The organism is Desulfofundulus salinus, from assembly GCF_003627965.1.
Classification (GTDB): domain Bacteria; phylum Bacillota; class Desulfotomaculia; order Desulfotomaculales; family Desulfovirgulaceae; genus Desulfofundulus; species Desulfofundulus salinus.
In genome coordinates, this window is the sequence record NZ_RBWE01000001.1 from 2623330 (window position 1) to 2680206 (window position 56877).

The 56877-nt window shown below is 56.2% G+C and carries 59 protein-coding genes and 2 pseudogenes (1 of these 61 only partly in view); 15 read left to right on the forward strand and 46 right to left on the reverse strand.

Annotated features, from left to right (window positions below):
* Positions 1–141: 141 nt before the first annotated feature.
* Together D7024_RS15620 and D7024_RS13240 are read right to left on the reverse strand one after the other, a co-directional pair.
* A complete protein-coding gene (locus D7024_RS15620; protein ID WP_121452206.1) occupies positions 142–303 on the reverse strand; it encodes an aldehyde ferredoxin oxidoreductase C-terminal domain-containing protein in 162 nt (53 codons plus the stop codon).
* Between the two features lie 46 nt (positions 304–349).
* Positions 350–1645, reverse strand: a complete 1296-nt coding sequence (locus tag D7024_RS13240) for a Glu/Leu/Phe/Val family dehydrogenase (protein WP_121452207.1) — start codon at positions 1643–1645, stop codon at positions 350–352.
* Between the two features lie 449 nt (positions 1646–2094).
* Here D7024_RS13240 and D7024_RS13245 point away from each other — a divergent pair, with 449 nt between their 5' ends.
* From D7024_RS13245 to D7024_RS13255, 3 genes are all read left to right on the forward strand, one after another.
* A complete protein-coding gene (locus D7024_RS13245) occupies positions 2095–3162 on the forward strand; it encodes a copper amine oxidase N-terminal domain-containing protein (protein ID WP_207666937.1) in 1068 nt (355 codons plus the stop codon).
* Positions 3163–3300: 138 nt separating this feature from the next.
* Positions 3301–3534: a hypothetical protein gene (locus D7024_RS13250; protein WP_125185658.1), complete on the forward strand. Its 234-nt coding sequence runs from the start codon at positions 3301–3303 to the stop codon at positions 3532–3534.
* A gap of 64 nt (positions 3535–3598) precedes the next feature.
* Complete coding sequence (locus D7024_RS13255) at positions 3599–4528, forward strand: hypothetical protein (RefSeq protein ID WP_121452209.1); 930 nt, start codon at positions 3599–3601, stop codon at positions 4526–4528.
* A gap of 288 nt (positions 4529–4816) precedes the next feature.
* Here the strand turns inward: D7024_RS13255 and lysS are convergent, their stop codons facing one another.
* The 6 genes from lysS to D7024_RS13285 form a co-directional block, all read right to left on the reverse strand.
* The gene (lysS, locus tag D7024_RS13260; RefSeq protein WP_121452210.1) at positions 4817–6310 is read right to left on the reverse strand and encodes a lysine--tRNA ligase; all 1494 of its coding nucleotides are present in this window, start codon (positions 6308–6310) and stop codon (positions 4817–4819) included.
* Positions 6311–6333: 23 nt separating this feature from the next.
* Positions 6334–6807, reverse strand: coding sequence for a transcription elongation factor GreA (greA, locus tag D7024_RS13265; RefSeq protein ID WP_121452211.1), 474 nt, complete (start codon positions 6805–6807; stop codon positions 6334–6336).
* A 143-nt stretch (positions 6808–6950) separates the two neighbouring features.
* Complete coding sequence (locus D7024_RS13270) at positions 6951–8060, reverse strand: SDR family NAD(P)-dependent oxidoreductase (protein ID WP_121452212.1); 1110 nt, start codon at positions 8058–8060, stop codon at positions 6951–6953.
* A gap of 31 nt (positions 8061–8091) precedes the next feature.
* Entirely contained in the window at positions 8092–8616 is a 525-nt protein-coding gene (locus tag D7024_RS13275) for a helix-turn-helix domain-containing protein (RefSeq protein WP_121452213.1), read from the reverse strand.
* Positions 8617–8785: 169 nt separating this feature from the next.
* Positions 8786–9763, reverse strand: coding sequence for a tRNA dihydrouridine synthase DusB (dusB, locus tag D7024_RS13280; protein WP_121452214.1), 978 nt, complete (start codon positions 9761–9763; stop codon positions 8786–8788).
* Positions 9760–10536 carry a type III pantothenate kinase gene (locus D7024_RS13285; RefSeq protein WP_121452215.1) on the reverse strand — a complete coding sequence of 259 codons (777 nt, stop codon included), beginning with the start codon at positions 10534–10536 and terminating at the stop codon, positions 9760–9762. Before D7024_RS13285 ends, dusB begins: the two co-directional genes overlap by 4 nt.
* A gap of 166 nt (positions 10537–10702) precedes the next feature.
* Here D7024_RS13285 and D7024_RS13290 point away from each other — a divergent pair, with 166 nt between their 5' ends.
* From D7024_RS13290 to D7024_RS13300, 3 genes are all read left to right on the forward strand, one after another.
* Positions 10703–11041 (forward strand): ArsR/SmtB family transcription factor, encoded by a 339-nt coding sequence (locus tag D7024_RS13290; protein WP_013824197.1) that lies wholly within the window; start codon positions 10703–10705, stop codon positions 11039–11041.
* Positions 11042–11134: 93 nt separating this feature from the next.
* A complete protein-coding gene (locus tag D7024_RS13295; RefSeq protein WP_243113787.1) occupies positions 11135–12109 on the forward strand; it encodes a biotin--[acetyl-CoA-carboxylase] ligase in 975 nt (324 codons plus the stop codon).
* A 215-nt stretch (positions 12110–12324) separates the two neighbouring features.
* On the forward strand, positions 12325–12909 hold the full coding sequence (locus D7024_RS13300; RefSeq protein ID WP_121452217.1) for a biotin transporter BioY: 585 nt from the start codon (positions 12325–12327) through the stop codon (positions 12907–12909).
* Between the two features lie 74 nt (positions 12910–12983).
* On the opposite strand, the gene D7024_RS13305 is transcribed toward D7024_RS13300, so the two are convergent.
* The 4 genes and pseudogenes from D7024_RS13305 to D7024_RS13315 all read right to left on the reverse strand — a co-directional run bounded on the left by D7024_RS13305 (position 12984) and on the right by D7024_RS13315 (position 17773).
* Positions 12984–15773, reverse strand: a complete 2790-nt coding sequence (locus D7024_RS13305) for a CHASE4 domain-containing protein (RefSeq protein ID WP_121452218.1) — start codon at positions 15771–15773, stop codon at positions 12984–12986.
* 488 nt (positions 15774–16261) lie between these two features.
* Positions 16262–16636: pseudogene (locus tag D7024_RS15245) on the reverse strand (4Fe-4S dicluster domain-containing protein).
* The gene (locus tag D7024_RS15250; protein WP_243113788.1) at positions 16587–16778 is read right to left on the reverse strand and encodes a 4Fe-4S dicluster domain-containing protein; all 192 of its coding nucleotides are present in this window, start codon (positions 16776–16778) and stop codon (positions 16587–16589) included. Before D7024_RS15250 ends, D7024_RS15245 begins: the two are co-directional and overlap by 50 nt.
* Positions 16779–16780: 2 nt before the next feature.
* Positions 16781–17773 carry a diguanylate cyclase gene (locus tag D7024_RS13315; RefSeq protein ID WP_243113789.1) on the reverse strand — a complete coding sequence of 331 codons (993 nt, stop codon included), beginning with the start codon at positions 17771–17773 and terminating at the stop codon, positions 16781–16783.
* A 178-nt stretch (positions 17774–17951) separates the two neighbouring features.
* Here D7024_RS13315 and D7024_RS13320 point away from each other — a divergent pair, with 178 nt between their 5' ends.
* Genes D7024_RS13320 through D7024_RS15460 form a run of 3 tightly spaced genes read left to right on the forward strand, consistent with a single transcriptional unit; the run spans position 17952 to position 18613 of the window.
* A complete protein-coding gene (locus D7024_RS13320) occupies positions 17952–18254 on the forward strand; it encodes a hypothetical protein (RefSeq protein ID WP_121452219.1) in 303 nt (100 codons plus the stop codon).
* Positions 18220–18528 carry a PIN domain-containing protein gene (locus tag D7024_RS15455; protein ID WP_279221012.1) on the forward strand — a complete coding sequence of 103 codons (309 nt, stop codon included), beginning with the start codon at positions 18220–18222 and terminating at the stop codon, positions 18526–18528. Before D7024_RS13320 ends, D7024_RS15455 begins: the two co-directional genes overlap by 35 nt.
* A complete protein-coding gene (locus D7024_RS15460) occupies positions 18452–18613 on the forward strand; it encodes a PIN domain-containing protein (RefSeq protein WP_279221023.1) in 162 nt (53 codons plus the stop codon). Before D7024_RS15455 ends, D7024_RS15460 begins: the two co-directional genes overlap by 77 nt.
* Positions 18614–18882: 269 nt before the next feature.
* On the opposite strand, the gene D7024_RS13330 is transcribed toward D7024_RS15460, so the two are convergent.
* A complete protein-coding gene (locus D7024_RS13330) occupies positions 18883–19365 on the reverse strand; it encodes a hypothetical protein (protein ID WP_121452220.1) in 483 nt (160 codons plus the stop codon).
* Between the two features lie 87 nt (positions 19366–19452).
* On the opposite strand from D7024_RS13330, the pseudogene D7024_RS13335 reads away from it, so the two are divergent.
* Positions 19453–19811: pseudogene (locus D7024_RS13335) on the forward strand (UPF0236 family transposase-like protein); the annotation flags it as partial.
* A 307-nt stretch (positions 19812–20118) separates the two neighbouring features.
* Complete coding sequence (locus D7024_RS13340; RefSeq protein ID WP_121452221.1) at positions 20119–20559, forward strand: hypothetical protein; 441 nt, start codon at positions 20119–20121, stop codon at positions 20557–20559.
* A gap of 64 nt (positions 20560–20623) precedes the next feature.
* Here the strand turns inward: D7024_RS13340 and D7024_RS13345 are convergent, their stop codons facing one another.
* The 12 genes from D7024_RS13345 to D7024_RS13395 all read right to left on the reverse strand — a co-directional run bounded on the left by D7024_RS13345 (position 20624) and on the right by D7024_RS13395 (position 30631).
* Positions 20624–21307 carry an SdpI family protein gene (locus D7024_RS13345; protein WP_121452222.1) on the reverse strand — a complete coding sequence of 228 codons (684 nt, stop codon included), beginning with the start codon at positions 21305–21307 and terminating at the stop codon, positions 20624–20626.
* A complete protein-coding gene (locus D7024_RS15525) occupies positions 21256–21642 on the reverse strand; it encodes an autorepressor SdpR family transcription factor (RefSeq protein ID WP_121452223.1) in 387 nt (128 codons plus the stop codon). Before D7024_RS15525 ends, D7024_RS13345 begins: the two co-directional genes overlap by 52 nt.
* Before the next feature lie 418 nt (positions 21643–22060).
* Positions 22061–22189: a hypothetical protein gene (locus tag D7024_RS15465; RefSeq protein ID WP_279221013.1), complete on the reverse strand. Its 129-nt coding sequence runs from the start codon at positions 22187–22189 to the stop codon at positions 22061–22063.
* A gap of 256 nt (positions 22190–22445) precedes the next feature.
* On the reverse strand, positions 22446–23150 hold the full coding sequence (locus D7024_RS13355; RefSeq protein ID WP_013824221.1) for a FadR/GntR family transcriptional regulator: 705 nt from the start codon (positions 23148–23150) through the stop codon (positions 22446–22448).
* A gap of 121 nt (positions 23151–23271) precedes the next feature.
* A complete protein-coding gene (gene nadC, locus D7024_RS13360; RefSeq protein ID WP_013824222.1) occupies positions 23272–24117 on the reverse strand; it encodes a carboxylating nicotinate-nucleotide diphosphorylase in 846 nt (281 codons plus the stop codon).
* Between the two features lie 98 nt (positions 24118–24215).
* Entirely contained in the window at positions 24216–25796 is a 1581-nt protein-coding gene (gene nadB / locus D7024_RS13365) for an L-aspartate oxidase (protein ID WP_121452224.1), read from the reverse strand.
* 21 nt (positions 25797–25817) lie between these two features.
* Positions 25818–26741, reverse strand: a complete 924-nt coding sequence (nadA, locus tag D7024_RS13370; RefSeq protein ID WP_121452225.1) for a quinolinate synthase NadA — start codon at positions 26739–26741, stop codon at positions 25818–25820.
* Positions 26742–26994: 253 nt separating this feature from the next.
* Positions 26995–27378: an aspartate 1-decarboxylase gene (panD, locus tag D7024_RS13375; RefSeq protein ID WP_121452226.1), complete on the reverse strand. Its 384-nt coding sequence runs from the start codon at positions 27376–27378 to the stop codon at positions 26995–26997.
* A gap of 87 nt (positions 27379–27465) precedes the next feature.
* On the reverse strand, positions 27466–28326 hold the full coding sequence (gene panC, locus D7024_RS13380) for a pantoate--beta-alanine ligase (RefSeq protein WP_121452227.1): 861 nt from the start codon (positions 28324–28326) through the stop codon (positions 27466–27468).
* A 20-nt stretch (positions 28327–28346) separates the two neighbouring features.
* Positions 28347–29183 carry a 3-methyl-2-oxobutanoate hydroxymethyltransferase gene (gene panB / locus D7024_RS13385; protein WP_121452228.1) on the reverse strand — a complete coding sequence of 279 codons (837 nt, stop codon included), beginning with the start codon at positions 29181–29183 and terminating at the stop codon, positions 28347–28349.
* Positions 29180–30097, reverse strand: a complete 918-nt coding sequence (locus D7024_RS13390) for a Rossmann-like and DUF2520 domain-containing protein (protein ID WP_207666938.1) — start codon at positions 30095–30097, stop codon at positions 29180–29182. The genes panB and D7024_RS13390 overlap by 4 nt, the downstream gene beginning before the upstream one ends.
* A 345-nt stretch (positions 30098–30442) precedes the next feature.
* Positions 30443–30631, reverse strand: coding sequence for a hypothetical protein (locus D7024_RS13395; protein ID WP_121452229.1), 189 nt, complete (start codon positions 30629–30631; stop codon positions 30443–30445).
* Positions 30632–30866: 235 nt separating this feature from the next.
* On the opposite strand from D7024_RS13395, the gene D7024_RS13400 reads away from it, so the two are divergent.
* The 4 genes from D7024_RS13400 (at position 30867) to D7024_RS13415 (ending at position 34457) form a co-directional block, all read left to right on the forward strand.
* Positions 30867–32174, forward strand: coding sequence for an MFS transporter (locus D7024_RS13400; protein ID WP_121452230.1), 1308 nt, complete (start codon positions 30867–30869; stop codon positions 32172–32174).
* Between the two features lie 95 nt (positions 32175–32269).
* Positions 32270–33568, forward strand: a complete 1299-nt coding sequence (locus D7024_RS13405; RefSeq protein WP_121452231.1) for an amidohydrolase family protein — start codon at positions 32270–32272, stop codon at positions 33566–33568.
* A gap of 42 nt (positions 33569–33610) precedes the next feature.
* Positions 33611–34093, forward strand: a complete 483-nt coding sequence (gene hepT, locus D7024_RS13410) for a type VII toxin-antitoxin system HepT family RNase toxin (RefSeq protein ID WP_435374075.1) — start codon at positions 33611–33613, stop codon at positions 34091–34093.
* The gene (locus D7024_RS13415) at positions 34020–34457 is read left to right on the forward strand and encodes a nucleotidyltransferase domain-containing protein (RefSeq protein WP_121452233.1); all 438 of its coding nucleotides are present in this window, start codon (positions 34020–34022) and stop codon (positions 34455–34457) included. The genes hepT and D7024_RS13415 overlap by 74 nt, the downstream gene beginning before the upstream one ends.
* Before the next feature lie 66 nt (positions 34458–34523).
* Here D7024_RS13415 and folK read toward each other — a convergent pair whose 3' ends face one another.
* The 21 genes from folK to D7024_RS13520 all read right to left on the reverse strand — a co-directional run.
* Positions 34524–35066 carry a 2-amino-4-hydroxy-6-hydroxymethyldihydropteridine diphosphokinase gene (folK, locus tag D7024_RS13420; protein WP_121452234.1) on the reverse strand — a complete coding sequence of 181 codons (543 nt, stop codon included), beginning with the start codon at positions 35064–35066 and terminating at the stop codon, positions 34524–34526.
* Positions 35059–35442: a dihydroneopterin aldolase gene (gene folB, locus D7024_RS13425; protein WP_121452598.1), complete on the reverse strand. Its 384-nt coding sequence runs from the start codon at positions 35440–35442 to the stop codon at positions 35059–35061. The genes folK and folB overlap by 8 nt, the downstream gene beginning before the upstream one ends.
* A gap of 76 nt (positions 35443–35518) precedes the next feature.
* Positions 35519–36733, reverse strand: a complete 1215-nt coding sequence (folP, locus tag D7024_RS13430; RefSeq protein WP_121452235.1) for a dihydropteroate synthase — start codon at positions 36731–36733, stop codon at positions 35519–35521.
* A gap of 33 nt (positions 36734–36766) precedes the next feature.
* Positions 36767–37282: an HD domain-containing protein gene (locus tag D7024_RS13435; protein WP_243113861.1), complete on the reverse strand. Its 516-nt coding sequence runs from the start codon at positions 37280–37282 to the stop codon at positions 36767–36769.
* Positions 37283–37333: 51 nt separating this feature from the next.
* On the reverse strand, positions 37334–37819 hold the full coding sequence (locus tag D7024_RS13440; protein WP_121452237.1) for a DUF134 domain-containing protein: 486 nt from the start codon (positions 37817–37819) through the stop codon (positions 37334–37336).
* 219 nt (positions 37820–38038) lie between these two features.
* On the reverse strand, positions 38039–39799 hold the full coding sequence (locus D7024_RS13445; protein WP_121452238.1) for a formate--tetrahydrofolate ligase: 1761 nt from the start codon (positions 39797–39799) through the stop codon (positions 38039–38041).
* Positions 39800–39945: 146 nt separating this feature from the next.
* Positions 39946–40350 (reverse strand): thioesterase family protein, encoded by a 405-nt coding sequence (locus tag D7024_RS13450; protein WP_121452239.1) that lies wholly within the window; start codon positions 40348–40350, stop codon positions 39946–39948.
* Between the two features lie 135 nt (positions 40351–40485).
* Positions 40486–40935 carry a nucleoside-diphosphate kinase gene (ndk, locus tag D7024_RS13455; protein ID WP_121452240.1) on the reverse strand — a complete coding sequence of 150 codons (450 nt, stop codon included), beginning with the start codon at positions 40933–40935 and terminating at the stop codon, positions 40486–40488.
* A gap of 166 nt (positions 40936–41101) precedes the next feature.
* A complete protein-coding gene (ftsH, locus tag D7024_RS13460; RefSeq protein ID WP_494337207.1) occupies positions 41102–42874 on the reverse strand; it encodes an ATP-dependent zinc metalloprotease FtsH in 1773 nt (590 codons plus the stop codon).
* Between the two features lie 129 nt (positions 42875–43003).
* On the reverse strand, positions 43004–44425 hold the full coding sequence (tilS, locus tag D7024_RS13465; RefSeq protein ID WP_121452242.1) for a tRNA lysidine(34) synthetase TilS: 1422 nt from the start codon (positions 44423–44425) through the stop codon (positions 43004–43006).
* Between the two features lie 152 nt (positions 44426–44577).
* Positions 44578–47013: a stage II sporulation protein E gene (spoIIE, locus tag D7024_RS13470; RefSeq protein ID WP_121452599.1), complete on the reverse strand. Its 2436-nt coding sequence runs from the start codon at positions 47011–47013 to the stop codon at positions 44578–44580.
* A 66-nt stretch (positions 47014–47079) separates the two neighbouring features.
* A complete protein-coding gene (locus D7024_RS13475) occupies positions 47080–47985 on the reverse strand; it encodes a Ppx/GppA phosphatase family protein (RefSeq protein ID WP_121452243.1) in 906 nt (301 codons plus the stop codon).
* Between the two features lie 92 nt (positions 47986–48077).
* The gene (locus D7024_RS13480; protein ID WP_121452244.1) at positions 48078–48467 is read right to left on the reverse strand and encodes a S1 RNA-binding domain-containing protein; all 390 of its coding nucleotides are present in this window, start codon (positions 48465–48467) and stop codon (positions 48078–48080) included.
* A gap of 75 nt (positions 48468–48542) precedes the next feature.
* Entirely contained in the window at positions 48543–48893 is a 351-nt protein-coding gene (locus D7024_RS13485) for a septum formation initiator family protein (protein WP_121452600.1), read from the reverse strand.
* 169 nt (positions 48894–49062) lie between these two features.
* Positions 49063–50706: a response regulator gene (locus tag D7024_RS13490; protein WP_121452245.1), complete on the reverse strand. Its 1644-nt coding sequence runs from the start codon at positions 50704–50706 to the stop codon at positions 49063–49065.
* Between the two features lie 21 nt (positions 50707–50727).
* A complete protein-coding gene (locus D7024_RS13495; protein WP_051617937.1) occupies positions 50728–51963 on the reverse strand; it encodes a sensor histidine kinase in 1236 nt (411 codons plus the stop codon).
* 277 nt (positions 51964–52240) lie between these two features.
* Positions 52241–53344: a glycerol dehydrogenase gene (locus D7024_RS13500; protein ID WP_027356263.1), complete on the reverse strand. Its 1104-nt coding sequence runs from the start codon at positions 53342–53344 to the stop codon at positions 52241–52243.
* A 136-nt stretch (positions 53345–53480) separates the two neighbouring features.
* The gene (buk, locus tag D7024_RS13505; RefSeq protein ID WP_034634573.1) at positions 53481–54611 is read right to left on the reverse strand and encodes a butyrate kinase; all 1131 of its coding nucleotides are present in this window, start codon (positions 54609–54611) and stop codon (positions 53481–53483) included.
* Positions 54612–54636: 25 nt separating this feature from the next.
* Positions 54637–55182, reverse strand: coding sequence for a BMC domain-containing protein (locus tag D7024_RS13510; RefSeq protein WP_034634571.1), 546 nt, complete (start codon positions 55180–55182; stop codon positions 54637–54639).
* Complete coding sequence (locus D7024_RS13515; RefSeq protein WP_243113790.1) at positions 55182–56537, reverse strand: 4Fe-4S dicluster domain-containing protein; 1356 nt, start codon at positions 56535–56537, stop codon at positions 55182–55184. Before D7024_RS13515 ends, D7024_RS13510 begins: the two co-directional genes overlap by 1 nt.
* 19 nt (positions 56538–56556) lie before the next feature.
* A protein-coding gene (locus tag D7024_RS13520; RefSeq protein WP_121452246.1) for an aldehyde dehydrogenase family protein crosses the window boundary here: on the reverse strand, positions 56557–56877 show its 3' portion. The gene runs 1074 nt beyond the window's last position; the window shows 321 of its 1395 coding nt (coding positions 1075–1395); its start codon lies beyond the right edge, outside the window — the gene reads right to left on this strand; it ends in the stop codon at positions 56557–56559.

The following is a 56877-nucleotide window of genomic DNA, read 5'->3' on the forward strand; positions in this document are numbered from 1 at the left end:
CCCCTGTGTGCAGGGTTAATAAATAAGCCAGATTATGTCCCCACCTGATTGCAAGGTGGGGTTTATTTTACGCTTACAAACAATTTCAGAAAGCCGCAGCCGGTTCGTGCTCACTCCAGCACACCGCCCTGGCAACGTGTTTCATGCCAACCCCAATTCCTGCAACTGTCGAGTACAGGGCCGGCTGTTCCGGTCCCAACCACGCAAGGCATAGTATTCCTGCAACATACTGTGAGATTGACCTTCAGGTATTATTTTATCAGAAGTGGAAGCCGAAGTCATGGGTTCCCGGAAAATTCGCAACGGCAGGGTAAAAATTTGATGGCTTCGTGGCCCTGCAGGTCTTTTGTCAGGCCAGCGCAGCCTCCACCCGTGGTGCAGTCATGCGGGCCGCCCTGCCCAGCCAACCGCGCACTTCCATAGCCTCGGCCACCCTCTTGACCGCCACCATGTAGGCAGCCAGGCGCATATCCACATCCCTGCCCAGCTTGCGCATGGCCACCACTTCATGAAAACCGCGCACCATAATTTCCTCAAGACGGCGGTTTACCTCTTCCTCAGTCCAGTAATATCCCATGTTGTTTTGCACCCATTCAAAATAGGAGACCGTAACCCCTCCCGCACTGGCCAGGATATCAGGTATGACAAAAATTCCCTTTTGATTCAATATCCGGTCGCCTTCCGGTGTGGTGGGGCCGTTGGCCGCCTCGGCCACAATCTTTGCCCTGACCTGCCCGGCCACACTGGCGGTAATCTGGTTTTCCAGCGCCGCCGGCACCAGAATATCGCAGTCCAGGGTGAGCAGTTCGGTGGAGGAAATGGGTTTGCTGCCGGGGAAACCCTTTACAGAACCGGTTTTTGTCTTATGGTCACGCAATTTTACCGGGTCCATGCCGGCGGTATTAAAGGCTCCGCCGGTGGAATCCACAACGGCGACAATGCGGCAGCCCATTTCGTGCAGCAGCCGGGCCACAATACTGCCGGCGTTTCCGAAACCCTGTACGGCCACTGTAGCCCCGGCCAGGGGTATCCCCAGCATCTTGGCCGCCTCCCGCACTACAATGGCACACCCCCGGGCGGTGGCTTCGTTGCGGCCCGCCGATCCGCCCACGATCAGCGGCTTGCCGGTAATAACACCAAACTCGTTGTACCCTTTATAGCGGCTGAATTCATCCATCATCCAGGCCATGATCCGGGGATTGGTATACACATCCGGCGCCGGGATATCTTTCTCAGGACCTAAAATCTCTGCAACAGCCCGCACGTAGCCCCGGCTCAACCTCTCCAGTTCGCCGGGCGAGAGTTCTTTGGGATTGCATACCACCCCGCCCTTACCCCCTCCGTAAGGCAGGCCCACCACCGCACATTTGAAGGTCATCCACATGGCCAGCGCCCTTACTTCTTCCAGGGTGACGTCAGGATGAAAACGTATGCCGCCCTTTGCCGGTCCCAGGGCGCTGTTATGCTGAACCCGGTAACCGGTAAAAACGCGAACGGTCCCGTCGTCCATTTCCACCGGAATGACCACGGTGAGCTCCCTTAAAGGCTGCTTTAAAATTTCATATACCGCCGGGTGCAGGCCCAAACGACTCACCGCCCGCTTGATCTCCTGCTGCGCGCTGGCAAAGGGATTTACCCCGGTCATTTTCCTACACCCCCATTTTGCTACATGAATGCTAAGTATACTGTATACATTTATAATTTGTGACAAGCAACAACTGTGCCAATACCAATTTGTTTTCACTATATCGCATCTGGAATTCAGCCGAGTAAGAGAATTAGAGCCGGCGACAATTTGCGGTCATCTGTAACAAAATGAGATCTCAATCTGGGATTTAGACATACGGGGGTGATGGGTATGCTTTCACCGCTGCGGGAGCGCCGGGAAGACATTGAAATACTCATGGAGCATTCTTTAGCCAAATACTGCACTTTACTGGATAAAATTTTATTCTTGTCGGCTTTTGCGTGGTTGACTTCCAAAAAAATTTTTACATTGCGGGAACCTTTTTTCATTGTTCACCGTCATAATTAATAAGTCAAGCGTTGAAATATTAAAAACATTAAATAGTTTAAATGAAAGAGGGAAGACGGATGATGTTGTCTAGATCTAAGCCCGGGTTTAAGTTATTTATCTTCTTACTGCTGGCGATAACCGCAATAATTTTCCTGGTCGCGGGAACGGCCTTTGCCAAAAAGGCCGTCAGGCTCGTGGTAGACGGTAAGGAAATCAGCCCGGACGTCCCGCCCCAGCTAATTGACGGGCGTGCCGTGGCGCCGGTCAGGGAGGTTGCCGAAGCCCTGGGGGCGAAGGTAGCCTGGGATGCCGGAAGCCGGACCGTAAAAGTGGTTACCGGCGATTGGCTTGGGCAGTTGGCCGGGTCCCTTGCCCGGGCCGGAGACGAGTTCAAGCCCGCGCCGGACGTGAAAGGAGAAGTGAAAAAGCTCTGGCGGGTGGGCGAGCACCGTTTTTTACTGGAGCACGTCTGGAATATGGATTACAGTTACTTCCTTTGCGACGCAGAGACGGGCGAAAAAGATTTGATCGTTGGTTTTCTGGAAAGCGCGCGACTCAAAGAGGTCGGGGATGACGAACTTGTCTTCGTCGCCAAAGGAGGCGGTGATTGCGGCGATTACAGCTTCCCCTACCTTTTGCGCTACGATGTGGAAAACAAAAAATTGTCCCGGGAAGAGTTATACCTTACGCGCTCCGTCGCTTTCGGGGCGAGCGGAGCCTGGGAGCACGTTTTTAAAGGCGTAAGCTTAAAAGACGGAGCGGTTGCCTTGGAGCTGGCCGTTGCCCCGGAGCAGGTGCTGGCCGGAGGGCATAAAAGGCCTTTTACTGTCGTTGACCGCCGGCACGACGGTTTAACCGTCCGCATCTACGGCGTGCGTTGTCCAAAAAGCAGCGAGGGCGAGCTCAAACCTGATCACCCGCTAATTGAAAGGATTTCCTGGCGGGCGCTGCCGGCTCAAGAACCGGTCGCAAATGAGGACCTTTTGAAGGAAGATTTTCCCTACGGGGCCGCCCTGAAAAGCGCTGCCGCCATCCAGGGACCCTCCCTATTGGTTGAGATAGATACAAGAGGTGAGCCGGCCTACAACATTGTTACCAGCAGCACCCGGGACCTCAAGCTGATCTATACCGTAAAATTTAAATAGCAGTCCGGTGACGGGAGCGTTCTTAAGCCAGTTGTGCCCGAGCTTAGCCCTGGCTCCGGCGCAGATTGGGATTGGTCGGCCGGATTGTTCACCGGCTGGCACACTGTAATTGCCTCCTTCGTGTTCGCGGTGATTGGTATGCTTAAAAGGCAAGCGCTGTGGATAATTGCCGCCGCTTTTCTCTATACTCCTTTTGCCTGGTATCTCGGGATGACCCCCAGGTTTAGATATTACGCCTGGTTGCTGCCCCTGTTGCCGGTTGGTGCGACGGTTGCCGTCAGGCTGGGGGTAGTTAAACTGGCGTGGATTTTTCTTTACGTGTTATTTGCTTTTACTTTCTGGCTTGCTCTGGTCATTTTTTTTGGGACGTAAACTGAGCGCGCCTTTGGTGCTTTGGTATACAATTTTTTCATTACTTGTGAGGATGGGCGATTTCATGAGGAGAAGGCAAAACTCGTTAAACCAGTGGCTGCTGGCGGCGATCCTTTGCCTGGCGTTCTTGAGCGGGTGCCGGGCCGGCAGCGGGCAGCAGGATGCAGGCGCACCCGGTCCTAAGGAAGTCAGTCCGAAAGGCATTTACCTCGTTGCTTCGCCCCTGGTGGTCAAGCCGGGTGACGAGGTTTCCGTCGCTTTGAAAAGCGACCGTCTGCACGAAATCAAGGCGGAACTGGCGCTGGGTTTGTCCTGCCCGGGGATCGGCCTGGTGAAAAACTACGGCCGGCTGAAAGATAATCACGCCCAGGTAAAAATTCCCCCTGATCTGCCGGCGGGAAACTATTATTTTCTCGCCGCCGACCCGAAATTTCGCGTCAACAGCGGGGTGGGTACTTACGCCTACATTCAAGTGGTGAACCCGGACGTTCTCCCTGCTGATCCCGGGAAAGCGCCCCGGCGGCTGGTTGCCATGGCTGCTCCGTTGTACAGCCGGCCCGAAGCTGCTGCGCCCCCGTACCATACTTTATCTCCGGGGGCGGTGGTGAGGGTGCTGGCGGTAAAAGAGGCGGCCGGGGAACAGTGGTACTGGGCGCAGGTTAACGTTTACGAAACCGGGCGGGAAAGAGTCGGCTGGCTAAAGGCCGCCGCCACCGTGCCGGTTACCCCGGAAAACTACCGCACCGCGCGGGAGGTAAGGCTGCGCCCGGGTGCAAAGTACTACGAGCACGAACGTTTTCGCCGGGGAGACCTGGGTGCTCCCGGAGAGTGGCACCTGGCGGACGAAGTGCTGTGGATAGTGGAGAGGCGGGAGAAGATGGTGCGCCTGCGGCCCTCCGAGGACATTGTGCTGGCCGTGGACGGAGACATCTGGGCCGCGGAAGCGGATCTGGTCTACTTCCGGGGCGATCTTCGCGAAGAGGAGGAGCACTGATGGGAAAGCCCGTCCTCCTCACTGGCCAAAGGAGAACGGGCTTTCTTGCTGCGCATTTTCATTGTTACGTACAATAGCAGCCGTATTTGGGTATAATTATCGCCCTATGGGGCGATGCCCCGCTCGAACCACAACACAGGGCTACAGGTTTTCAGGGGCGGTTTTCCACAAGTTCAGTTTTACCACCGTGGTCAGGGCGGGGTAAATTACTTCTGTTTACCACCAGTTCTTCCTGCTCAAGGTAGCCGGGGAACATTTTCTTCAACGGCAAGGGTGCTGCTTTTTGATCTACTCCCGCGGCCGCATTAACGGGAAGAGGATTACATCCCGGATGGACGGGGAATCGGTCAGCAGCATCACCAGCCGGTCAATGCCGATGCCCAGACCTCCCGCGGGCGGCATGCCGTATTCCAGGGCGGTAATGTAATCCTCGTCCATCATGTGGGCTTCTTCGTCCCCCGCCCGGCGCTTCTCCAGCTGCTTGAGGAAGCGGGCCTTTTGATCGATGGGGTCGTTGAGTTCGGAGAAGGCATTGGCCATCTCCCGGGCGTAAATAAACAGCTCAAAACGGTACGTCAGGGCGGGGTCCTCCGTTTTCTGCTTGGCCAGGGGTGAAATTTCAATGGGGTAGTCCATGATAAAAACGGGCTGGATCAGCTGCGGCTCCACTTTTTCCTCGAACACCTTGTTCAGGACGGTGCCCCAGCTGTCCTTTTCCTCCACCTCCACCCCCAGCTCCCGGGCCGCCCGGCGGGCTCTCTCCCCGTCATCTCGGTACTGGTTAAAGTCCAGCCCGGTATGTTCCTTGACTGCCTCCAGCATGGTCTGCCTTTTCCAGGGCGGCGCAAGATTAATCTCGACCCCCTGGTAGGTGACGGTGGTGGTACCCAGCACCTCGGAGGCCACGGTGGAAATCATTTCTTCGGTCAGGTCCATCATGTCGTGGTAGTCGGCATAGGCCTGGTACAGTTCCAGCATGGTGAACTCCGGGTTGTGCTTGGTGGAAATGCCTTCATTGCGAAAATTCCGGTTTATTTCGTAAACCTTTTCAAACCCGCCCACCAGCAGGCGCTTGAGGTAAAGTTCCGGAGCAATGCGCAGGTAAAGATTCATATCCAGGGCGTTGTGATGGGTAATAAAGGGCCTGGCCGCCGCACCGCCGGCAATGGGGTGCATCATGGGCGTTTCTACTTCCAGGAAACCCCGCCTCTCCAGGAAATTCCGGATGGCGTGGATCACCCGGCTCCGGATGATAAAGGTGTTTTTTACCTCGGGATTGACGATCAGGTCCAGGTAACGCTGGCGGTAACGCAGGTCCACGTCCTTTAAGCCGTGCCATTTTTCCGGCAGGGGGCGCAGGGACTTGGCCAGCAGGGTCAGCTCCTCCACGGCCACGGTGATTTCACCGGTGCGGGTTTTAAAAACCTTGCCCCGCACACCGATGATATCCCCTATGTCCAGCCGCTGGAACAAGTTATAAGTTTCGGCACCCACATCGTTTAGCCGCAGGTAGATCTGAATCTGCCCCGAGCCGTCCCTGAGGTTGCCGAAACTGGCTTTGCCGTGGCCACGCCGGGCCATTAAGCGACCGGCAATACATACCTTTTGCCCCTCGCACTCCTCATAATGTTCGATAATCCAGGCGGCAAGGTGGGTGCGCGGGTAGCGCCCGCCGTAGGGCTCGATCCCCTGTGCCTTGAGTTCCTCCAGTTTTTCCAGGCGCACGCGCAGCAGTTCATGTAAATCTTCCGGCTTGAGTTCTACACTTTCCTTTTCCGTCATGACATTCCTCCGGCGAATCCTGGTCAACGTATATCCACAATCTGGTATTTAAGCAGTCCTGCCGGCACGGAAACTTCGACCACACTCCCCTTGCGCTGGCCCAGAATGGCCTTGCCCACGGGAGACTCGTTAGAAATTTTATGAGCTCCGGGATCGGCCTCCACGGAGCCAACAATGGTATATTCAACTTCGTCGCCAAACTCCAGGTCTTTGAGGCGGACGGTAGAACCAAGGCCTACTTCATCCGTTCCCGTACGCTCATCGTCAATAACCCTGGCGTTACGCAGCATTTGCTCCAGTGTTAAAATACGGCCTTCAATAAAGGCTTGTTCGTTTTTGGCATCCTCGTATTCCGAGTTTTCACTGATATCTCCAAATTCAATGGCCTGCTTAATGCGGGCGGCTACTTCGCGGCGACGGATGGTTTTCAGCTCTTCCAGTTCCTTTTCGAGCTTTTTTAAGCCCTCAAGGGTTAAAATTACTTCCTTTTCCTTCATGTTCCCTCGTCTCCTTTGCATTTCTCTGCCCAGCAGAACCTACTCCCCCAACGACACTGAAAGCACTGCAATGACAAAAACCATTGCAGTGCTCGCGGTACCATTAACCTTTCAACCCATTATAAGGAGGGTTTTTCCCTTTGTCAAGGGGCTACCCCCACCAGTTGCTGCTCCCCCAGCGCGTTAAGGCGGCTTTCGGCCCGGGCACGGATGCGCTCGATTTCCCGGGGATCAATGGCCCGCTCAAAGCTGCGCAAACCGGCCAGCTTGAAGCCGTGTTTTTTGGCCAGGGCACTGATTTCCTCCACCTGTTCAATGGTTATGTCCCGACCCAGGGAAAAATTCTCATACCTTTTTTCCAGGGCTAAAATCATGGTTTCGGACATGCAGGCGTAAGCCGTGCCGGGCGGAAAACCAAAGTTGAAGTTAAAATTAACTTCACCAGGCACCTCCACCACGCCGCCTTCGATCACCAGCACGTCATCCCTCTGTTCGGCCACCTGGCGGCTCACATTGCGGGGGCGGGAAACGTCGCAAACCACGGCCCCCGGCAAAAGGTCTTCGGGCCCGATCAGGGTATCCACCGCGCTGGTGACGGCAATTACCACCTGGGCCGTCCGCAGGGCCTTCTTCACGTCAGAGGTGATGGTCACCGCCAGACCCGTTTCGTAAAGTATTTTTGACGCCACCTGTTCCAGCCTGGATTTATCCCTGGCCACCAGGGTCATCCTGGTGGCCTCCCGGGCCAGCATGAGGGCACAAACCCTGCCGATGGAACCGGTGGCTCCCAGCACCACAATGTGTGCCCGGCGCAAATCGTGCCCCATCAGGCGTGCCGCTTCCTTTGTCCCCTCAATGGCCGTGGCCACTGTATAGCTATTACCAGTGGTCACGGCTATATTCAGGTTTTTGGCCACGGTAATGCCCGCATCCCCCACCACGGAGGTAAAAGCACCCAGGCCGACAATGCCGGCTCCCAGCCTCTCGGCCACCCGCCCCGCCTGAATAATCCGTTCCAGCACAAAATCCTCCGGCAATTCCACCATCTGCCGGGCAGTAAGGGGGCAGGCCACAAACCAGCCTTCCGCTTCCCCGTAAGGGGTTTTCACACCGGTAATATGGGACACCCTCATGGGAGGCACCAACCGGAAGGCGCTTTCCACCCAGCGCTCGGGAAGGTAGCGGGTGAAGGGAAACTTCCTGGCCACATCCCGGACATCAAGGGGGTGGATGATAAAAGCAAATTTTTCCACAGGACTCACCTCTAACCGTTTTACGGCAGACTTAAAGCCTAACTGCCCGGATTAGTTCCACAATTTCGTCGGGATTGACATATTTGTCTTCCTGTATGGGCGATTCACCAATTTCGTACCCCAGAACGGGCTTATCCAGCACCGCTTCAATAATTTTAATTCTTTTGCTGGACCCGATGACCACTACCTGGTCAAAGGCATGCACCCCGGCTATTAAATCCATCATGGTATTAACCAGCTCAAGACCGTTTTTGCTCCGCACAAAGTCCCACCGTTCAGCTTCGGTCATGAGGAGCACGAAATCCACCCCTTCTTTAACCAGGGCGGACTGGAGCTCTTCTTTGTTCTTGACGGGAAAACCAACCACGGCAATCCGCTTGCCTTTGCGGACCTCGCCCAGGCTCTCCAGGCGGCTCACCAGTGTGCGATCCACGCCCAAACGGCCGGCCACTTCCGCCTGGGATAAGCCTTTAGCCCGCAGCTCAAGCATCCTGGAAACGTACTGGTCGATGCGGCGCCGGCTGATGATCTTTTCGCCAATGCGGATGAGATCCAAGGAAAATTACACCATCCATTATATCCCGAAAGGGGATGAAAAATGTGCACACTTTTGTGTACATTATTGTAGCAGGGCTTACCAGAAAAGGCAAGGCATAAAACATTTACACACAAAAAACGGCCGGTGCACCGGTACCAGCACACCGCCTGCCGCAAGCGATTATAATTTATAATGCATCCATGAGGATTCCCGTTAAAATATCCTTCATTTCCTGGACCGAACCGGCCTGATTTATTTTCTCCCGCAGCCGGGCGGCGCCCCGCAGCCCCTTCAGGTACCAGGCCGCGTGCTTGCGCATTTCCAGCACCCCGATGTGCTCTCCCTTTAGCGCTACCAGGAGATCGAGGTGCCGCAGGGCGGTGCGGATCTTTTCCTCCCAGGTGGGTTCGAGCAGGAGCTCACCGGTGGCCAGGTAATGCACCGTGCGGGAAAAAATCCAGGGGTTGCCCATGGAGGCCCGCCCGATCATTACGCCGTCGCAGCCCGTCTCCTCCAGCATCCGCCTGGCATCCAGGGGCGTGCGCACATCCCCGTTGCCAATCACCGGGATGCCCACCGCCTCCTTTACCCGGCGAATAATGTCCCAGTCGGCCTGCCCGCTGTAGAACTGGGCCCGGGTACGCCCGTGAACGGTTACCGCCGCAGCCCCGGCCGCTTCCACCAGGCGGGCCAGCTCAACGGCGTTAACGTGATCATCATCCCAACCCTTGCGCATTTTGACCGTGACCGGCACCTTTACCCGGGCCGCCACCCGGGACACAATCTCGGCGGCCAGTTCCGGGTTCTTCATCAGGGCCGCCCCTTCGCCGTTTTTAACGATTTTCGGCGTGGGGCAGCCCATGTTGATGTCTATGATATCGGCGCCCTCGCCGGCCACAATTTCCGCCGCCCGGGCCATGTAGTCGGGGTTGGAACCGAAGACCTGCACGGCCAGGGGGCCTTTCTCGCCCCCGTGCTCGAGAATGATCCGGGTGCGGGGATTGCCGTAGATTAAAGCCTGGTCGCTGATCATCTCCGTGAAGACCAGGCCGCAGCCGGCCTCCCGGGCCAGGATGCGGTAGGCCCGGTCGGTAACCCCGGCCATGGGGGCGGCAATTACCGGATTGGCCAGTTCGACGTTACCGATCAATAACTTCATGGTCATCTCACCGCCGGCAAATTGCGTTCATAAATCAAGCGCAGGCCCTTCAGGGTTAACAGGGGATCTACCCGGTCGATGGTGCGGGACTCCCGGGCAATAAGTTCGGCCAGGCCGCCGGTGGCCAGCACGGTGGGGTTTCCCCCCAGCTCATCCTTCATCCGGCGCACAATTTCATCCACCTGACCCACAAAGCCAAAGACGATCCCCGCCTGCATGCTGCTGACGGTGTTCTTGCCAATCACTGCCGGCGGCCTGACCAGCTCAACCCGGGGCAGCTTGGCGGCCCGGGCGAAGAGGGCCTCGGTGGAAATGCCGATACCAGGGGCAATGGCACCGCCCAGGTATTCTCCCCTGGCCGATATGGCATCAAAGGTGGTGGCCGTACCAAAATCAACAATGATCAACGGGCCGCCGTAAAGCTCGTACCCCGCCACCGCATTGACAATGCGGTCGGCACCCACCTCCCGGGGGTTATCATATTTAATGGCCAGGCCCGTCTTGATCCCGGGCCCCACCACCAGGGGTTTGACGCCAAAATATTTCTCGCTCATCTGTTCCAGGGCCAGCATTAAGGGCGGTACCACTGAAGAGATTACCAGGGCCTTGATGTCCCGGCGGGAAATGCCCGCATAATCGAAGAGATCCCGGAGTAACATACCGTATTCATCGGCGGTACGGTGGGGGTTTGTGGACAGCCGCCAGTGCTCCAGCAATTCCTGGCCTTTATATACCCCCAGAACAATATTTGTATTCCCCACGTCAAATACCAGGATCATCGTATCCACTCCTTTTCAGAGTAATTCTATCAAAGGGGTACAGGCGGTGCAACAAAATGTACATTGTATAAGAGGTCCTGGAACCGATCCGGCCTTCACTGGCACTGGAGCAAAAATTATGATATTATCAGATAATAATTAAGCAAGATTTCCGGAGGTAGAGGCAATGAATGAACGCATTCCCCGCATGAAGGCGGATATATTAAAAGCCCTGGCCCACCCCACCCGGGTGAGCATTCTGGAATGCCTGCGGCAGGGAGAACGGTGCGTCTGTGAAATCATCGAAGAGCTGGATATGGAGCAGTCCAACGTATCCCAGCACCTGGCGGTACTGAAAAAGCTGGACATTGTTGATTCCCGCAAAGAAGGGCTGCGGGTGAATTACCGGGTAAAGTACCCGGAAGTATTTCAAATTCTTGACCTTTTGGACGGCGTGCTGGTCTCACAGGTGGAGGATACCATGTCCACCTTAAAGAGCCTGCGCAAAAAAGAGCTGAAAAAATAGCCGTCAACCAGTGTTGTTGACAAAGTTGACAAAAGTCGTTAATAGCCTTAAAATTTAAGGAAAGTAACGGTTTTTGTCCTGAGGTGTCTTTTGTTGAAGGAACAGGTCCTGGAAATGCTGGTAAAAGGATACCCTGATTTCGTCTCCGGGGAGGCTATCTGCCAGAGCCTGGGGGTTTCCCGCACGGCGGTATGGAAGCACATCCAGGCTTTGCGGGGGGCGGGTTATGACATTGAGGCCGTGCCCCACGCCGGCTACCGCCTGGTAAACATTCCGGACCGCCTTTATCCCGCGGAAATCACCCGGGGGCTGCAAACTGCCTTTCTGGGACGCAACGTTTATCATTACGACCAGGTGGAGTCCACCAACAGCACGGCCCGGGAACTGGCCGCCCGCGGGGTCCCCAACGGCACCCTGGTGGTGGCCGAGGAACAAACCGGGGGCCGGGGACGTATGGGCCGGGGCTGGTTCTCCCCCCACGGCCGGGGAATCTGGTGTTCCGTGATCTTGCACCCCGCGGTGAACCCCATGGACGCCCCTCCCCTGACCATGCTGGCAGCCGTGGCCGTGGCCCGGGCACTGCGCCGGGCCGCGGGAGTTGAGGCGGGAATCAAGTGGCCCAACGACCTGCTGGTGGGGGAGAAAAAAATATGCGGCATTTTAACCGAACTCTCCGCCGAAATGGAGCGGATCAATTATTTAATCATCGGCATGGGCATCAACGTCAATATTGACCGCCATGAGTTCCCCCCGGAGCTGCGGGAAATCGCCACCTCGGTGCAGATAGAAAGGGGGCGGCGGGTTTCCCGGGTGCCTTTGCTGCAAAACCTGCTGGCCGAGCTGGAATACTGGTACAGGCTCTGGGAAAAAGAGGGGTTTGCCCCGGTGCTGGCCTGCTGGAAGGAGCTAAACGTTACCCTGCACCGGCCGGTCAGGGTGTTCACCCAGAGGGAAACCTGGGAAGGGTGGGCCGAGGATGTGGATGCCGACGGCTCGCTGGTACTGCGCCTGCCCGGCGGCGAATACAAAAGGGTGGTCAGCGGGGAGGTGAGCCTGCGGGCCAGGTAGAACAAATGAGGCTGTCATCGTCGTCATGAAAGACGCTCCATTTGATGCTCCTTCAGGGGAAGTATTGTGACTTTTTGGTTAACCAGTAAATATCCTGAAGTTAACTATTTCGCTCCGGGCATCCCTGCCCCGCCTCCGGTCTCGTTAAGTTTGCCCAGCACTCAACAGTTTTGCAAGTGATTGTACAAAATTGTAATGTAAGGAGGCATCATTCCATGAAACTATCACCCCGGGATATGATTCTGGCCGCCCTCTTTGCCGCCCTGGCGGCCGTGGCAGCTATGTTGTCCCGCTTCTTCATTACACCTTATGTACCCTTTAGCCTGGTGCCCTTTGTGGTTATGCTGGCCGGCGGGCTTCTGGGTGCCCGGGTGGGGGCTTTGAGCATGCTGATCTACGTGCTGCTGGGCCTTGTCGGCCTGCCGGTTTTTGAGACGGCCCCCTTTGGCGGCCCGGCCTATGTGCTGAAGCCTACCTTCGGCTTCCTTCTGGGCTTTATCGGGGGCGCCTGGGTTACGGGAGCCCTGGCCCCCAAACAAAAGGACCCGGGCGTGGTACCCCTGTTTTTGGCCATGGTCGCCGGCCTGGCGGTAATCTACCTCCTGGGCCTGCCCTACCTCTACGTAATACTGAATTTCTACATGGGCAAAACCTTTTCCGCCCTGCAGGTGATTAAGATAGGATTCCTGCCCTTCATTGGCTTCGACCTGCTCAAGGCCGCACTGGCTGCTGTGCTGGCCCGGCTGGTTTACCGGCGGCTGCACGGCCTGGCCGGTGAAAGCACCGGCCGCGTGAGGTAAAACGTCCCGCTGGGCCTCCGTAGCTTTCAAGCAAAAACAGCAAAACAAGAAAAACAAAGGTTATGGCCGGCCCTTCATGCATCTGAAAACAGGGAAACAAAGACATCAACAAGCTGCGGGTCGAAATGGCTCCCCGCACACCTTTTAAGCTCTGCTATCGCCTCTTCTTTGCTCCTGGGCTTTAGGTACGGCCGCCCGCCGGTCATGGCGTCAAAGGCATCGGCAATGGACAGGATGCGGCATTCCACCGGTATCTCTTCTCCTCTCAGCCCCAGGGGGTATCCCTTCCCGTCCCACCTTTCGTGGTGCTTGAGAATCAAGTCCGCCACCCCGGCGAGGTCGGGGGAGGACAGGGCGATGCGGTAGCCCTTTTCGGGGTGCTGGCGCATGACCTCCCATTCTTCCTCTGTAAGCGGGCCTTTCTTGAATAAGATTTCGTCCGGCACGGCAACCTTGCCCAGGTCATGGACCTGGGCTAAAAGGGCCAGGTCTGCCATCTGCCGGGGAGAAAGCCCCAGTTTCTCGCCCATTTTAAGACACATTTCTTTCAGCCTTTCGGCGTGCCCCGCGGTGAGGTAATCCTTCTCTTTGAGGGCTGCCAGCAGCGCGCCCACGATCTGGTTTCGCGCGCCGGCCCTGTGCACAAGCTTATGGCGGTACATGAGGTCGTCGGCCTTCTTGAAGGTGTCTTCGAGGGATTCGTCCCCGCTCCGGCACGTGGCAAAGCCTGTAGATACGTGCAGGGGCAGCTCGGGGTGTTCTTTGTTGTAGTCACCGATCCGGGAGCGTATCCGGTACACAATATCTTCCCCGGTTTTTTCATCTGTTCCCGGCAGAAGGGCGGCGAACTCATCGCCCCCTATGCGGGCCAGAATATCGGAACGGCGCAGGGAATTTCTCAAAACATCTGCGCAGGCCTTCAACATTTCATCACCCCTGGCGTGACCCAGGGTATCGTTGACCAGTTTCAGGCCGTCCAGATCGGCCACCAGGATGGTTATCGGGTATTCCCGGCTGACAGATAAGCGCCTGAGCTCTTCCTGGAAAAAGGCCCGGTTGTAAAGGCCTGTCAATGGGTCGTGCAGGCTCAAATATTTCAACTGTTCTTCGTAGCGCCTGCGCTCGGTGATATCCAGGGCTGCTTCCACGGCCCCTATAACGTTTCCCTTTTCGTCCTTAACGGGGGAGGCAGTAATACTCCACAGGCGGCCGTCCGGCGAAGCCACCTCCCCTGCGCATACCTGACCGGTCTCCACAGCCTGCACCACCGGGCAGCCCTGGCAGGGAACGCTCCTGCCGTGCCATATTTCGTGGCATTTCGCTCCAAAAAGGTCTCCGGGGCTCCTGCCGACGGATTGGCCGGCCGCGCGGTTGGCCCAGATGATCTGCATGTCCCGGTCTATAAATACAACCAGCTCCGTAAGGCTGTCGAGAATCAGGGACTTTTCTGCCATCAACCTCTGCAGCTCTTCTTCCAGAATCCTGCGCGGGGTGATGTCGGTCAAAAAATGCAGGGTGGCGGGCTGCCCCTCCCACTCGACCACTACGGAGTTTGTTTCCGCCCACTTGATACTCCCGTCCCTGGCTATTACCCTGAACGGAAATGCGTATAAGATGCCTTTATTCTCCAGCAATTCCCTGTAATGTTCCCATACTGCCTCCCTGTCTTCCGGGTGAATGAAGTCAAGGAAATGCCTCAAGACGATCTCTTCCGTTGTGTAGCCTGTATGGACCGCAGCCGCCCGGTTGGCAAATTTGACCACGCCCTCCTGGACCACCACGACGGCTTCGGCGGCGTTTTCCACCACCGCCCTGTATTTCTTTTCCTTATCGCTTATCTCTCGCCGGTACTCTTCCAGCCTGTCCAGCATTTTGCCGATTTCAGCGGAAAGAAGGGAAAGCTCATCCCTTCCCCCCAGAACCGGGAACCCGGAGGAAAGGGGAAACTGGTAGCCCGTGCTGGTTACGGCAGCGGTAAGCTTTGCCAGCCGGGATACGACGGCACGGTTCAGCCAGAACAGGGCCAGGCCGCAGCACAGGACCGCCGCCAGCGCCAGGTAAAGGCTGAAGGCCTTTTCGGCGGACTGGAACACCCTGGCAGCGCGCCTGTCCGAATTAACCTGAAGGATTAAGGCGGTTTTCCCCTGCAGGTCTTTAATGACGGTAAAGCCGGCGCTTTCCTCAGGGGAAATTATCCTGGCGTAGCATGCCTCCCCGTTCTCTAAAGAGCCCGCCGGCTGCAGGACGCGGAAGTCCACGGCCCCCGGCGGGTGAAGGGTGAGGGGCAGGCGGGTAATCTTCGAGAGCTCTTTTAAATGATTATCATTTAAGATACGGCCGAAGATCAGGATCCCACGGGCTGGTCCAGTTCCATCGCTTTTGAGAACGGGCCTGGCGGCCACCAGCACCGCCCCTTCCGGCGTCACCACCAGCCCTTTAAGACCGCCTGCTTTTTGGCGGGCCGGAAGGACAATTTCCCGGGGTAAGGGGACATCTTCTCCCTCTTCCGGATCGTATCCCCTGGCATATACCATCTCTCCCCTTGTATTTATAATTACTGCATAGTTGATTCTCAAAATTTTAAACACGTTATCGACCAGGTTTTTTTCTATATATTCCCGGTTTCTGTCCTTCACGAAGGTGTACGTGTCGTCCCAGGTAGCCCAGTCTTGGGCAGATTTATCCAGCTCCGCCATTTCCCTTTCCAGGGCCTGCAGGGCCCGCTCAATATTCTGCTTAAGATCATCTCTTTCCAGCTCAGCTACAATGTTATTTGCGATCACATGAAAAACCGCAAAAAAAACAAGGGCAAGAATGGCGAAGGCGGCGCATAGGGTGAGGACTATCCTGGTTTTTAAAGACATCCCGGTATCTCCCCCAGGTCCTGGCCGGCAGCCGGGTTCCCGTCACCGCATAAGGGTAAAGCGGCAAGCTTTCAGTGCAGCGGGGGTTATATTCCCCGGCGTGTTTGGTTTATTACTTTACCAAATTAAATGCCGTTACCAATAAAGCTTCAATATCTGGGGAAATTCGACACCTTAGCTCAATTACCTACCAGCCGGGGAAATTTTTTGCGAATACCGGGTGTAGCAGGCGCATCGCGCTCCCCGGGCAGGCGTTCAAAAATTACTGGCTCCGCTTTTACAGCAACCGCAGGCGGGATAAGGTTTCAGTTTGCGGCTCATTTCCCCACCTCCCGCAGGAGTTCGTCCGGGTTCCAGACGCGGCTCTGCATGCACTGCCCCATGCCCATGGTGGTCTTCTGCCCCAGGTTACCGTGCGCTGTGAAAAAAGGCACCCGCCTTGAACCGGAGGGTGCTCTTTTAATCCAAAAAAGGTACTTGCTGCGGCTTCAAAAGTTGCCACTCACCTGCTGCAATGCGCGTGCCTGCACATCCACACGCCGCCGGCCGCTGTATTCGTCCACCCCGGCGTAAACCAGCGCCCCTGTGGGGCAAGCACGCACGCAGGCCGGCACCCCTGCTTCATCCCGGCATTCCCGGTCGCACTTCAGGGCCATGGTGCCGGCGGCGTCGCTGCGGATCACACCGTAAGGACAGACCATCACGCACATCCAGCAGGCGGTGCACTACTGCTCGCCGCCCACATTGGTTACCGTGCCGTCCTCCTGCTGGTGCATGGCCCCGGCAATGCAGGCGTCAATACACGGGGCGTCCTCACAGTGACGGCAGTTCAGAGGTGCCTTTTGCCCGCCCACCTGGTGCACGAAAAATGCGGGTGCGCGGTTTTTCGCCGTTTAACACGGCGCCCAAAAGATTGCCCGCAGTGGAGTGAGCCACGGCACAGGCCAGCTGGCAGGAACGGCAGCCCAGGCACCGGTCGAAGTTAATTAATACTTCTTTTTGCATTTCTATAAAATCTCTGCCTTTTCCGGAACGGTTATGATGATAAAGTCATCACCCCCGATGTGGCCGATGAAATCATTTTTGGCGCCGAACTTTTTTACGACACTGCTCAGGAGAGCGGCGGTAAACAAAATCACCTGGTCACCGCTTTCAAAGCCGTACCTATCGTTATAAGACTTGAAATGGTCCAGGTCCAGGTAGATCACCGCGCAGTCCTCATCTTCCCTGGCCCGCCTGGACAGTTCCTGCTCGATGGCTATATTTCCCGGCAATCCGGTCAGCGGATTGGCGCCCCTGGCCATTTCCAGCCGGATTCTGGTCATGGTATCAAGTAAAGTCTGAACCGATACAACCCCCTTGAACATCTGATTTCTTGTAACAACGATATAGTCGTAGAGCTTGAGCCTGTCCCGGTTCATGGCAACCCGGGAAACTATTTCAATGGGAGTGTCTTCCTCCACCACCAGGGGAGAAGTGTCCATTAGCGATGTTATCGGGCGATCGAAATACAGGGGTACCCCGTACTGCATCCCCAGGTAGCGGTCCAGGCGGTAGCGCATCACCAACCCCACGGGTTTTCCCTCTTCTACCACCACCACTCCATCAAGCAGGTCATTATCTTCCAGTATTTTTTTTACTTCGCGAACCAGGCAGTCTTTGCGGACACTTACGGCGTTTTCCGCGATTTCTCCTACCGGGAAGGCATGCTTCCAGGCCCTGTTGCGCCCGCTGGAGGCCAGCCGGAGCACCTTAACCTCTACAGTCTCATCCAGGTAGGCTTTCGGGAATACCGACCTGCCCAGGAAGTAGCCCTGGCCGTAGTGGGCGCCGATATTGGCAAGGGTGATCAATTCCTCCCCGGTTTCAATGCCCTCGGCAATAATGGCGCAGCCGATTTTTTCGGCAAAGGTTATAAATGTTTCCAGCAGGGCCCTCTTGATAGGGTTAAGGTTGATGTCCCTGACCAGGGACATGTCTATTTTAATGAAGTCGGGCATTATTACTTTTCCCCAATAAAATGCAAATTTCCGGTTAAATTTTCTTTAATCTCCCGGCCTGCCGGCCGTCCACAACCCCTTTACCCCCATCCCTGCCATCCCGTTAAACCTGTTTCGGTAAACAATCCTTTCCATTTTCCCGCTGATATGTTACAATGTAGTCACGGAGGTGACCATAATGGAGTTTGCAAGCGTAAGGGAGTTTAAAACCCACGCCAGCGAATTTATCCGCAGGAAGGAAGCGGTGATGGTTTTTCGGAACGGCAAACCCGCAGGCATATTTATTCCCTGGGAGGATATAAACGTTGATGACGAAGTGCGCCGGGCGGCCCTGAAGGCCCTGGTGGCAAAAGTCGCCAAAGAAAGACAGGAAAAAGGGATAACAGAGGAAGAGGTGCTGGAGGACTTTGCAACTTTCCGGAAAGATCGCCGTGGACGCGAACATCGTGCTTTCGACGCTGATCGGCGGGAAAGCGAGTAAGGTGTTTGTTGAAGCGAAAACTTTAAAGTTTGTTACAACTGCCAGCGTGGTCAATGAGGTCAAGGAGTACATTCCGGTTTTGGCCCCAAAAAAGGGTTTGAGCCGGGAGGTCATGGAAGCGGCCTTTTCCCTGCTGGAGCTGGAAGTTATAAAGAAAGAAACGTATTCTGGACAGAATCCCGGTCGCTACGGACTTAATCGGAAAGAGAGACCCGGAGGACGTAGAACTCGTAGCGTTGGCGCTGGCGTTGAAGTGCCCGGTCTGGTCGAATGACAACGACCTGGTGGAATTAAAACAAATAAAGACTTATACAACCGCTGAAATGTTGTGTATATTGGAAGGTTTCCTGGGTTTTTAAAAACAAGAAATAGACCGGGGGTAAATCCGTTATTTCCGGGACGCTGGGTCGCTTCTTTCCTTTGCGGAGAGAACCAGTTTTAAGCTTTTCATTTTCATGCACCACTGTTTTATTCGTTGGCCGCGTTTTTCATACATCCCGACGCCAGGACCACTGCCGTAAGTATAATAACTAAAACTAACGGACATCTGGCCCTCAAACACCACTTACCCACTGGCTGACTACTGATTTTCCGGTACCGGTTTTGGGTTAGCCAAGAGTACTTGTCTTCACCACTCCGTCGGGTAAAGAAGCCGTGCTACTCGCGAAGGAAGTTGGTGACGTTTTGTTGCGCCGTCCGCATAAGTCGTTGCTTCTCCGGCCTCCAGCCTTACAGCCGTTTTCCCCAGCAGCCGCCCTTCTTTGAAAACGAGCAGCCATCCGGTCTCGTCCCCCCGGCCCTGCGCCCCGCCGGCCAGGGTGCTGACCAGCAAAAGACTGCGGTAGGTGCCGAAACCGGGACGGACCTGCCCTTCTGCCGGCACATTTTCCGCCTTAATTGCCCCCAGCTCCCGCGTGAGGCCCTCTTCGCTTACCAGCCGCGGCTTTTCCTCATCCAGGGATAAGCTCTGAATCTCCTCCCCGCAATGCACTTCCAGCGGCCTACCACCTGCCAGGTGGCCCAAAATCTCCGTCCTGATCACCCTGCCGTTTAAGTCAAGGAAGGCACCACTGCATTTTGCATTTAGGCCGTGTAAAATTTCAGTAGGCACCAGAAGAGGATCAGCCCCCTGAAAAAGAAATGAGACCTCACGCGCCCAAAAAACACCAAAAATCAAGCTAAAGGAGTGTGAGGTCTCATGCTAAATATTCGCCAAATAGTGGGTGCAGTCCTTCTTTTCGTTAAGGGTCTGATTGAATTACTTGGTGGGTGTAAGGACTTCTATGAACTTGAAAAAGGTATCCATGAGCTTTGTCAGAAAGTCTGCAACCAAATACCTGGGCACTGGAACAGCTCGATACCCGCCTGATGAATGAACGTGACCGGAGCACCTGGAGGGTGGTCGGGTTTCGGGATAAAACAGCCATCAGCACCTTTGGGGAATTTCCCTACAAAAGGCGCCTGTACAACAACAAGAAAACCGGGGAAACCAGCTTCTTTTTGGATGAGCTGTTGGGCTGGCCGGAGCGGGCCACGATTACCCCTCGCCTGAAAGAACCCTGTTCCCCGGAGCCGCCCCGTCGGTGGGTTTGTCTGACCACCTGCGGGGTGGATGTCAAGGCCGCTGCCTTGAAGCTAGTGTTTTTGAGCGGTGAGGTCTCATAACGGGAAAAATTTTTGTGGAGATACCTACTAGATCTTGACACGGACCCGGTACTCTATGGACGAACTCAATAGGGTCTTAAAATCCGGCCAATTGACTGACGGTGGCGCCAATAGTAGAATTTGAACCTCATCTGCCTCACTGGGACACTCTCACTGTCAGCTTAGTTAAGTCTGGTGGATTAAATGTAGTGAAGGGAGGGTGGTTGCCATTTCTAAGAAACGCCTGTTTGCTGGGATAGCAGTTTTGGTCCTGGTATTACTAGGTGGTCTTACTTGGCAAGCCCTGTTCACAAGTCGAGATGTATCCCTGACTTACCACAAGCCATACTCTGAGCTAAAAGACGAATTACTGTATGCCCGCATTATCGATATGACCAGTAACGCACACGAGACAGTTGGGCTCATAAGGGACAAAGAGAAGCTCGTTGAAATAGTCAGGGGTTTTGATAAACTCAAAGCAGCCACCAGTAGCGAGGACTCTCCCTCATATAACGGCAAAACCTACGTTATTACTATATGGCGAGAAGGGAATTCCGTAAGTTATGTAGTTAAGGAGGCGAATTCGCAATATTACTACGTTAGCCCCGATTTGAAGCACTGGGAAATGCCTGCAGAATTAGTTAAGTTATTGGAACTTTAGACCAGCAATCCACCACCGCCCGCCCTATTCGCCGCCGGTCACTCATCCCTCCCGGCAAGAGAGACTAGTTCCTCAGCCGCCTGAAAATAGCGTACGAGTAGATCACCGGCGCCAGCCCCATCACACCCACGCACGCGAAAAACACGTACGCGCCTGCGGGCGAACGCACCGGTGCCAGAACGAGACAGATCAGACCGCCCAGCACCCACACTTTGGCCGCGAGGCGGTGGGTGCGCCGCCAGACCTCCGTGCTGGCCATGGTCCAGGGTGTCCGGATGCCGACAAAGAAATTGGGTTGTACCTGTCCCATAACATTGCCAACGGCGACAAAGAGGAGAGCAACGCCGCTTTTAACCAGCAGGCCTATATCCAAGCCGTACCCGAGGGCTGCCGCCGTAGCCGCAGCGTAGATGCCGGCCATAAAGAGCACCAGGCTCCAGCGCAGCAACCGGTAAACACCACCAAAACGGGCGTAATTCTCGCGCCACGGGTCGACCAAGGGCATCACCAGCATCAGCGCGTAAAGGCCACAAGTTAAAAGCGGTGCGAAGAAGGCCCCATAGGCCCGCGAGCCGTAGCGGTCCACCTCGCCCCGGATGTTCCAGTGAACGGGCACCTGCTCCGGAAGCATAGGGTAAAAAAGAAATCCCGCAATAATGAGCCCGGCCAGGATCACCCACAGCGGCCAGTCCGGCTTTAAGGTCTCCCAGGTGAGGGAATAACCTTCCCTCTTATTTTCCTCCCGCACGATTTACCACCTTCCCGTTCATCCCCACCGGCTTTCCGCTTCCTGACCGCCTTACCCGCTTCCTTTCGCCCCTTCCCCTCCATAACCGCCAGAAACCAGGCCGCCGTCTCCTGGAAAACGGTCGTGTTCAGGGAGTAGTAAACGTGCTGGCCCTTCCGGTAGTCCTGCACCAGGTTGGCCTGCTTGAGCACGCCCAGGTGGTGGGAGATGGTCGGCTTGGTCAGGTCGAACCGTCCGGCGATTTCCCCCGCCGTGCGGTCGCCTTCCCGCAGGAGCCGCAGGATTTCCCGCCGCGTTTCGTCCGCCAGCGCTTTAAAAACCAAACTTAACATCATTGTCCACCTGCCAGCCGCGCAAACGGCTATTTATATTTAGATATTTAGAAAAACATCTAACTATCCACCAGCACCAATCTACCATACCGCAGAGACAATTGCAATACTAAGCCTGCCCCGCAGGAGTAGCATTCCGAATTCGGCGGTTCGCGGTTTGTGGTACTTAGGTAAGCGCGTCGGCCTCTCGACCGGCCGCCCTTCTCAACGCGGACGCTCCGGTTAATTAGCACTTCCACCTTTACAAAACAAAATAAACGCCCAGGGGCGCTTTAAATCCTTACAAAATTCCTAATCCCGCCCCGCAAACCGGGATTCCACCCACCGGCAACCGGGGCAAACCCAGACTTGGAGCGGTTCCTCGATGCCGCCCAGGAAGGCCAGAAACCGGGCAGTTCCGCCGGGTCGGATACGCCGACCGCTAAGCCCACCAGGGAAAGGACGCCAAGGGGATGATCAGTAGTAAGAGAGCAATTCTGGTCTCCGGGTCGGCAGGCGCCAGGGCGAATTTCTCCTCTGCCGCCGGGTGCAGCTTTTCTGATCCGGCCACAAGCATCTCTCCTGCCTTCACCACGCTCAAGTGCTGCAGGGGCAGAAGCGCGGCAGACCCAACAGGGCAGCCGCGCCGGCTATGGTGGTGCCGTAAAAAATCGCCGGGCACCCAGCCAGGCGGCAAACTGCCTGAATTCGTCCCGGCTCATGTTCCTTAACCCGCCGGCCAGTTTCCACAGGACATGAGGCGGGGCCGGGGAGCTCGATAAGTTAATAAGTTAAGTGCCTGGCACCGTACTTCTGGAATGGATTACTTAAATGCGCAGGCCTTTTTCCACCTTGTCCAGGTGGTCAAACATGGCCCGGCGGGCGTCCTGATCCCGGCCTTCTTTAATGGCCAGGAAAATGGCCTTGTGCTCGTTTAACAAGCGCTGGGGCGTGCCGGGCGTCATATAAAGCTGCATGCGGGCCGTACGCAGCACTCTCTGCATGGTGCCGGCAATGGTGTTCATCAGTTCCACCAGCAGGGAATTGTGGGTGGCTTCCGCTATGGCATAGTGGAATTTCCAGTCGGCCTTTTCCCCCAGGTCCCCGGCTTTAATATCGGCCTCCATCTGGGCCAGGGCCTCCTCCATCTGGGCCAGCTCCTCCGGGGTATGCCTCAAAGCGGCCAGGCCCGCCGACTCTACCTCCAGTATCTTGCGCAATTCCATCAGTTCTTCCGTGGTGTCCCGGTCCATCATTAACACCAGCGAGAGGACGTTGATCAGAGCCTGGGGTTCCACCCGCCGCACAAAGGTGCCCTCACCCGGCCGTATTTCCAGTATTCCCATGGCTTCCAGGGCACGGAAGGCTTCCCGTACCGCCGAACGGCCCACCTGGAGTTTTTCGGCCAGCTCCTTCTCCGAGATCAGTTTATCCCCGGGATTTAATACACCTTCGGCAATTAATTGCTTCACCTGATCAATTATTTCCTCGTAAATTTTCCTGGGCTTTATTGGTTTTAAGGCATCGTACACGGCCCCCACCTTCCCGCCTTTATCGTTTTCTGAAAGGGTCACTAAACTATCCGGGCGGCGGTTGCCCCCTGTCTGCCCGGTGCAACGGGCGGGCTCCGTCCTTATTCATTTTGTAGTTATTCTACAGGGGCTTCATTTCTCCTACATCCAGGCTGATGTCCAGCGACCGGGCGGAATGGGTAAGCGCACCCAGGGAAATGAAGTCCACTCCCGTGCGGGCAACCTCCACAATGTTCTGCTCGTTAATCCTCCCCGAAGCCTCCAGGTAAGCACGGCCGGCTGCAAGCTCCACCGCCCGGGTCATGGTGGGAATATCCATGTTATCCAGCATGATGATGTCGGCCCCGGCGGCAAGGGCCTCTTCTACTCCGGTCAAATCTTCAACCTCAACTTCCACCTTCATGGTATGGGGTATGTTGGCCCTGGCCAGCTCTACCGCCCGGGTGATGCTCCCGGCCACCTTGATGTGGTTATCCTTGATCAAAACGGCGTCGTACAGACCAAAGCGGTGGTTGAGGGCACCCCCCACCCGCACGGCGTACTTTTCCAGGATGCGCAAACCGGGGGTAGTTTTGCGGGTGTCCACTATTTTGGCCTTGAACTCCCGGATGAGTTCCACCAGCCGGGCGGTATAAGTGGCAATGCCCGACATGCGCTGCAGAAGGTTTAAGGCTACCCGCTCGCCGCTCAAAATGGCCCGGGCCTCCCCCTCCACCCGGGCCAGGAGCTGTCCGGCCTGGACTCTTTCCCCTTCCCGCACCCGAATTTGAAAGGAAATGTGCGGTGAAAGACGGCGGAAAACGGCCCCGGCCACGGGCAGGCCGGCCACCACTCCCGGTTCTTTGGCATGAATAAACCCGATGGTGGTGTAATCCGGTGGTACGATGCTGTTGGTGGTTACATCGCCGGTGCCTATATCCTCCTTGAGCACCCGGTCGATCAGATCTTCTAGAACGATGTTCTGCATGCCTCATCCCCCTTTGAATGAACCGCACCCTGCTTTGGCCGGGCAGTTGAGTTGCAGTCCCTTATTACATCCTTAAAATTATATATGAGCCAAACCTCTTAGCGGCGCAGGATAACATGCTTCAGCCACAAGTCCCGGGGTTGGGGGTAATCCAAACGGTAATGGCCTCCCCGGCTTTCCGTACGGATCAGCGCTGCCTGGGCAACCAGCTGCCCAACCGCAAGCATATTCCACACTTCCATTTCCTCTATGCTCCGGGCCCGGTATCCGGCCAGGTACGACCAATCCTCAAAGAAGGCCAGGGCCTTTTCCAGGCCTTCCGCCGTACGGACGGGCCCCACATATTTCCCCATCACACTTTGTATTTCCTGACGCAAACGAGCTGCATCCACTTCAGGGGAACCGGCCAGTTCATGGCAGGAAAATTCCGGATGTCCATGGCGTCGCGGGGGCAGGCTGTTCACCCGCTCCACAATGCGACCTCCGAAAACCAGGCCGTCCAGCAGGGAATTGCTGGCCAGGCGGTTGGCGCCGTGTACTCCCTGGCAGGCCACCTCGCCGCAGGCGTAGAGCCCCTCAATACTGGTTTCCCCATAAAGGTTGGTTTTTACTCCTCCCATCATGTAGTGGGCCGCCGGAGCCACGGGAATGGGGTCTTTGGTGACATCCAGCCCGTAAGAGGAGCAGGTGCGGCTGATGGTGGGGAAACGCTGCTGGACCATGGCCGGGTCCAGGTGGGAAAGGTCGAGGAAAACCCTGTCTGATGCGGTACTGCCCATCTCCTTGAGCATGGCCCGCACCACCACGTCCCGGGGAGCCAGTTCCGCCAGTTCGTGATAACGGGGCATAAACCGTTCTCCGTAACGGTTCCGCAGGTAAGCACCCTCGCCCCGCACGGCTTCGGAAATAAGAAAGGGAGGTGCTCCCGGCAGGCTCAAGACGGTGGGGTGGAATTGAATGAATTCCATATCCATAACTTCCGCGCCAGCCCGCCAGGCCATGGCAATACCGTCCCCTGTGGCCACCAAGGGATTGGTGCTGTGTTCAAAAAGCTGGCCCAGCCCGCCGGTGGCCAGAACCACCGCCCTGCCCCAGAAGACCTTGAGCTCCCCCGAGGAGCCGTCCAGGGCGAGCACGCCGTAACAGGTGTTATCCTGTACCAGAAGGTCCACCGCAAAATGGTTTTCCCGCACCTCAATATTTGGAGCCAGGCGTGCCTGCCCGGAAAGCACCCGCTGGATTTCCGCCCCCGTGGCATCCCCGGCAGCATGGAGAATGCGCCTCCGGCTGTGGGCCCCTTCCCGGGTAAGGGCCAGTTGACCGTTTTCCCGGTCAAACTGCGCCCCCATCTCGATCAACTCCCGCACCCTGCCGGGGCCCTCATTGACCAGCACACTCACCGCCTCGGGATCACAAAGCCCCGCCCCAGCGGCCAGGGTATCCTTTAGATGCAGGGCCGGAGAATCGGAATGACCCAGGGCGGCGGCAATACCTCCCTGGGCCTTATCGGTGTTGCTATCCTCCATGGTGTACTTGGTCAGCACTACCACCCGCCGGTTGAGACGGCTGGCTGCGTACGCAGTATACAACCCGGCTATACCACTGCCCAGGATTACATAGTCCCAATTTTCCTGGGGCAGCTGCCGGGTATCGAAGTTGACCAGATATCTGCCGGTCAATTTTTGATCCCTCCTGTGGAATCAGGTCACCGCCAGCATCCGTTCCAGGGAACGCAGTGCTTTTTCCCGGATCTCCGGCGGTACCGTCACCCGCGGCTCCAGGGTAACCAGTGCCCGGTGCACCTTTTCCAGGGTGGTGGCCTTCATGTTCGGACAAATTAACTTATCGGAAGCCAGGTAAAACTCCTTATCCGGGCATTGCTTGCGGAACTGGTGTAAAATACCTGTTTCCGTACAGACAATAAATTCCCTGGCGTCACTTTCCCGGGCAAAGCGGATCATACCCGTGGTGCTGGCCACGGCATCAGCCAGGTCAATCACTTCCGGGCGGCATTCCGGGTGGACCAGCACCAAAGCGTTGGGATGGGCTTCCCTGGCGGCCAGCACATCTTCAGCAAACAGTTTGTCGTGGGTGTTGCAATAACCCTCCCAGAGGTGAATTTTCCGCCCCGTCTGCCTGGCCACGTATTGCCCCAGGTTCTCATCGGGGATGAAAAGTACCGGCCGGTCCTCCGGCAGCGAGGAAACAATCTTCACCGCATTGGCACTGGTGCAGCACACGTCGCTTTCGGCCTTAACGGCGGCCGAGGTATTCACATAGCAGACTACTATGACCCCGGGGATTTCCTTTTTCCTCTCCCGCAGGGCTTCCACGGTCACCATATCGGCCATGGGACAGCCGGCTTTGATCTCGGGCAGGAGCACAATTTTGTCGGGAGACAAAATGGCCGCACTTTCGGCCATGAAGTGGACGCCGCAAAAAACAATGACTTCCGCGTCGGTTTTGGCGGCCTGCTGGGACAGTCCCAGAGAATCCCCCACAAAGTCGGCAATTTCCTGTACCTCCGGGCGCTGATAGACGTGGCTTAAAATTACAGCCCGTCGTTCTTTTTTCAATCGTTTAATTTCTTCAGATAAGTAACGAATTTTATCTTCATTAGACATAGTTTCACTCCTTAACCGTTTAAACCATGACTATTCAGAGCAAAAACCACATCCTACCATGGCGCCCACGGAAAAATAACCGCAAAAAGCAACCGAAAATGTCTACAATCATGAGATAATTCTAACCACAGGCGTTGAGAATTGTCAAGTGCCAGGTCGTTGCGGAAAATTTGACCCAAAACCGCCCTATACGGCGTTAGGGCGGGGTAAATTTGCTTTGTGCCGGGTCTTAACAACAAAAGGGGTGTCCGCTTTAGCCCACCTCTCCCGGTGCCTCCTCCCGCCGGATCTCCACCACCCGGTTCTGCCCGTCCACCATGACCACCGTGGGCGAAAAACCGGCCGCTTCCTCCGGGGTCATCATGGCATAGGAAATGATAATGATCGTGTCCCCGGGCTGCACCAGCCGGGCGGCGGCACCGTTAAGACAGATGACGCCGGAATCCCGGGGCCCGCTGATGACGTAGGTTTCAAACCGGGCCCCGTTGTTGTTGTTGACAACCTGCACCTTTTCGTGGGGTAAAATGCCGGCCGCTTCCAGCAGCGCCCGGTCAATGGTGATGCTGCCCATGTAGTTCAGGTTGGCGCCGGTTACAGTAGCCCGGTGAATTTTAGATTTGAAGAGCGTAATAAACATGCCAGCGTACCCCCTTCCCTTGAGGCGTTCGGCTTCCGGCCCGGCGGCCTTCTTCAGGTGGCGCCGGGCCGGACAGAAACTTTAGATCTACAGCACCCCATCCGGGCTGCCGAGCACAAGGTTATCAATTAACCGGGTAGAGCCAAAGCGTACGGCCAGGGCCAAAAGGACAGGCCCGTCAAGCCTGGACACCGGCTTCAAATCGGGAACTGACCGGATTTCCACGTAGTCGATCCGGGCCCGGGGCTCGGCGGCAATCATGCCGCGCACCAGTTCCACCAGCCGGCCTGCGTCCCGTTCCCCGGACTCGTAGGCCCGGCGGGCGGCATCCAAACTCCTGGGGAGCACGGCTGCTGCCCGCCTTTCCTCCGGGCTCAGGTAAACGTTGCGGGAACTCATGGCCAGGCCGTCTTCCTCCCGCACCGTGGGCACCGTAACAATTTCCAGATCCATGTTCAGGTCTTCAACCATACGCCGGATTACCAGGGCCTGCTGGGCGTCTTTCTGACCGAAAAAGGCCCTGTCCGGGCGCACAATGTTGAACAGCTTGGTCACCACCGTGGCCACCCCCCGGAAGTGACCGGGCCGGGAAAGCCCGCAGAGGCATTCGGTGAGACCTTCGACATCGACATGGGTGGCAAACCCGGATGGGTACATCTCCTCCACGGAAGGATGAAAGACCGCATCCACGCCCACTTCCCGCGCCAGGGACACATCCCGGTCCAGGTCCCGGGGGTAGCGGTCGTAATCCTCCCGCGGGCCGAACTGCAGCGGGTTGACGAAAATGCTGACCACCACCACATCACAGGCCTCTTTTGCCCGGCGCATGAGGGTGAGGTGACCCTCGTGGAAATAGCCCATGGTGGGGACAAATCCCACGGTCAGGCCCCGGGAACGAGCCTGGCGTACAAAATCCCGGATTTCTTTTATCGTGCGGCAGATGAGCAAGGGAACACTCCCCCTCTGGCTTAATACAATTTGCTCAGCACTTCCTCCGGCATGTCAAAACCATGCTCCGGGCCGGGGAAGGCGCCGCTCTGCACTTCCTCCCGGTAGGCCTTGAGCGCCCGGGCAATCTCTTCGTGGAGGCTGGCATAACGCTTGGCAAATTTGGGCGACTTCCCCAGGAACATCCCCAGCAGATCGTGGGTCACCAGAACCTGCCCGTTGCAGTGGGGTCCCGCGCCTATGCCGATGGTGCATACCTCCAGGGTTTCGGTAAGCAGTTTGGCCAGGGGGACGGGTACACACTCCAGGACGATGGCAAAGACTCCTGCTTCCTGAATGGCCCGGGCGTCTTCAAGAAGTTTTTTTGCCTGGGCCTCGTCCTTGCCCTGCACCTTGTAACCGCCCATCTGGTGAATGGATTGGGGCGTCAAGCCCAGGTGGCCCATCACAGGAATGCCGCAGGACACCATAGCCCGGATGGTATCGGCCACCTCCTGGCCGCCCTCCAGCTTAACCGCCTGGGCGCCTCCTTCCTGCAGGATGCGGCCGGCGTTGCGCAGGGCCTCTTCCCGGGAAATGTGGTAGGACATAAAAGGCATGTCGCCGATCACCATAGCCCGCTTGACCCCCCGGGTGACGGCTTTAATGTGGTGAACCATATCGTCCATGGTCACGGGAATGGTGGACTCATAGCCCAGGACGGCATTACCCAGGGAATCTCCCACTAAAATGGCATCAATCCCCGCTTCATCCACCATCCTGGCCATGGGATAATCGTAGGCCGTGAGCATGGTAATTTTCCGGCCGGTATTTTTTGCTTCCCGGAAATACGCAGTGGTGACCCGCTGGTTACTCATGAGGATACCTCCTTGGATTTGGATACATCTTCACCATTGACCGAAGCCATAAATACCTCTTCCAGTTGCCGGGCCTGCACGGCATCAATGCTGCCCTTTTCCCTGGCCACCCGGATGGTGTATAACCCCAGCAGGCGGTAGAGCCGGGACTCCCGGCTCCCCACCCGGTCCAGGGCCGGCAGGTGCCCGGCAATGGTGGGCACATCTCCCCGGGCCACCGGGCCCGTAAGGGCGTCCACCGGCCCCACCCGCCGGACATTGTTTATTGTGCCCCGCACCAGGGGATACAACGCCTCAAAAGCTTCCCTCCGGGAGATGCCAAACTGGCCGTAAACGCTGGTCGCCAGGTGCATCAAAGACACCAGGTAGTTAGAAGCAATGCAGGCCGCCGCATGGTAAAGGGGCTTATCTTCAGCCTTGATGATAAAGGCATGGCCTTGTAAGTCGTCAACCACCTGCCGGGCCACGGGAAGGGCCGCCTCATCCCCCTCCAGGGCGAAGTAGGACCCGGGGAGGTTTTCCCTGGCCCCCGCAACATCGGCAAAGGACTGTAACGGGTGGATGGATACGGCCAGGGCCCCGGCTTCCCGGACACCGCGCAGTTCACTGGATGCGTGGGCGCCGCTGGTGTGGGCCACCACCTGGCCGGAACGAAATCCCCCTTCCCGGGCAATAAGTTCCGACACCGGGGCAATCTCCCGGTCGGGCGTGGTAATAAAAACCAGATCGGCCTTTAGCGTTGCCTCACAAGGCCGGTCATAAGCACTGCAACCCAGGGACCGGGCCAGTTTTTGGGCCGACTCCGGACTCCTGCTGGCTACGGCCACCACGGGGTAACCCCGCTCCTTTAAAAGCAGGGCCAGGGCGCTGCCCACTTTACCGCAGCCCACTACTGCCACTGAAGGTTTATTCATCAGTCCCACCCCAAATCCTAAATCCTGGTTCTGGCAAATAGATGCCCCGCACATTTTCAATAAAAAAGCCTTCCGGGCACCCGAAAGGCAGTCAATGTTCCTCTCACCTCCGTCTCGGTCCTTCCCGGCTCCAAGCGGCAAAACGTATTTAGTTTTAGAGGTACTCTTAATAAGAGGTATGGTTCCCGCGGGGATACCATCCCATGGATAAATTTTAACATACGCTCTAGCAAAGAGACAACAAATTTTTGAAAAAGGTGGCTGAAACAAATAACACGCCTGAGTGAGTTTCAGGCGTGTACATAACCGTGCCGGTTATCCTCTAGTTAAAGCATACGGCTTACTTTAGGCGATAATAATGGCGATACCCAGGATGAAGGCTAGAACAGCCAGGATAAACAATACGGGGCAAGCTACGATGCAATTGAAGATGGCCATAATACCGATGAGGATCAATGCGAGAGCTGCGATAAGGGCTCCTACAACTACGCCAGTAATTCTACAGGGTAAAGCGCCAGGACAGAAGATAGCCATACCGAATTCCTCCTCGTATGAATTCATGGGCATGCACCCGGGCACAGATTCCAATTACATAATATGAACCGCCAGGAAGTGATGTTACAACAATGTAAATATTATCCTTTCGAACTAAAATAACCTCATCCCCACCGACATTAAAAAAGTGCTTTTAACCCGTTGCCAGGCAGGGGTTTGGAGCTGAAAGAAGAATTATTTGACCAGTAAATCCTGGCAGGTGGCAACGGACAAAATGCGCGATATCAGAGAGCAAATACATATCCCTATAGGACAGCTGGCTTTAATTCAATTGCTGGTACTGTTGCCGGCCTATTGTTTGCCGGCCGTCCTGCCCCTGGTGGAAAAACAGTGGGGGATCAGCCACGGGGAGGCCGGGATAATGGTGGCCGCCTTTCAGGCCGGGTACATTGCGGCAGCCCTGGTGGCCCTCCCCCTCACCGACCGCATTGACGCCCGCTATGTGATGGCCGGAGGAGCCATTTTATCGACTTTCACCCATACCCTCTTTCCCCTGCTGGCCCGGGATGCCTTATCGGGCACCCTGCTGCGGACGCTGGCCGGAGCGGGCCTGGGAGGCATCTACATGCCCGGGATCAAAGTCATTTCCCTGACCCCCAGATCCCGTGGCCGGGCAGTGGGTTTTTACGTTTCCTCCTACCTGGTGGGCACTTCCCTCTCCTTTGCCCTCACCGGGGCACTTACCGCTTTTTTTACATGGCAGGAGGCCTACCTGGCTCTGGCCGGGGTCAGCTTTGCGGCCATCGCCCTTTCTTTCTGGCTGTGGCGCCAACCGGGAACCGCCTTTTTACCCGGCACCCGGAAAGTAAAAATCCCGGCAAACAGTTCCGGGAGAGATGAAACACCCGGTCTTGCTTCGCAGACCGGGCCACCGGAACCGGCGCAGGGAATCCAGCAGGTTGAAACCAGCCAGCGTAACCTGGCCATGGTTCTGGTCATCCTGGCCTATGCGGCCCACATGTGGGAGATGTACGGGTTGCGTTCGTGGTTGACGCCCTTTCTTACCGTCGTTTTCGAAGACCGCTACGCCCAGGCCACTTCCCTGGCGGCCACCTTCACGGCCCTGTCGGTAATGCTGGGGGCTCCATCCACCCTGGCCGCCGGTTGGCTCTCAGATCGCCTGGGACGCACGGGCACGGCCCTGGCGATCATGCTCACCAGCGCCGCCTGTTCATTCACCATGGGCTGGCTGCTACCGGCACCGCTGTGGCTGTTGCTGCCGGTGGGCCTGGTTTACAGCTTGACTGTTACGGCGGACTCACCGATATTTTCCACCGGACTGGCGGAAATCGCCCCCCGGGAAAAACTGGGCCGTATCATGGCCTGGCAGACCTTTGTGGGTTATATTGCCGCCACCGTGTCTCCCGCAGTTTTTGGGCTGATTCTTGACATTTATTCCGGTCCGGCCGGCTGGATCCTGGCTTTTTCCAGCCTTGGTGCCGGGGTGCTGGTTGGAGCGGCGCTAATGTTTTATCTTTCCTTCTTGCCGGCAAGCCGGGCCATGGGCGAAAGGCCGCGGTAGGACACGTCCTGCTGTTACAGGCACCACTCACTCAGTTCATGCTATTATTGAGTCCCTGATCAATGCGTGCCTTAAAAAAGAAGTGAGGTTGCAACATGTCCGTAATTACCCTTGAACCCGGACAAACACTGATAATCAAAGCCTCCCGCGTCTGGCGGGGCACTCCGGCACCGCCCCAGGAAGCGCTTGTTTATTTACAAGATGGCAAAGTAGCGGCCGTTTCAACCAGCGACCAAACGGGCAGATACAAGCGCAAAGGCCTTATTAAGGAGTCGTTAAACGTCCTTGAGCTTCCCGGTTGCACTATGGTCCCCGGCTTCATCGACTGCCACGTCCATCTGGCTCTGGACGGCAGGGATTTTTCGAGGGCGCAGCAGCAATGGACCGCCCGGGGGGAATTACTTGAGCGGGTGAAGGCGGACTTAACAAATACCCTGGAACGGGGCATTGTAGCCGTACGGGATGGGGGAGACCGGGCGGGTATCGGCCTTGAGGTAAAACGACTGGTTGCAACCGGCAGGTTGGCCGGGCCTCTGGTACTGGCCTGCGGGCATGCGCTGCACCGGCAGGGAAGGTACGGATCTTTCCTGGGACCGGGTTTAACCCCGGGGGAGCTGGAAAAGGCGGTGGATTCCCTGGCCCGGCAGGGAGTGGACCACCTCAAGATCCTGGTATCGGGAATAGTAAGCTTCTCCGAGTACGGGCGGGTGGGCGGCCCCCAGTTCACGCGGGACGAACTGCAACGAATAGTCTACCGCGCCCGCAGCCGGGGGCTAAGGGTTATGGCCCACGCCAGCGGGGACGGTGCTGTTCGCCTGGCCGTAGAAGCCGGAGTAGATTCCATAGAGCACGGTTATTTCATCAGCGAAGAATCCCTGTACCGCATGGCCGCTCAGGGTATTGCCTGGGTGCCCACGGTAATCCCGGTGGCCGGCCAGGTAAGGGGAAAATTGCGGGCACAATATACGGCCCGGGAAATTGAGGTCATCACCCGCACCTGGCTGCGCCAGGTGGAAATGATCAAAAAAGCCCTGGAAATGGGCGTTATCCTGGGAGTGGGCACTGATGCCGGGGCCACCGGCGTATGCCACGGCCGGGGCTTCCTGGAGGAACTGCTACTTTACCGGGAAGCCGGCCTTTCCCCGGCGGACATCCTTCTGGCCGCCACCCGCAACGGCGCAGCCATCCTGGGGCTGGAGCACCTGCTGGGCCGTATTGAACCGGGGCGACCCGCCTTCCTGGTAGCCGTGGAAGGCAACCCCTGGGAGGATATCAGTGCCCTGGCCAGGATAAAATATGTATTCCGGTCCGTTGATTTCCCCGGAAAAAGAGGATATACTTTCCATAAAGATATGACAAACACTGTACCGGTAATGGAGGAAAACACGCAATGAAATTACCTAAATACAAATAAACTGCGCCAAAAGGCGGCGGACATCCGTCAGGCCTTGAGCAGGCTTACGCCGGTGACGGAGCTCACCATGGAGGAGTTTTTAGCTGACGAGCAAAGGGTTGCCGCAAGCAAGTATTACCTGATTGTGGCCACCGAAGCAGCCATTGATATCTGTAACCATCTGGTTGCCCGGCTCACCGGCAGAGCTCCCAACTCCTATGCCGAATGTTTCAACATTTTATCGGGGGAGCATTTTTTAAGTCCTCCGCTGGCTGAACGCCTGATCCAGATGGCAAAGTTCCGCAACCTGTTAATCCACCGTTACGTCGACATTGATGATAGCAAGGTCTACCATATCATTTGCAACAACCTGGATGATCTGGAACTATACCTGGCTGAAATTGCAGCCATGGTTAAAATGCGAGCTCTGACCATCCGAAAGGAATGGTTTTATGCACAGTCGATTTTCCCTGCCGGAAAAGGAACGCCCACCGGTTTGCCGGCTGGCCGCCCGCCTGCTGGCTAAAAGAAAAGAAATCATCTTCGCCTATGCCTTTGGTTCTTTTTTGGAAGAAGCCACCTTCCGGGATATTGACATAGGAGTGTATTTGCAGCAAGAAACCATCCCCCGGGAAAAGGCTCTCGAATACGAACTTTCCCTGGGTACGGAACTGGAGCGGGAAATACATTACCCGGTGGATATAAAGGTGTTAAATTATGCTCCAGTAACCCTGTGCCATTCGGTTACCCGCGGGAAGGTGCTTTTCAGCCGTAACGACGAGGTGCGGTATGAATGGGTGGAAAAGACCTGGGATGTGTACCTCGACATGCAATATTTTTTACGCAATTCCCTGCGGGATTTGTTATCACCGAACAACCAGCCCGGATAAGGGAAAACTGAAAAGAAAGCCCTGGCCAATTAAAAGCCCGGCTGCTCCAGGCCAGCCGGACTGTTGTTACGTTAAAAGCAATTGACCTTCACTTTTCTCCAGTTGCTCCACCCCCTGCCGGTCAACGCCGGCCAGCAGCTCCCTCACCCCGCCCCGGCCCGGTATGACCAGATCCGGTGCCAGGTCGGCCAGGGGCACCAGGACAAAGGCGCGCTCATGCATGCGCGGGTGGGGAACCACGAGATCAGGTTCATCAATGACCTGCCCGTTATAGAGGAGCAGGTCCAGGTCAATCACCCGGGGGCCCCAGCGCACACCCCGCACCCTTCCCAGGCGGTTCTCCACTTCCAGGCAGGCAGCCAGCAATTCCCGGGGAGAGAGTGTGGTTTTCACTTCCGCAACGGTATTGACAAACCATTCCTGATCCGTATAACCCACCGGGTCGGTGCGGTAAAAGGGAGCCACCCGCAGGAGTGTAATTCCCGGGATCTTTTGCAGCATCTCCAGGGCCGCCCGCAGGTATGCCTTTTTATCCCCCATGTTGGACCCCAGGCCGATATAGGCCTTTGCGGGCGTGAGAATAGACTCGCACCGGGTACACTCACTCATGTGCCCCACCACTTTTGCTGTCCTTCCTGCGCCGGATCTCCACGCCCATGTATTCAAAATGACCGGCCACCGGGGCGCCGGGTTTCTTTACCCGAACCAGCACCTCGCTTACCGGAAAATGTTCCAGGATGGCACCGGCCACCTTTTCCGCCACCGCCTCAATCAGACGGCAGGGGGCACCGGTAACCACTTCCTCCACCAGCCGGAAAACCCGGGCATAGTTCACCGTCTGTTCCGGATCGTCGGTCCTGCCGGCGGGAGCCAGGTCCAGGAACAATTCCACATCGACAATAAACCGCTGGCCCAGGTGCTGTTCCTGGGGTAAAACGCCGTGAAAGGCGTAAAACTCCATACCCTTTAAAATCAATCGGTCCACTGGCTTTACACCCCAAACCCGTAAAATCCAAACCTTAAAAAGAATTAAAGGCGGCAATCACTAACAGCCGCCAGTCTTACCCTTCCCCACAGGCACAGCGCGCGGGCTTTCGCCGCACCATGGCGTCGGTCATGCGGGCCACCCGCACCATTTCCCTTACATCGTGCACCCGGACGATGTCCACCCCGGCGGCAATGCCAATGGCCACCGTAGCCGCCGTACCCTCCACCCGTTGATCCACGGGCAGGTCCAAAGTCTTGCCAATCATTGACTTCCTGGATGTCCCCAGCAATACCGGCAGCCCCAGGCAGTCCAGCTCCGAAAGCCGGCTCATGACCTCCAGGTTTTGCTCCACGGTTTTACCAAAACCAATCCCCGGGTCGATAATGATTTTGTCCCGGCAAATGCCCGCCTCCAGGGCCAGGGCGATGCTTTCCCGGAAGAAGCGGATGATATCCCCCATCAGGTCCTTATACTCCGTGCCCTCCTGGTTGTGCATGAGGATCACGGGGGCATCGTAGCGGGCCACCACCGCCGCCATTTCAGGATCGGCCCGCAGGGCCCACTGGTCGTTGATGATGTGGGCGCCAATTTCCAGGGCCTCCCGGGCCACCGCGGCCTTGGTGGTATCAACGGATATGGGCACGGGAATCTCCTGCACCAGCTTTTCCAGAACCGGGATTACCCGGCGCATTTCTTCCTCCACCGTTACCGGCGTGTACCCCGGCCGGGTGGATTCCCCGCCCAGATCGATAATATCAGCCCCGTCCTCCACCAACCGGTGGGCATGCTCCAGTGCCCGCGATGGATCGCTGAACCTGCCGCCGTCGGAAAAGGAATCGGGGGTTACGTTGAGAATGCCCATCACCAGGGTCCTTTCCCCCAGCACCAGTTCCTTTCCCCGGCAGCTCAACCTTCTGGCGGTCCGTCCCTCCAGGTGCTGCAGGACACGGCGGATCTCCTCCGCCAGGGCGGACAAGCCGAAGGGCTGGAGCTTGAGCTTGGCCAGCAGGGCGTTAAACTGCTTCAGGGTGCCCATGAGCAGCACATCGGTTTTATCCACCGCATGGTCGACTACACCCCGGGCCACGGCCGCCTCCCCGCCTTTAGCCAGCATTTCCTGCTTGAGAATATTGGCCTGGACGGGGGTCAGGCCGCTGATTTTTAAAACCCGGTGGACCGCCTTAAGGGCCATTAACCGGCAGCCGGCCTGGTCCGCCCCCACGGCAGCTATTTCCTCCAGGGCCTGGGCCCGGTTTTTTATTTCAATACTCCGTACCTGTACGGGCAAAATAAATCACTCCCGGGCATCTCTTATATACTTTCAATAAACCAGCGTCTCCCGCAGGGCGTCCATACTATCAGCCTTGTAGCATTGACCACGGGCAGCACAAAGGGCACAGGGGCGGGCCAGGTCATCGGCCCGGCATAAGAGGCGCCCCAGCAACCCTCCCCGGGGCTCTCCCCGGCGGTGGGCGGCAATAGCCCGGGTAATCACCTCAATTTCGTGGGGCAGAAATCCTGCCCGCTCCAGCACCGGCCGGGCCAGACGGGCCCCCGCCAGGGCATGGTCTTCCCCAGTGTCATACTGCTGCCAGCGGGCGATGTCGTGTAACAAGCCGGCAGCATAAACTACCTCTTTGGCCGCCTGGTGGTTACCCAGACGATTTTGGCAAATAAATTCAGAAAGCTGGTTGCCTTCCACCATTAAAATATAGCTGATCCGGGCCACATCCAGCATGTGCTGAAAATCGTGGCGACAAAAGGGCCTGTCAACTTCCCGGGCCGCGTTCTGCTCAAGGCAGTACCGGTAAAAACTATCTTCAATAATCCGTCCCACCCGCTGCAACGGACCCACCCCGCCCAAATCACAAGGAGATATAACGAAAACTTACCCGTTTTCCGCCAGCCCGTCCTGTTTGCTGCACTTTTCCCAGCGCTGGCAGCGGAAGGGCCTGCCGTCCTGGTCGATACGGTAGAACTCGGTGCTCCCACAATTAGGACAAACCATTTCCGACCCCCGGGGGCCCTGGCCGCAGGGCAACTCCCACTCGTGGCCGCAATTCTCGCAGTGAAAACGGCGCATTACCAGCTGGAAGTTGCCGCCCTCCACCCGGATGGCCTTGCCGTTGACCAGCGCCTCGGCCACCTTGGCCCGGGCGGCGCTTAAAATGCGGTGATAGGTGGGACGGGAAACACCCATCCTCTCGGCGCAGGCCTCCTGCTCCAAACCCAGCAGGTCCTTTAAGCGTATGGCTTCCAGTTCCTCAACCGTCAGGCCTACCTCTTCCAGGTCCCGCAGGGGAACCCCCGCCGGCTTGAAGAAGGTAAGCCGGGGTAAAAACTCCACCCGTCGACACTTTGGCGGTCTGGACATTGAGTCAACACTCCCAACTTAACTACATTTTTTAGAAAATTCCTTACTCCGGCCCTGCCAGGCACCATTGCCTGATAAGATAGTTACCATATGATATCATTATAATGACAGCCTGAACGAATGTCAATTTAATAACCAGATAGTTCTCATTTCTTCGATTTTCATTATGAACGAAAATCACCCCGGGGGACCCGGGGTGCATTCTGAAGTCTTCTTCTTTTAGAAGAGGCCGATGACCTTTCCGGTATTCACATCTACATCGATTCTCCGGAAAGCGGGGTCGGAACTGGTTCCGGGCATCAGGCTGATGGTACCGGTCATCGGGCAGAGGAACTTGGCACCAGCAAAGATTAAGACGTCACGCACCGGCAGCACCCAACCCTTGGGTACGCCCTTGGCATCCGGATTATGGCTCAAGCTCAAGTGCGTCTTCACCATCATGGTGGCAAAGTCGCGGTATGCAGGGTTTTCTTCGATCGCCTTAGCCTTGGCTTCAGCTTCCGGCGTCCAAACTACACCGTCGGCCCCGTAAACTTCCTTAGCGATAACTTCGACCCGCTGCCGCAGCGGCATTTCCAGCGGGTAGAGGAACTTGAAGTCCACCGGGTCATTGCAGGCATCGATGACAGCATCGGCCAGTTCCAGAGCACCTTCGCCACCCTTGAGCCAGTGCTCGGACACCGCGCAGCGGGCGCCGGCCTGCTCTACCAAACGGCGTACCAGCTTGATTTCCTCGGGTGTGTCGGTGTAGAAGGAGTTGATGCAGACCACCGGGTTGATGCCGGCCTTCTTGACAATGCCGATGTGATGCACCAGGTTCTCGATGCCTTTCTCCAGCAACGGCAGGTTTTCCCTGGTGTACTCTTCGGGGATTGGCCGGCCCGGCACGACTTTCGGCCCGCCGCCATGCATCTTCAGAGCGCGAATGGTTGCCACTATTACAGAAACGTTGGGCACCAAACCGCTCATGCGGCACTTGACGTTCCAGAATTTCTCGAAACCGATGTCGGCGGCAAAACCGCTCTCGGTAACGTGGTAGTCAAACATCTTCAGCCCGATCCGGTCGGCAATAATCGACGACTGGCCAATAGCAATGTTGGCAAACGGACCGGCATGGACCAATACCGGCTGGTACTCCACAGTTGAGATTAGAGTTGGGTTGATGGTGTTGCGCATGAAGGCGGTCATGGCACCGGCCACTTCCAGGTCACTGGTGGTAACCGGGTTGCCCTTCATATCGTAGGCCACGATGATCTTGCCTATGCGTTCGCGCAAGTCTTTTAGATCGTTCGCCACCGCCAGGATGGCCATAAGCTCGGAGCTGACGGCAATCTGGAACTTGGACTGCATCATGTAGCCGTCCATCCGGCCGCCGATACCGATGATGATGTTGCGCAGCGCCTGAGCACAGAAGTCGATGGTCCAGCCCATTTCCACCCGGGTGGGGTCGATATTCAGGCGGCGCAGGTTCCGCTTGGCCAGCTCGGCATCATCGTAGTTCCGCTCGTGTTGCATGCGGGCGGTAAGGGCTACCATGGCCAGGTTGTGGGCGTTCATAATGTCGTTCAGATCGCCCGTCAAGCCTAAGGAAAACTCGGTCATAGGAATGGCCAGAGCGTTGCCGCCGCCGGCCGCCGTACCCTTAATGTTAAAAGTAGGACCGCCCGATGGCTGACGGATGGCACAGCCCACATTCTTGCCCCGCTTACCCAGACCTTCAACCAGGCCGATCGTGGTGGTTGTCTTACCCTCTCCCAGGGGGGTGGGAGTAATGGCTGTGACATTGATATATTTGCCGTTCGGCCTGTCTTTCAGGCGCTCGATGATCTTCATGAAATCGAGCTTGCAGATCCTGCCGTAGGGAATGACCTCATCCTTCTCCAGGCCCAGCCTTTCCCGCCATTCATCGGGAGTAGGCATATTCTTTTCCGCTTCCTCGGCGATTTGCCAGTCCGCCATCTTGGTGGCATCGTAAGGCATTAATCGTCCTCCCCTTTCTTTCTAAAAAAACTTTAATTTAGGTCACGGCCGTGGCTAATAAATCCTTCCCCTTCCCCCCTTGCTTAATGGAAATAATTTGATTAATTTACGGTATCCCGGCAGGTGCCGGAATATCCATACTGCACTTAAGAGGTGGTTTTAAGCTTTGCCGCCGTCCGGGAAAGAAAACGCTCCTGGTTTACAATAAAACGCTCATGGGTACCGCGGCCGATCAACTCACGTTCGTCGTGGGCTTCCACCCGGAACACCAGCCGTTTGCCGTCAATTTCCACCAGTTCGGAGCGGGCAACAACCTCCATCCCGACGGGCGTGGCGGCCAGGTGCTCCACAGCCACCCGGATGCCCACGGTAATCTGTCCGGGCTCCAGAAGGGGGTCCACGGAAGACAGTGCCGCCTTCTCCATGAGGCCAATCATCGCGGGGGTGGCAAAAACCTTTGCCCCGCCGCTGCCGTAAGCCAGGGCGGTATTCTCCTCCGTCACCCGGGTAACAGCCTCACCGCGCAAACCAATCTTTAGTTCTCCAGCCATCTCCTTTCACCCCTGTTTATTAGTTTTTAGTTCGTCACTTTATCAGAGAATTCCTGCTTAAAAAAATCTTTTTATTATGTTCACAAAAAAATCTGCCGCACCCAGAAGAAAAGGAGTGGCCCCTGCCGCCACTCCTTATTCATAAATCCAGCGGTCCACATCTCGCTGGTAATCCACCAGTTCTTCCGGGGAAAAGAAAAGGTTGATTTCCCGCCCGGCACTGGCCGGGGAATCGGAGCCATGGACCACATTGCGGCCAATGTCCATGCCGTAAGTGGCCCGGATCGTCCCGGGAGCCGCCTTCAAGGGATTGGTAGCCCCCATCATTTCCCGTACGGTAGAGACCGCATCCTTCCCTTCCAGCACCATGGCCACCACCGGCCCCGAGGTAATGTAATCGACCAGGGGGCCAAAGAAGGGTTTGTCCTTATGCTCTCCGTAATGTTTTTCCGCCAGATCCCGCGGAATGCGCATCATTTTCAGGCCGACAATCTTTAGCCCTTTCTTCTCAAAACAGGCAATAATATTCCCTACCAGGTTTCGCTGTACACCATCGGGTTTAATCATTACAAAGGTCCGTTCCATATACGACTCCTCCTGTATGTAATTACCGGAGCAGTGAAACGTAAATATTTAATGACCCCGGTTGGATGCGGCGCTGTCCTCGCTTACTCCAGTGCTTCGCGCCGACAGCACCGCATCCTTGTCATAACGGCTTTCCTGAATATTTACGTGAAACAGCCCCCAGCGTTTAATTCCTGGCGCTGTGCTCCTCTTCCCCGGCCTGTTTCATCAGGGCGGCAAATTCCTCTGCCTCCAGGGTTTCTTTCTCAAAGAGGGTTTTGGCCACCAGGTGCAGCGTATCCATGTGCTTTTCCAGAAGCTCTTTGGCCCGGTCGTAACAGCTTTCAATCATGCGCCGGACTTCCTTGTCGATGGCCGCGGCCACTTCCTCGCCGTAGTTCCGGTCCCGGGCCAGGTCCCGCCCTAAAAATACCGTTTCCTGTTTACGTCCCAGGGTCATGGGACCAATCTCTTCGCTCATGCCGTACTCCATAACCATGCGGCGCACAATTTCGGTTGCCCGCTCCAGGTCGTTCTGGGCGCCGGTGCTTATTTCTTTCAACACCAGGGCCTCAGCCACCCGACCGGCCAAAAGCATGGTCACCTGGTCTAAGAGCATGGAGCGGGTCATGTAATAGCGGTCTTCCTTGGGCAAAAGCAGGGTGTATCCCCCGGCCCTGCCCCGGGGAATGATGGAAACCTTGTGCACCGGATCCGTATTGGGCAGGAGATAGCCCACCACCGCATGGCCGGCTTCGTGATAGGACACCAGTTTCTTTTCCTGTTCACTGATGACCTTGGATTTTTTCTCCGGGCCGGCAATCACCCGTTCAATGGAGTCCTCCAGTTCCCGCATGGTAATCTGGTTTTTATTGTTGCGGGCGGCCAGAAGGGCGGCCTCGTTCACCAGGTTTGCCAGGTCGGCACCGGTAAAACCGGGAGTACGCCGGGCCAGCACATCCAGGTCCACGTCCGGGGCCAGGGGTTTACCCCGCACGTGCACCTTGAGAATCTCCTTGCGTCCCACCACGTCGGGGATGTCCACCACCACCTGCCGGTCAAAGCGGCCCGGTCTTAACAGGGCGGGGTCCAGGATATCCGGCCGGTTGGTGGCGGCAATGATGATGATCCCTTCGTTGGGGCTGAAGCCGTCCATTTCCACCAGGAGCTGGTTCAGGGTTTGCTCCCGCTCGTCGTGGCCGCCACCCAGGCCTGCCCCCCGCTGCCGGCCCACGGCATCAATTTCGTCTATGAAAACAATGCAGGGGGCATTCTTCTTGGCCTGGTCAAAGAGGTCCCGCACCCGGGAAGCGCCAACACCCACAAACATCTCCACGAAATCCGAACCGCTGATGCTAAAAAAGGGCACTCCGGCCTCCCCGGCCACGGCCCTGGCCAGAAGGGTCTTGCCCGTCCCGGGCGGCCCGTAGAGGAGCACCCCTTTGGGAATGCGGGCCCCCAGCTCGGCAAACTTCTTGGGGTTTTTCAGGAACTCCACAATCTCCTGCAGCTCTTCCTTGACCTCATCGGCACCGGCTACATCTGCAAAGGTTACCCGTTTTTTATCGTCGGTATGCAGGCGGGCCCGGCTTTTGCCGAAGGACATCACCCGGTTGCCACCGCCCTGGGTTTGCTGCATCATGAAGAAGAAAAGCAACACAAAAATTAAAATGGGCAAAAGGCTGGTCAGGATGTTAGCCCACCAGCCCGGGGAGGGGGGCTCTTGAATTTTCACCTCAACCCCTTTTTCCAACAAAAAAGCGGCTATCTGGGCATCATTTTTTAACCCCGTAACCTGAAACTTAATACCGTTTTTCGTTGTTCCGGTGATCAGGTTTGTATGTTCCCGGGACTGAATGGTCACTTCCTGAACCTGGCCCTGATTTACTGCCTGGTAAAACCTGTTGTAAGTCCAGTCTTCCATCCCGGTAGTAGGAGGCTGGGTATATTTAATCAGCATTATAATAACGAGCACGATCAGCAGATATATACTCAAATTTTTCAGGACCTTGCTCAACAAAGCCACTCCTCTCGACAAAGCCAGTCAATTCAACCATAAGCTTTATTATAACATATTTACGGTCCTGTTTCAATTATTTAATGCGCCTTGCACCTCTCCCTCCATGATTTGCAAATAAAGGCATGTTTTTGTTTCAGGGGTAACTTTCCATGGCTCGCCGGGACGCACTCCCCCTACCCAGATAATTTCGTCCCCGGCCACAACCAGGGGCAGGCAATCCCGCTCTTCCCGGGGAATCTCCTGCTCAATGAGAAACTTTTTTAACTTCATAACGGCGGCCATGCCCAGGGGGTGAAACCGATCCCCATCCCGGCGCCGGCGGACGGCCAGCGGCCCGGATATGGCATCATAATCCAAAAGTGCTTCCCGGGCAGAAAGGGCCCGGGGATCTGGGGCTTCGCTAAGGGAAATAAGCCGGGCCTGGATGGAGGAATTAATCTCTGGAATATAGGTTATGCCCGGGACCACCAGGGGATAACAGTAATAGGGCACACCAGGAGCATCACCCCCTATCCGCAAGCGTAAAACCTGACCCTGGCGGGACGCCTGCACCCCCCGGGGAAGCTCCACCACTTTGCCCCCGGCAGGGTTATACAAAAGGGCCAGCAGGGACTCCACCTGAAGATAGGATAAATCTCCTTCAGCGCCGGTAAGGTGACGCCAGGCCTGACGCAAAACACGGCGCACCAGGGCCAGGGGAGAGGATAACAGCTCGGGAACAGTAAAAAGCAGGTAGTGCTCCCTTTGAGTTTTTAATGCCCGCCCGTAAAGGATGGCGGCTTGTTCTTCCAGATAATCGTTTTCTTCCCGGCAAATATGCCCCAGGTGTACAAGGGCATCAACCAGCCGGGGGTTATACTCGGCCTCCAGACGGGGAATTAATTCCAGACGAATACGGTTGCGAGTGTAAATGTTTTTTTTATTGGAAGCATCCTCCCGCACGGGCAGGGAGTGTTCCCGGCAATAGCACTCGATTTCGCGCCGGCGGATGTCCAGCAGGGGGCGAATATACTTGCCGCGGACAGGGGGGATGCCCTTTAAACCGGCCGGTCCCGTGCCGCGCAGGAAATTAAAGAGAATGGTTTCGGCCTGATCATCAGCGTGATGCCCCAGGGCCACCCGGGAGGCGCCAATGCGCCGGGCCACTTCCTCAAAAAAGCGGTAACGCACCCGGCGGGCCGCATCCTGGGCCGAAAGGCCGGTACGTTCCCGGTAAGCGGGCACGTCAAATTCCTCCACATGCACCGGTAGTCCCAGGCTTTTCGCCAGTTCTTCCACCAGGCGAGCGTCGGCCCGGGCTTCTTCGCCGCGAAACATATGGTTTAAATGGGCCACGGCCAGGGAAATGTGCAGCTCCTCTTTCATGCGCCAGAGCAAATGCAAAAGGGCCACCGAATCGGGGCCTCCGGATACCCCGACCAGCACCTTATCTCCGGGAGAGATCATGCTGAATTTATCGATGAACAAGCGCACATCCTGTTCTAAACCCATCCGGTGGCACTCCCAATACGCTTCCGAAATACTACAATTCCACAAATAATATCTTTTTCCTTCCCGGTGGCAGAAAATGTGTTATCCATCGCACAAGAAAAAAAACCCCGCAGGGCCTTGTAGTCTAACAGCTATTATTATTTTTAAGTATTTTAAACCTTCTCTACCCGGGCTACCAGCACGGTCATATCATCGGCATTTTGCTTTTCCCCGCCCGCCCCGGTCTGGGCCAGCTTGAGCAGCAGATCGGCCATTTCCTGGGGGCTGAAGTCGCTTATTTCCTGAAGTACGCCAATGATCCAGTCCTCTTTGTCCCCCGAACCGCGGTAAGAGTCGATAATGCCGTCACTGACCATGACCAGCACGTCCCCTTCCAGAAGGGTCCTGGCCACGGAAGCCACGTCAATATCTTTGATAATGCCCACCGGCAGGGAACTGGCGCGGATCATGCTGACCCGCCTGTTTCTAATTAGAAAGGTAGGTGGGGCGCCAATCTTGACAAAATCGGCCTGGCCTTCGTAAAGATCCAGCATGGCCATGTCCAGGGTGGCAAAGGTCTCCCCGGGGGAACGGAGGATCATGATGGAATTAACGGTTTTTACGGCCAGGTTGCGGTCCAGCCCCGTTTCCAAAAGCCTGCCCAAAAGGGACACGGCCGTACTGCTTTCCAGGGCCGCCTCCGCACCGCTGCCCATGCCGTCGCTTAAGACCAGGGCAAACTTACCCTCTCTTAAGGGCAGGAAGGCGTAACTATCCCCGGAAACGGAGCTACCATTTTTACCTATCCCGGCCACCCCCACATTAAGGGCAAACTTCAACCCGCTATACAGGCGGAAGGTACACCACTGCTCAGGCCTAAAAACGGGACACTGACTGAAGGGCAGGGCGAAGGACTCCCCCATCAACCGGGATACCAGCGCCGCCAGTTCCTTGCATTCATGCTGCCGCCCGCAGGCGCTGCGGGTGATCATGACCTCCGTTTTGCCATCCCCCTGGCGCTGGACCCGCACCTCAGCCACGGGGACTCCCGCCTGCTTGAGCTTTTGTTTCAACAGTTGTTCGTCGCCCGTAAGGGCCTGCACCTCAAATTCCAGTTCCGACGAAAGATTCTCAATAATTTGGGCCACGCCCTTTAATTGTTCGGAAACTATCTCCCTGCTCTCGGCCAGTCTTTTCAACCAGTAGCGGTTAAGCTTATAGGTTTCATACAGGCAGGTGACGGTAATGGCCAGTTCCTTCGGCCGGGAACAGCGCCTTTTGAGCGTGTCCGGCAGGTCCGCCCCGCCAACCTGCCCGTATATTTCCACCAGAGCAAAAAGATCCAGCAGGCTCTGGTAGGTGCGAAAAAATTCCCACTCCCAGCAGGTACGGTAAAGACCGCACCCCTGGCACACCCTGGCGGCAATCTGGTTAAACAAAGATTGCAGGGACGGTTCTTCCTGCTCTATAGGCGCCGTGGCACAACTTTGATTAAAACTGCGGGAAAGCTCGTCGAAAACCAGGGACCAGCTGCGCATGCGGCCAGCAACCACCGCTTGCACCCGATCCACGGCGGGTGATGTCCCCTGCACTCTCAAAACCACGGAGAACAGGGACTTACTCAAAGAGCCTATGTAGCGGCCCGGGATGAGCAGGAAAAGCAACACGGCCAGGGCAGTTTCCCCCATCACCGCAGTCAGATCCCCGAAATTGGCCAGGTAAACCGATAGAATGACATTGCTCAGAAGAAAACCCAAAGCAACCCCGGGCCTGCCAAAACCCCGGCATAGCCCGGCCAGCAATCCCGCAAAGGAGTAGCCGCCAATCATGGCCGGAACTGCGGTATAAACCAGCCCCGGAAGGATGCCCACCACCGCCCCCACGGCGGCACCCAGTCCCACGCCTCCTAAAAGAGCGGCCAGCAAAATGATTAACCGGCTCAGGAGCCCCTTTAAAGTAAACATGGCTACCTGCAAGTCGCCTGTGCCGGCCACCACCGCCGCCAGCAGCACCAGCATGGAAAACAACTCTTCTCCCGTTAAGGAGGCCAGGCCGGTAAGCTTGTCCAGGGTAGGAAGGCCCGCAAGAAAAACCAGGGTTAAAAGGGCAGCAAACCCGCCTTCAAAAAAGATGGTAATATACTGGTACGGAGAAGGCCCGGTAAAGGCCAGCACGCCTGCTTTGATGACTACAGTCAGGGAAAAAACGGCAGCCGCTGCCACCAGCTGCGGCCTTTTAATGCCGCAGGGCATGGCCTGCACCAGGAGCCAGGTAAACGCCACGGTACCCAGTGCCCCGGCCAGGGAGAGACCGGAGCTGACGGTGGCCAGGCCGGCACCCACCCCCAAAAGGGCGGCCGGTCCGGCCGCAGGAAAGGTACGGGTCGCGGCGGCCACAAAGGCAGCCGCGCAGGGAACAATTTCACCCAGCAAGACGGCCCGGCCCAAAAAAAAGCCGGCAATAAACAAAAGAAGTCCCTCGCGGGTCAGGAACGTTGCCCCCGCCGGCCTGCGAAAAAACTGCCAGCGTTTTCGATTTTTCGGCAAACGCTTTTTTTCTCTACCCTGTCCTGCCCGCTGGTAGGGATAGACGTTAATTTCCTCCGACACAAATGCCACCCCTTATTTCTCCCTCAATTGAAAATTATAGTACAGGGGGGTGGGCAATCTTTGTCATCATTGGTAAATTACAACACTTTTTCTTTCGACACCGGACGCGGCCTGGATGGCCAGACCGTGCATAATGTCGGCTTCGCTCACCTGCAGGGAAGGTATGTCCAGTTCCAGCATCACCAATCGCACGATGCGCACTCCTGCGGTGATAATGTCGGCCCTCTCCGGTTGCAACCCGGGCAGGCGGCGCCGTTCTTCCAGGGTGCACCGGGAAAGGATGTCCACTATATTTTCCACATCCGCGCGGGAAAGCACGAAACCGTGCACCCGGGCCGGGTCATAAACCGCCAGTTTTTGCACCATGGCCGCGCACGTGGTGACTGTACCGCCCACCCCCACCAGGTGCCGGGGAGAGCTGAGCCGGACCCGGGCCAGCGTAGGTGTGAGGAGACGGCTGATAGCGGCATCGTCATGCCCTCCCTCGGTCATGCGTACCGCACCCACATTGACACTGCGGCAAAAAAGGGACCCCTCCTGTTGCCAGATAAATTCGGTGCTCCCGCCACCAACATCCATAACCACCAGCCCCGCCGCATCCACCTCAAGCCCGCCCTGGACCCCCAGATAACTGAGATAGGCCTCCTCTTCCCCGGAAAGAACCGTTACTTCCAGGCCGACCCGGCGGGTTGCCTCCAGAAACTCTTCCCGGTTGCGGGCATCCCGCACGGCACTGGTAGCCGCAGCCACCACACACTCCACCTGCAGGGGGTGTATGCGTTCCAGATAATGCTTCAGGGTCTCACAGGTGCGGGTAATGGCGTCTTTCTGCAAGTACCCGGAGCCAATTCCTTCCCCCAGCCTGGTGGTCACCAGGTCAAAATAAACCACCCGTTCCACTTTCTCCCGGTGGACCTCGGCGACCAGCAAACGGGTGGAATTGGTACCAATATCAATGACCGCCACGCGCATAACCAAACCCCTTTCCCTGGCAAAAACTAAAAAAGCATTCCCTTTGTCGGAATGCTGTTATAACCAGTTTTGCGCCGGCTTATTTACTAACGCTAAACAAACCGCCGCCCGGAGCCCCGGCCGCCCCGCTTGGCATCAAGGCTCCTGCGCAGGGACTGTTGCAGCTCTTCGCTTTCTTTAAGGAAACGGCTCAGCTTTTCCTCAAAGGAAGGCTCAAACCGCCTGCGCCGGGATGACCTCTCCCCGGAATCTCTGGCCTGCCTGATGGAAAGCCCGATTTTCCCGCGGGAATCAACAGAAATAACTTTTACCGTTACCCGGTCATTAACCTTTAAAAAGTGGTTGATGTCTTTAACGTATTCGTTGGCCACTTCGGAAATATGCACCAGACCGGTTTCACCACCGGGAAGCTGGACAAAGGCCCCAAAGTTAGCAATACCGGTCACCACGCCTTCTAAAACGCTTCCCACTTCTACCGGCATAATTTGCGGTTTTGCCTCCCTTAATGCTAAAAACCTTGGTTAATTATATGCCTGCCAAAGCAAAAGTGTCAAGAACTAATTCCCCGGCTTCACCGGTACAATGCGTGCTTCTCCCGGCTTCACCAGGCCCAGGCGCTCCCTGGCCACCTGCTCTATATACTCATCCGACTGCACCAGTTTAAGCTGCTGTTTTAACTCCGCATTTTTCTTCTGCAGTTCCGTTAGCTGAGCCTGGAGTTGCTGAAGGTCCTGCTGCATAGCATCCAGGCGGTGGAACTGGGAAAAAAACGAGAGCAAAAGGTAACAAAGGAGAACCAACACCAGCAAGCCGGGCAGCCGGTTTTTGTTGAAACGCAGGCGCCGGCGCCCGCTACCCGGACGCAAACCTGACGTTAAGGATTCGCCTTTCTGAAAGTAAAAGACCATTTTCCGGTACTTCCCCTTCACCGAAACCGGCCGGTTGCCACCCGGAGCGAGTAGCCAGGTTCAAGATTGGCTCCTTGAATCGTTATTTTCTACGTTGAATAAGAAATTCCTTTCAGGCAGGATAAAAAAGATTATATCCGCCTTTTATATGCCGCCTTCATTCAGACATTCAAACCTGCTGGCTGCACCGCGCCGTAATCTGCCGGAAGCGGCTGGGAGGCATCCCCATAGCGCGGCTGAAAACGCGACTGAAATAGTTGGGGTCGGGGTACCCCACCTGCCGACCGACTTCTCCCACGGGCAGGTCCGTCTCGGCCAGCAACTTTTTAGCCTTTTCAATGCGCAGGCGCAACACATATTCCGAAAAAGTACAGCCCACCTGTTCTTTAAAAGCCTTGCTGAAATAATCGGGACTCAGGAAAATTATCCGGGAAAGATCGGTAAGAGAAATTTCCCTTTGATAATTTTCTTGAATATAATTCAAGGCCTTTTTAACCGCACTGTTCACCATGGCACCGGCCTGACCGGCAGCCGGGTTGTTACCCGATAGCGCCAGTTCTGCCATCCACTCTTCCAGCTCTTCAACTGAGAGACACAGGGAAAGCCGGCGGGCAAATTTGTTATAAGCGTGTACCATTTCCTCCGCATGTTCCCCGTAGCTTCCCATACTACGCGAGAAAGCCACCAGCACGCCCATCAGCCGGGCCTTAATCAAGTGGAGATCAGTACCCCGACCTTCAAATACGGAAATCAAAAATTCCCGAAACATCCGGCGGGCTTCTTCCGCGTCACCGCTGCGTAAGACTTCTAATAATTCCCTTTCACGGGCCGCATAAACTCCTCCATCCTTATCAACCTTACGCTCCAGCTCGTCCACGTGTACCACTTGCTCGGGCCCCAGATAAAACATACCGAGGTGAGCCGCGGTCTGAGCCTCCCAGGCCGCACGGGGCAGCTGGCTGATATCCTCACAGAAACGAGCCAACCCAACAGTCACCCCAAGGGAAAGCCTGTCCGCAGCAGTTTCGATGATATCGTTTGCCAGCTGGCGCAAACGCTGTCCCTGTTCCTGTTCCGACCCCCGGTTCCCCCACAGGCCTATCAACATACGGTCACTTATCGGCAGGCATAACCCCCAGGGGTGCCGGGTCAAAGCATCTTCCACCAGCCGCTGCAATTGATAGCGGAGCAACTCGAACCTGGCCAGGGAGGCAGGACTACCCTCAAGCCGGTTTTCCATGTACACACCGAAAGCGACGCGGGGTAAGACTTCCAGGCGCACCAGCCGGGCCTGTTGTTCCACGGCAGCCCGTTCTTCCCACAAGCCCCAGATAAGGCCCAAACCAAGGTTGAGCCGCAGCCAGGGGAGAGCCTCCGCCAGTTGTTCCTGCAACTTTTTGTGTTCACTCTGCTCTTCGCGCTCCCGCAGAAGCTGGACCCGCGTATTTTTCAACACGTCGACCAGTTCCTGGGAGCGAATGGGTTTGAGCAGGAAATCCACCACACCGATGCGCAGGGCCTCCTGGACATAATCAAACTCGTTATAAGCAGTAAGGAAAATAATGGCACTCGCAGGTATAATTTTTCTTATTTCCCTTGCAGCGGTCAACCCGTCCATACCGGGCATCTTAATGTCCAGCAAGATGATGTCCGGCCGCAGCTCCTCAGCCAGCTGCACGGCCTGGCGGCCGTTCCGCGCTTCACCCACCACTTTGATTGGTTCTTCCGCCCTTTCAAGAATCAGGCGGATGGCCTGCCTTTCCAGATGCTCATCGTCTACAACCAGAAGTCTCATTTCATTCACATTGTTCATGAGAATCCCCTTCCGGAACCATTAACTCTTTTGACTCTTTAATGGGATCCAAACTTTCACTGTCGTTCCTTCTCCCGGCGAACTGAAGATTTCCAGGCCGTATTTCTCGCCGAAGCAGTGCCGCAACCTCTGGTGCACGTTGGTCAAACCGAGGCCGGTGGTATGTCCTCGCCCGGACCGGTTACCTTCCAGGACCTGGCTTGCGACCCCCGGTTCCATCCCCAGCCCCGTATCGCGAACTTCTATGCATACCCTTTCTCCAAAACACCGGGCGTCAATATAAATGGTCCCCCCGTCCTCTTTGAGCTCCAGACCGTGCACGATGGCGTTCTCGACCAGCGGCTGCAGCGTCATCAGGGGAATCATGGCGTTCAACGCTTCGGGTTCGGCGTGAATTTCAACTTTAATATGATTCCCGTACCTTGTTTTCTGGATGAACAAATAGTTAGTAATATGTTCCAGCTCCTCACGGAGGGAAACCATCTGGTCTATCTTGCGCAGGGTGTAGCGGAGCAGCCCGGACAGCGCATGGATCAATTCTTCGGTCTGGGAGGCCCCTTCAATCATGGCCAGGCGGCAGGCAGCATTCAACGTGTTAAAGAGGAAATGCGGGTTGACCTGTGATTGCAGGGCACGCAGTTCCAGCTGGTGCATCACCCGTTCCATATCGGCCTTTTCTTTAAGCTGCCGGGTGAGACGCTGGCTGGTAATGCGTGATACGCTCATCTCGACGATATAATTGGCCACGATCTGCAATAGTTCTCCGGCAGCCCGGATTTTTTCCTCCGTAACCACCTCTATTTTGTACAGCGCGGCACACATTTTTTCTTCATCCAGCCCGTACTGGCGGGCCACCTGCCGGACCTGCTTAATCTGCTCCTCCTGGGGCCTCTCCAGCAATACCTGCCCGCAAAGGACCGCTCCCCAGTAAACGCCGTCCACTATTAGCGGCGCCGCCATATCGATCAAAGTACAGTGGCACTGGTGCAGGCTGAGGCTTTTCCACTTGGCCGCCGCCTCGCCGACGCGCCGGTCCGATTCATAACACCCTTTCTCACCAACCGGCGAGGAACGCACCAGCCGGCAGAACTCGGTGAAATTACTGGGCCTGGTGATGGGTGTCCCATCCACGTCCACCACGATGGCCGCCACACCCGTGGCCCTGGCAAATTTATCCACAACCTCCTGCAGCAGAGGCACTGCGACCAATTCCCTCAGGTAACCGTGCACCGGCAGGCCATAAACGTATTCAGCCATCCGGAATCCCTTCTTTTTATTGCGATTTAGAATGTTTACTTAATAATGTTTACTTATATTGATAACAATTAAATTATTAAACATTGTTACGTCATAGTCAACGGAAAGACTGTCAGTAAAATATGTAAAAAGCCTTCAGCGGATCATTTCCAGCTGAAGGCAAAGATTTTTTGAGGTCACAAAAATTTGATAATTAAAATTATCCTAATAAGCTGCGGAATCCTTTTTACCCTGTTTAGTAAATAAATGCTTTTCTTTTAGTGATTTTACAGGTTAATTATCGTTTTGCGAGATAAGCTTTTCCAATGGCATCTGCACCATAGATTGCGTTGTAGACCATTTGTGGTGTTACAGGGAAAGGCATGTTATGCACCATCATACCAGGTTCACATACCTTTTCAGCCACGCGCATAATCTTTTCAGGGGTAGGATCTGTAACCCCTATCTGCGCCAGAGTTACAGGAAGCCCGACCCTCGTGCAAAAATCCAGGACCTCATTAATTTCTGCCCATGGACGGTCTTCCAGGACCAGGTGGGCCAGGGTACCGAAGGCAACTTTTTCCCCATGATAGCTATGGTGGGTTTCTTCCAGCACTGTTAATCCATCATGAATAGCATGAGCTGCTGCAAGACCAGAGCTTTCAAAACCAATACCGCTGAGCAGCGTGTTGGCTTCTATTATCTTTTCAACTGCTGGTGTGGCCACTCCTCTTTCCACGGCAAGCTTAGCAGCCTCTCCATATTCTAGCAGGATATCATAACAGAGCCGTGCCAGGTTTAAGGCAGTAACGGTAGTATAGCCACCCGGAATATTCTTTGCTGCAGATTTAGCACAAGAATCAGCTTCAAACCAGGTTGCAAGAGCATCTCCCATACCAGAAACCAGGAAGCGTACCGGAGCTTTAGCAATAATGGCAGTATCGACAACCAGCAGATTGGGGTTTTGGGGTAGGATAAAGTAACGTTCAAAGACGCCTTCTTCTGTGTAAATAACCGCGAGGGCACTACATGGGGCATCCGTAGCAGCAATAGTAGGAACGATAACAACAGGCTTATTCATTAAGCATGCAACCGCTTTGCCTGCATCGATAACTTTACCGCCACCTACAGCAACTATGAAATCTGCCCCCGCTGCTGTAGCTGCAGCTTTAAGTCTCTCTATTTCACTATCGCAACACTCTCCCCGAAATACTTCAAATACAGAATTTACATTGTGTTCTTTTAAACTTTTTTCAATATCTGCACGGGTCTCTTTTAGGGCAGTTTTTCCTCCAGTTATGAAAGCTTTTTGCCCGAAATTTTTCGCCTGCTCACCCAGGGAGTGAATCGCCCCAGGGCCCTGCACATAGCGACTTGGAGAAATTAGTATCTTAATGCTCATTTTTCTTCCTCCTTAAAATAAAATTACTCGTTAAACAGCTGGTAAGGCACAATGAGCGATTCTGTAAATACTCTAAAGAGTTTAATCTCAGTTTTTAAATCCCTCCTTGAAATTTTATTGTGTCATGTACGCATACTTAGTCGCCTGACGATTTATCTTTTTCGCCTCTTCCCACCCCCTCTTCTTGATAAGACCGGGGTGCTTCTTCACCCCTCAGGACTCTCAGCACACCCTCGGCCAGGGCAGCCATCTCGTCCTCGCCGGGGTAAACAAGCACCGGGGCGATAAACTCCACTCGCTTTCTTATTTCTTCCACCGCGCGCCGGCTGTACGCCAGTCCGCCGGTCAGTACAACCGCATCGACCTGGCCGGAAAGAACTGCCGCACAGGCACCAATCTCCCGCGCCACCTGGTAGCATAGTGCTGCAAACAGGAGATCTGCTTCTGTGTCTCCTGCAGCGGCCCGTTCCTCCACCTCCCGGGCGTTGTTGGTTCCCAGGTAAGCGACAAACCCTCCCCGCCCGTTGATCAGGCGGAGCAGTTCCTCCCGGGTGTAGCGATCACTAAAAGCCAGCTGCACCACCTCCGCCGCCGGGAGGGAACCGCTGCGCTCAGGGGTGAGCGGGCCTTCCCCATCCACCCCGTTGCTTACATCCACTACCCGGCCCCGTCGGTGTGCACCGACGGTTATACCACCGCCCAGGTGTGCTACAATTAGATTCACTTCCTCGTATTTCTTGCCCAGTTCTGCTGCCGCACGCCTGGCCTGGCGCTTCTGGTTCAATGCGTGAAACACGCTCCGCCGCTGGATCTGGGGCAAACCGGAAATCCGGGCCACCGGTTCCAGTTCATCCACACAGATGGGGTCAACGATATATGAAGGAACGTTGTGTGGAGAACCCAGCTCATAGGCCAGAAGGGCACCCAGGTTGGAGGCATGCCTGCCGTAACGTTCTTCACGCAGCTCCTCAAGCATGGCCCGGTCGACTGCATAAACACCACCGGGGATGGGCTTCAACAAGCCGCCCCTTGCTGCAATGGCGGTTAACTCTTCCACGCGCAGCCCTTTTTTCTGCAATTCCCGGCGTAATGCCTCGAGCCGGTAGTCAAGCTGGTCAACCACGCGTGGGAAAACCGCCAGCTCATCCGCAGGATGAGCGATATTCTCAATCCACCGCTTGTCCTCACCTATGAAAAAAGCTATTTTGGTCGAGGTGGAACCGGGATTGATAACGAGAATCTTTTCTTCGGTGTTCTGCTCCGTCATAAAACTTCTTCCTTTCTCCTGCCTGTTAAAACAGCTTTTCCCATAGTGACCTGTGGAGGCTGGAAATTACCTCCACGCCCACGATCAGGCCGTTCTCCACAGCAGCGACAGCGCGTCCCACCGCCGCCTGCACTGCTGCGACCTCACCCTGGAGGAGAACCAGGGATTTACCGCCCAGGCCCCGCGCCAGGCGGATCTCCAGCAATTGTACCTGCCCGCCTTTAACGGCAGCATCCCCTGCTTTGATGGCAGCCGCACAGGCAAAGGTCTCTATAACACCAAGCGACCCCCTTGCGGCAGGAACTGCTGACGTACCGGTCAGGGCCGGAAACACCGATGGATGCACGGTACCCAGCACAAGCGAATCTACAACATTTTCGGAGTCAAAATCCACTGCCGCACGTACGGCATTGCGCACGGCCCCAACTTCCCCGCTGATCATGGCTACAAACTTACCCGGACAAACGGGAGTGGCCAGCACCAGTTCGACCGGTGAAGATTTAAGCAACGCATCTGTGGCTGCTATACCGCGAGCAATGCCCCGCCACTCCACCATGCCTAAGGCATTCATCAACCACCATCACCCACCCTTTCTGACTCGATGACCACCGCATCTGCGGACACCTGCGTAACGCGGCCCTCAATGCTGGCATGAATCGGCACACCCAGAGCGTTGTCCGGTACCTCAGCCACCACCTGACCGGCTGCCACTCGTTCCCCGGCTTCAACAACCGGTACTGCCGGCACTCCTATATGCTGTCTGAGCATTAACCGCACCTTTTGCGGACGCACGCTTTCCTCCTGAAGGGGTGCCGGGAGATCATAGCGCAAGAGTCCCAGCCGTGCTACCAGACGCGCCGTAGGTACGCGGCGATATGGCCTCTGGGGATGGACACCTCGCAGTTCACCACCGGGCGGCTTGAAACCGCTGCGGGACATTTGACGCTTCAACCACGCATTTACCCGCCTGGGACTGAGACCCATGGGACAGGCGAAAACCTCACACAGGCCGCATTCCGAACAAAGCCATGGGGCTCCCCCGGCAACCAGTTCACCGGTCGCATATGCCAGGCCGGCCATATTGCGGTCCGGCCGCAGGCCGTGGCCCAGCAGATAACGGGGACAGAGTTCTGTACAGTAACCGCAGTGGCAGCACATTCCCCGCGTCAGCCGCAGGTCCACACCAATATCCAACTTTTTGCTTAAAACCAGGGGGTGATCGGCTGGCAGGACGATAATCCCGCCGGTGGTTCTCGTAACTACAGCATCCAGGTCCACCAGGCGGCCCATCATCGGGCCCCCTTCTATAATTGTAAATGTCTTTATTTGCGGCCCCCCGGCCATGTAGAGCAGGTCTTTAACAGGCGTCCCCACCGGTACCTGAAGGGTCACCGGCCTTTGTACAGCACCGGTCACAGTAACTATTTTTTCAATTACAGGCCGGCCTTCCATAGCGCGGTTCACATTGAACAGCGTCTCAACGTTATTGACCACCACACCAACCTGGATGGGAATTCCTCCCGGAGGGATAACGCGCCCGGTAACTTCATACACCAGTACATGCTCGTCGCCAGCCGGGTAAAAATCATCCAGAAAGTGCAATTCCACCGCTGTTTCCGGTTCGTCGGCCAGCGCTTCCCGCAGGGCTGCTGCAGCGGCCCTGTACTTGGCTTTAATCCCTACAGTGGCCCTGGCGGCACCCGTTGCGCGCATCATGATCTTCAGCCCGCCAATCACTTCGCGAGCAGCACAACGGAGCAATTCCTGGTTGCCGCGTAAGAGAGGCTCACACTCAGCGGCGTTGGCAATTACCCACTCCGCACGGCTCGAAGCCTTCATATAGGCGGGAAATCCCGCACCTCCGGCCCCTACTACACCGGACTGCCGCAACCGGCTTATGATTTCCTCTCTGCTCCACGCAATCACTGCTCAACCCACCCGCTCTTTAAATAATCCGGAAACCATCCACCAGCACGCAGCGGCGTTGGCGGGTAAAGCTCCTGGCCGAAGTCAGGCCTTCGCCCGTGGGGCCGGCAATGGTAAAAGTACAGTAACCTTCGCCACCGGCACCGATGCCGGCATAACACGGTGCATTTTTCACAAAAATGGTGGTTTTGACAGCCCGGGCAAATTCTGTCATGTAATCGACATGCTTGGAATGCATGATGGCTGTATGCCGGTTGTTACCTTCCACCCGCACAGCCAGCTGGATCCCCTCTTCGACGTCACGTACCCGCACGACCGGCAGGACAGGCATCATCTGCTC

What these genes read in the sequence shown, in the direction of transcription:
- D7024_RS13240 (WP_121452207.1), bottom strand. Translation starts at nt 1,645, where the DNA reads ATGACCGGGGTAAATCCCTTTGCCAGCGCGCAGCAGGAGATCAAGCGG.
- D7024_RS13245 (WP_207666937.1), top strand. Translation starts at nt 2,095, where the DNA reads ATGATGTTGTCTAGATCTAAGCCCGGGTTTAAGTTATTTATCTTCTTA.
- D7024_RS13250 (WP_125185658.1), top strand. Translation starts at nt 3,301, where the DNA reads ATGCTTAAAAGGCAAGCGCTGTGGATAATTGCCGCCGCTTTTCTCTAT.
- D7024_RS13255 (WP_121452209.1), top strand. Translation starts at nt 3,599, where the DNA reads ATGAGGAGAAGGCAAAACTCGTTAAACCAGTGGCTGCTGGCGGCGATC.
- lysS (WP_121452210.1), bottom strand. Translation starts at nt 6,310, where the DNA reads ATGACGGAAAAGGAAAGTGTAGAACTCAAGCCGGAAGATTTACATGAA.
- greA (WP_121452211.1), bottom strand. Translation starts at nt 6,807, where the DNA reads ATGAAGGAAAAGGAAGTAATTTTAACCCTTGAGGGCTTAAAAAAGCTC.
- dusB (WP_121452214.1), bottom strand. Translation starts at nt 9,763, where the DNA reads ATGACCATGAAGTTATTGATCGGTAACGTCGAACTGGCCAATCCGGTA.
- D7024_RS13285 (WP_121452215.1), bottom strand. Translation starts at nt 10,536, where the DNA reads ATGATCCTGGTATTTGACGTGGGGAATACAAATATTGTTCTGGGGGTA.
- D7024_RS13290 (WP_013824197.1), top strand. Translation starts at nt 10,703, where the DNA reads ATGAATGAACGCATTCCCCGCATGAAGGCGGATATATTAAAAGCCCTG.
- D7024_RS13300 (WP_121452217.1), top strand. Translation starts at nt 12,325, where the DNA reads ATGAAACTATCACCCCGGGATATGATTCTGGCCGCCCTCTTTGCCGCC.
- D7024_RS13305 (WP_121452218.1), bottom strand. Translation starts at nt 15,773, where the DNA reads ATGTCTTTAAAAACCAGGATAGTCCTCACCCTATGCGCCGCCTTCGCC.
- D7024_RS15250 (WP_243113788.1), bottom strand. Translation starts at nt 16,778, where the DNA reads ATGCAAAAAGAAGTATTAATTAACTTCGACCGGTGCCTGGGCTGCCGT.
- D7024_RS13315 (WP_243113789.1), bottom strand. Translation starts at nt 17,773, where the DNA reads ATGCCCGACTTCATTAAAATAGACATGTCCCTGGTCAGGGACATCAAC.
- D7024_RS13320 (WP_121452219.1), top strand. Translation starts at nt 17,952, where the DNA reads ATGGAGTTTGCAAGCGTAAGGGAGTTTAAAACCCACGCCAGCGAATTT.
- D7024_RS15525 (WP_121452223.1), bottom strand. Translation starts at nt 21,642, where the DNA reads ATGATGTTAAGTTTGGTTTTTAAAGCGCTGGCGGACGAAACGCGGCGG.
- nadC (WP_013824222.1), bottom strand. Translation starts at nt 24,117, where the DNA reads ATGCAGAACATCGTTCTAGAAGATCTGATCGACCGGGTGCTCAAGGAG.
- nadA (WP_121452225.1), bottom strand. Translation starts at nt 26,741, where the DNA reads ATGTCTAATGAAGATAAAATTCGTTACTTATCTGAAGAAATTAAACGA.
- panD (WP_121452226.1), bottom strand. Translation starts at nt 27,378, where the DNA reads ATGTTTATTACGCTCTTCAAATCTAAAATTCACCGGGCTACTGTAACC.
- panB (WP_121452228.1), bottom strand. Translation starts at nt 29,183, where the DNA reads ATGAGTAACCAGCGGGTCACCACTGCGTATTTCCGGGAAGCAAAAAAT.
- D7024_RS13390 (WP_207666938.1), bottom strand. Translation starts at nt 30,097, where the DNA reads ATGAATAAACCTTCAGTGGCAGTAGTGGGCTGCGGTAAAGTGGGCAGC.
- D7024_RS13395 (WP_121452229.1), bottom strand. Translation starts at nt 30,631, where the DNA reads ATGGCTATCTTCTGTCCTGGCGCTTTACCCTGTAGAATTACTGGCGTA.
- D7024_RS13400 (WP_121452230.1), top strand. Translation starts at nt 30,867, where the DNA reads ATGCGCGATATCAGAGAGCAAATACATATCCCTATAGGACAGCTGGCT.
- D7024_RS13405 (WP_121452231.1), top strand. Translation starts at nt 32,270, where the DNA reads ATGTCCGTAATTACCCTTGAACCCGGACAAACACTGATAATCAAAGCC.
- D7024_RS13415 (WP_121452233.1), top strand. Translation starts at nt 34,020, where the DNA reads ATGCACAGTCGATTTTCCCTGCCGGAAAAGGAACGCCCACCGGTTTGC.
- folK (WP_121452234.1), bottom strand. Translation starts at nt 35,066, where the DNA reads ATGAGTGAGTGTACCCGGTGCGAGTCTATTCTCACGCCCGCAAAGGCC.
- D7024_RS13440 (WP_121452237.1), bottom strand. Translation starts at nt 37,819, where the DNA reads ATGTCCAGACCGCCAAAGTGTCGACGGGTGGAGTTTTTACCCCGGCTT.
- D7024_RS13445 (WP_121452238.1), bottom strand. Translation starts at nt 39,799, where the DNA reads ATGCCTTACGATGCCACCAAGATGGCGGACTGGCAAATCGCCGAGGAA.
- D7024_RS13450 (WP_121452239.1), bottom strand. Translation starts at nt 40,350, where the DNA reads ATGGCTGGAGAACTAAAGATTGGTTTGCGCGGTGAGGCTGTTACCCGG.
- ndk (WP_121452240.1), bottom strand. Translation starts at nt 40,935, where the DNA reads ATGGAACGGACCTTTGTAATGATTAAACCCGATGGTGTACAGCGAAAC.
- ftsH (WP_494337207.1), bottom strand. Translation starts at nt 42,874, where the DNA reads ATGCTGATTAAATATACCCAGCCTCCTACTACCGGGATGGAAGACTGG.
- tilS (WP_121452242.1), bottom strand. Translation starts at nt 44,425, where the DNA reads ATGGGTTTAGAACAGGATGTGCGCTTGTTCATCGATAAATTCAGCATG.
- D7024_RS13475 (WP_121452243.1), bottom strand. Translation starts at nt 47,985, where the DNA reads ATGCGCGTGGCGGTCATTGATATTGGTACCAATTCCACCCGTTTGCTG.
- D7024_RS13480 (WP_121452244.1), bottom strand. Translation starts at nt 48,467, where the DNA reads ATGCCGGTAGAAGTGGGAAGCGTTTTAGAAGGCGTGGTGACCGGTATT.
- D7024_RS13485 (WP_121452600.1), bottom strand. Translation starts at nt 48,893, where the DNA reads ATGGTCTTTTACTTTCAGAAAGGCGAATCCTTAACGTCAGGTTTGCGT.
- D7024_RS13490 (WP_121452245.1), bottom strand. Translation starts at nt 50,706, where the DNA reads ATGAACAATGTGAATGAAATGAGACTTCTGGTTGTAGACGATGAGCAT.
- D7024_RS13495 (WP_051617937.1), bottom strand. Translation starts at nt 51,963, where the DNA reads ATGGCTGAATACGTTTATGGCCTGCCGGTGCACGGTTACCTGAGGGAA.
- D7024_RS13500 (WP_027356263.1), bottom strand. Translation starts at nt 53,344, where the DNA reads ATGAGCATTAAGATACTAATTTCTCCAAGTCGCTATGTGCAGGGCCCT.
- buk (WP_034634573.1), bottom strand. Translation starts at nt 54,611, where the DNA reads ATGACGGAGCAGAACACCGAAGAAAAGATTCTCGTTATCAATCCCGGT.
- D7024_RS13510 (WP_034634571.1), bottom strand. Translation starts at nt 55,182, where the DNA reads ATGAATGCCTTAGGCATGGTGGAGTGGCGGGGCATTGCTCGCGGTATA.